Origin of the sequence: Pseudomonas sp. NPDC089741 (genome assembly GCF_044748825.1) — a bacterium.
GTDB lineage: Bacteria > Pseudomonadota > Gammaproteobacteria > Pseudomonadales > Pseudomonadaceae > Aquipseudomonas > Aquipseudomonas helmanticensis.
The window spans coordinates 1518-42111 of the sequence record NZ_JBIVGT010000044.1 but is presented as its reverse complement, the minus strand read 5'-3'; the positions used below and the strand labels follow the sequence as shown (position 1 = coordinate 42111).

At 59.8% G+C, this 40594-nt stretch carries 34 protein-coding genes, 1 tRNA gene and 2 pseudogenes; 15 read left to right on the top strand and 22 right to left on the bottom strand.

What is annotated here, in order from left to right:
* Nucleotides 1–193: 193 nt before the first annotated feature.
* From ACIPZE_RS26805 to ACIPZE_RS26795, 3 genes are read left to right on the top strand one after another with little or no spacing between them, the layout of a single operon-like run.
* Nucleotides 194–853, top strand: a complete 660-nt coding sequence (locus ACIPZE_RS26805; RefSeq protein WP_283439466.1) for a paraquat-inducible protein A — start codon at nucleotides 194–196, stop codon at nucleotides 851–853.
* Nucleotides 840–1463 carry a paraquat-inducible protein A gene (locus ACIPZE_RS26800; RefSeq protein ID WP_283439465.1) on the top strand — a complete coding sequence of 208 codons (624 nt, stop codon included), beginning with the start codon at nucleotides 840–842 and terminating at the stop codon, nucleotides 1461–1463. The genes ACIPZE_RS26805 and ACIPZE_RS26800 overlap by 14 nt, the downstream gene beginning before the upstream one ends.
* Nucleotides 1456–3759: an intermembrane transport protein PqiB gene (locus tag ACIPZE_RS26795; RefSeq protein WP_400776408.1), complete on the top strand. Its 2304-nt coding sequence runs from the start codon at nucleotides 1456–1458 to the stop codon at nucleotides 3757–3759. The genes ACIPZE_RS26800 and ACIPZE_RS26795 overlap by 8 nt, the downstream gene beginning before the upstream one ends.
* Nucleotides 3760–3945: 186 nt before the next feature.
* On the opposite strand, the gene mksF is transcribed toward ACIPZE_RS26795, so the two are convergent.
* From mksF to mksB, 3 genes are read right to left on the bottom strand one after another with little or no spacing between them, the layout of a single operon-like run.
* On the bottom strand, nucleotides 3946–6786 hold the full coding sequence (gene mksF / locus ACIPZE_RS26790) for an Mks condensin complex protein MksF (protein ID WP_129395519.1): 2841 nt from the start codon (nucleotides 6784–6786) through the stop codon (nucleotides 3946–3948).
* Nucleotides 6783–7484 (bottom strand): Mks condensin complex protein MksE, encoded by a 702-nt coding sequence (gene mksE / locus ACIPZE_RS26785; RefSeq protein ID WP_034156067.1) that lies wholly within the window; start codon nucleotides 7482–7484, stop codon nucleotides 6783–6785. Before mksE ends, mksF begins: the two co-directional genes overlap by 4 nt.
* On the bottom strand, nucleotides 7474–8751 hold the full coding sequence (mksB, locus tag ACIPZE_RS26780) for an Mks condensin complex protein MksB (RefSeq protein ID WP_400776404.1): 1278 nt from the start codon (nucleotides 8749–8751) through the stop codon (nucleotides 7474–7476). Before mksB ends, mksE begins: the two co-directional genes overlap by 11 nt.
* A gap of 233 nt (nucleotides 8752–8984) precedes the next feature.
* On the opposite strand from mksB, the gene ACIPZE_RS26775 reads away from it, so the two are divergent.
* The gene (locus ACIPZE_RS26775; protein WP_283439494.1) at nucleotides 8985–9731 is read left to right on the top strand and encodes an energy transducer TonB; all 747 of its coding nucleotides are present in this window, start codon (nucleotides 8985–8987) and stop codon (nucleotides 9729–9731) included.
* Entirely contained in the window at nucleotides 9724–10176 is a 453-nt protein-coding gene (rimI, locus tag ACIPZE_RS26770; protein ID WP_129395517.1) for a ribosomal protein S18-alanine N-acetyltransferase, read from the top strand. The genes ACIPZE_RS26775 and rimI overlap by 8 nt, the downstream gene beginning before the upstream one ends.
* A gap of 130 nt (nucleotides 10177–10306) precedes the next feature.
* Here rimI and ACIPZE_RS26765 read toward each other — a convergent pair whose 3' ends face one another.
* Nucleotides 10307–10711, bottom strand: a complete 405-nt coding sequence (locus tag ACIPZE_RS26765; RefSeq protein ID WP_400776401.1) for a serine kinase/phosphatase — start codon at nucleotides 10709–10711, stop codon at nucleotides 10307–10309.
* 141 nt (nucleotides 10712–10852) lie between these two features.
* Between ACIPZE_RS26765 and can the strand changes: the two genes are divergently transcribed.
* A complete protein-coding gene (gene can, locus ACIPZE_RS26760) occupies nucleotides 10853–11497 on the top strand; it encodes a carbonate dehydratase (RefSeq protein ID WP_053123831.1) in 645 nt (214 codons plus the stop codon).
* 14 nt (nucleotides 11498–11511) lie between these two features.
* On the opposite strand, the gene ACIPZE_RS26755 is transcribed toward can, so the two are convergent.
* The 5 genes from ACIPZE_RS26755 to ACIPZE_RS26735 all read right to left on the bottom strand — a co-directional run bounded on the left by ACIPZE_RS26755 (nucleotide 11512) and on the right by ACIPZE_RS26735 (nucleotide 17255).
* Nucleotides 11512–12024 carry an SET domain-containing protein-lysine N-methyltransferase gene (locus tag ACIPZE_RS26755; RefSeq protein WP_400776398.1) on the bottom strand — a complete coding sequence of 171 codons (513 nt, stop codon included), beginning with the start codon at nucleotides 12022–12024 and terminating at the stop codon, nucleotides 11512–11514.
* A 178-nt stretch (nucleotides 12025–12202) separates the two neighbouring features.
* Nucleotides 12203–13399: a hypothetical protein gene (locus ACIPZE_RS26750; protein WP_129395514.1), complete on the bottom strand. Its 1197-nt coding sequence runs from the start codon at nucleotides 13397–13399 to the stop codon at nucleotides 12203–12205.
* 119 nt (nucleotides 13400–13518) lie between these two features.
* Complete coding sequence (gene acpA / locus ACIPZE_RS26745; protein WP_400776396.1) at nucleotides 13519–15219, bottom strand: acid phosphatase; 1701 nt, start codon at nucleotides 15217–15219, stop codon at nucleotides 13519–13521.
* Between the two features lie 147 nt (nucleotides 15220–15366).
* Entirely contained in the window at nucleotides 15367–15687 is a 321-nt protein-coding gene (locus ACIPZE_RS26740) for a hypothetical protein (RefSeq protein ID WP_129395512.1), read from the bottom strand.
* A 149-nt stretch (nucleotides 15688–15836) separates the two neighbouring features.
* Complete coding sequence (locus ACIPZE_RS26735; protein WP_129395511.1) at nucleotides 15837–17255, bottom strand: short-chain fatty acid transporter; 1419 nt, start codon at nucleotides 17253–17255, stop codon at nucleotides 15837–15839.
* A 336-nt stretch (nucleotides 17256–17591) separates the two neighbouring features.
* On the opposite strand from ACIPZE_RS26735, the gene ACIPZE_RS26730 reads away from it, so the two are divergent.
* Nucleotides 17592–18905 (top strand): MFS transporter, encoded by a 1314-nt coding sequence (locus tag ACIPZE_RS26730; protein ID WP_400776393.1) that lies wholly within the window; start codon nucleotides 17592–17594, stop codon nucleotides 18903–18905.
* Nucleotides 18906–18943: 38 nt separating this feature from the next.
* Here the strand turns inward: ACIPZE_RS26730 and ACIPZE_RS26725 are convergent, their stop codons facing one another.
* The gene (locus tag ACIPZE_RS26725) at nucleotides 18944–20314 is read right to left on the bottom strand and encodes a gluconate:H+ symporter (RefSeq protein WP_400776391.1); all 1371 of its coding nucleotides are present in this window, start codon (nucleotides 20312–20314) and stop codon (nucleotides 18944–18946) included.
* A gap of 190 nt (nucleotides 20315–20504) precedes the next feature.
* Between ACIPZE_RS26725 and ACIPZE_RS26720 the strand changes: the two are divergent.
* The 3 genes and pseudogenes from ACIPZE_RS26720 to ACIPZE_RS26710 all read left to right on the top strand — a co-directional run.
* A pseudogene (locus ACIPZE_RS26720) lies at nucleotides 20505–21329 on the top strand (PAS domain-containing protein); the annotation flags it as partial.
* Nucleotides 21309–21869, top strand: coding sequence for a methyl-accepting chemotaxis protein (locus ACIPZE_RS26715; protein WP_371748318.1), 561 nt, complete (start codon nucleotides 21309–21311; stop codon nucleotides 21867–21869). The pseudogene ACIPZE_RS26720 and the gene ACIPZE_RS26715, both read left to right, overlap by 21 nt.
* Nucleotides 21870–22051: 182 nt before the next feature.
* Nucleotides 22052–22651 carry a flavin reductase family protein gene (locus ACIPZE_RS26710; RefSeq protein WP_400776389.1) on the top strand — a complete coding sequence of 200 codons (600 nt, stop codon included), beginning with the start codon at nucleotides 22052–22054 and terminating at the stop codon, nucleotides 22649–22651.
* Nucleotides 22652–22718: 67 nt separating this feature from the next.
* Here ACIPZE_RS26710 and ggt read toward each other — a convergent pair whose 3' ends face one another.
* Entirely contained in the window at nucleotides 22719–24551 is a 1833-nt protein-coding gene (gene ggt, locus ACIPZE_RS26705; RefSeq protein ID WP_400776386.1) for a gamma-glutamyltransferase, read from the bottom strand.
* Between the two features lie 260 nt (nucleotides 24552–24811).
* On the opposite strand from ggt, the gene ACIPZE_RS26700 reads away from it, so the two are divergent.
* Nucleotides 24812–25924, top strand: coding sequence for a DUF2817 domain-containing protein (locus tag ACIPZE_RS26700; protein ID WP_400776384.1), 1113 nt, complete (start codon nucleotides 24812–24814; stop codon nucleotides 25922–25924).
* A gap of 152 nt (nucleotides 25925–26076) precedes the next feature.
* On the opposite strand, the gene ACIPZE_RS26695 is transcribed toward ACIPZE_RS26700, so the two are convergent.
* The 3 genes from ACIPZE_RS26695 to ACIPZE_RS26685 are packed head-to-tail and all read right to left on the bottom strand — an operon-like array spanning nucleotide 26077 to nucleotide 27732.
* A complete protein-coding gene (locus ACIPZE_RS26695) occupies nucleotides 26077–26346 on the bottom strand; it encodes a bacteriocin immunity protein (RefSeq protein WP_400776376.1) in 270 nt (89 codons plus the stop codon).
* Between the two features lie 29 nt (nucleotides 26347–26375).
* The gene (locus ACIPZE_RS26690; protein ID WP_397484233.1) at nucleotides 26376–26651 is read right to left on the bottom strand and encodes a bacteriocin immunity protein; all 276 of its coding nucleotides are present in this window, start codon (nucleotides 26649–26651) and stop codon (nucleotides 26376–26378) included.
* A gap of 7 nt (nucleotides 26652–26658) precedes the next feature.
* A complete protein-coding gene (locus ACIPZE_RS26685) occupies nucleotides 26659–27732 on the bottom strand; it encodes an S-type pyocin domain-containing protein (RefSeq protein WP_400776374.1) in 1074 nt (357 codons plus the stop codon).
* Nucleotides 27733–28280: 548 nt separating this feature from the next.
* Here ACIPZE_RS26685 and ACIPZE_RS26680 point away from each other — a divergent pair.
* Nucleotides 28281–28673, top strand: a complete 393-nt coding sequence (locus ACIPZE_RS26680; RefSeq protein ID WP_400776371.1) for a helix-turn-helix domain-containing protein — start codon at nucleotides 28281–28283, stop codon at nucleotides 28671–28673.
* A gap of 81 nt (nucleotides 28674–28754) precedes the next feature.
* On the top strand, nucleotides 28755–28979 hold the full coding sequence (locus ACIPZE_RS26675) for a SymE family type I addiction module toxin (protein WP_039761255.1): 225 nt from the start codon (nucleotides 28755–28757) through the stop codon (nucleotides 28977–28979).
* 68 nt (nucleotides 28980–29047) lie between these two features.
* Here ACIPZE_RS26675 and ACIPZE_RS26670 read toward each other — a convergent pair.
* The 6 genes from ACIPZE_RS26670 to ACIPZE_RS26645 all read right to left on the bottom strand — a co-directional run bounded on the left by ACIPZE_RS26670 (nucleotide 29048) and on the right by ACIPZE_RS26645 (nucleotide 34660).
* A tRNA-Met gene (locus ACIPZE_RS26670) sits at nucleotides 29048–29124 on the bottom strand.
* A gap of 86 nt (nucleotides 29125–29210) precedes the next feature.
* Nucleotides 29211–30665, bottom strand: a complete 1455-nt coding sequence (locus tag ACIPZE_RS26665) for an amidase (protein WP_400776368.1) — start codon at nucleotides 30663–30665, stop codon at nucleotides 29211–29213.
* Between the two features lie 60 nt (nucleotides 30666–30725).
* Nucleotides 30726–31772: an extracellular solute-binding protein gene (locus ACIPZE_RS26660; RefSeq protein ID WP_400776366.1), complete on the bottom strand. Its 1047-nt coding sequence runs from the start codon at nucleotides 31770–31772 to the stop codon at nucleotides 30726–30728.
* A 27-nt stretch (nucleotides 31773–31799) separates the two neighbouring features.
* Nucleotides 31800–32606 (bottom strand): ABC transporter permease, encoded by an 807-nt coding sequence (locus ACIPZE_RS26655; protein WP_400776363.1) that lies wholly within the window; start codon nucleotides 32604–32606, stop codon nucleotides 31800–31802.
* Nucleotides 32606–33526, bottom strand: a complete 921-nt coding sequence (locus tag ACIPZE_RS26650; protein ID WP_400776360.1) for an ABC transporter permease — start codon at nucleotides 33524–33526, stop codon at nucleotides 32606–32608. The genes ACIPZE_RS26655 and ACIPZE_RS26650 overlap by 1 nt, the downstream gene beginning before the upstream one ends.
* Nucleotides 33527–33541: 15 nt before the next feature.
* The gene (locus ACIPZE_RS26645) at nucleotides 33542–34660 is read right to left on the bottom strand and encodes an ABC transporter ATP-binding protein (protein ID WP_400776358.1); all 1119 of its coding nucleotides are present in this window, start codon (nucleotides 34658–34660) and stop codon (nucleotides 33542–33544) included.
* 226 nt (nucleotides 34661–34886) lie between these two features.
* On the opposite strand from ACIPZE_RS26645, the gene ACIPZE_RS26640 reads away from it, so the two are divergent.
* The gene (locus tag ACIPZE_RS26640) at nucleotides 34887–35789 is read left to right on the top strand and encodes a LysR substrate-binding domain-containing protein (protein ID WP_400776355.1); all 903 of its coding nucleotides are present in this window, start codon (nucleotides 34887–34889) and stop codon (nucleotides 35787–35789) included.
* Here ACIPZE_RS26640 and ACIPZE_RS26635 read toward each other — a convergent pair.
* The gene (locus ACIPZE_RS26635) at nucleotides 35782–37839 is read right to left on the bottom strand and encodes a methyl-accepting chemotaxis protein (RefSeq protein ID WP_400776353.1); all 2058 of its coding nucleotides are present in this window, start codon (nucleotides 37837–37839) and stop codon (nucleotides 35782–35784) included. The genes ACIPZE_RS26640 and ACIPZE_RS26635 overlap by 8 nt on opposite strands.
* Before the next feature lie 426 nt (nucleotides 37840–38265).
* Between ACIPZE_RS26635 and ACIPZE_RS26630 the strand changes: the two genes are divergently transcribed.
* Nucleotides 38266–39483 (top strand): MFS transporter, encoded by a 1218-nt coding sequence (locus ACIPZE_RS26630; RefSeq protein WP_400776350.1) that lies wholly within the window; start codon nucleotides 38266–38268, stop codon nucleotides 39481–39483.
* 135 nt (nucleotides 39484–39618) lie between these two features.
* Here the strand turns inward: ACIPZE_RS26630 and ychF are convergent.
* Nucleotides 39619–40593: pseudogene (gene ychF / locus ACIPZE_RS26625) on the bottom strand (redox-regulated ATPase YchF); the annotation flags it as partial.
* Nucleotide 40594 lies beyond the last annotated feature (1 nt).

Here is a 40594-nt window from a genome sequence, read left to right as displayed (position 1 = left end):
ATGGTAGTGTGGGGTTTCCCCATGTGAGAGTAGGTCATCGTCAAGATTAAATTCCGAAACCCCAATTGCGAAAGCAGTTGGGGTTTTGTTTTGCCTGCGAAAAAGTTTTGCTCGCGACAGCGAACAAATTTGCACAGTTATTTTCGAATCAGAACACTAGAATAGCCCCACCTTATTCGGAGCCAGAGCCTTTATGTCAGAGTCGGTTGACGCCCCAGGGCTGTCAGATTTACCGCTGGAAGACTTGGTGGCCTGTCACGAGTGCGACCTGCTGATGCGCAAGCCAACGCTTGCCCACGGCGAGAAAGCCCTCTGCCCTCGCTGCGGTTACGAGTTGTATGCCCACCGCCATAACGTGGTGCAGCGCAGCCTTGCCTTGGTAATTGCAGCGTTATTGTTGTACATCCCGGCAAACTTTTTACCCATCATGCAACTCAATATCCTCGGACAATCCTCGCAGGATACGGTCTGGAGCGGCGTTCTCGGCCTGTTCAACACTGACATGCAGGGCGTTTCGATTGTCGTATTCCTGTGCAGCATGGCCATACCGCTGCTCAAGTTGCTGTGCCAGTTGTTCGTTTTGCTGACGATTCGCTTCAATGTCGGCCGCAGCTACGGCCTGCTGCTTTACCGTATCTATCACCACCTCAAAGACTGGGGAATGCTTGAGGTTTACCTCATGGGCGTGTTGGTGGCGATCGTCAAACTGGCGGACATGGCCGCCATTACCGTAGGTCTGGGCTTGGCATGTTTCCTCGGATTGTTGTTGGTGCAGGTCTGGCTGGAAGTGGTGATGTCACCGCATCAGATCTGGCAGGCGTTATCAGGAGAGGACGCTCATGCGGGCGATTGATGCGGGCATTCTGGTGTGTACCGAATGTCACGAACTGAATAAACAGGAAGCGGGTACCGACGAGCAGACTTGCACGCGCTGCGGAGCGCTGGTTCACGCCCGGCGTCCGAACAGTCTGGTGCGCACATGGGCGCTGCTGATCACCGCGGCGATCATCTATATTCCGGCCAACGTCTTGCCGATCATGACTGTCAGTTCTTTGGGGCAGGGCGATCCGAGCACGATCATGTCCGGCGTGATCCAGTTGGTGCAGCACGGCATGATTCCCATTGCCGCCGTGGTGTTCATCGCCAGTATCCTTGTGCCGACCTTCAAACTGGTGGGCATCGCGCTGCTGCTGTTTTCGGTGCAACGACGCCAGCCATTGTCGGCTCGTCAGCGCATCTGGATGTACCGCTTCATCGAGTTCATCGGTCGCTGGTCGATGCTCGATATTTTTGTGATCGCCATTCTCGTGGCGGTCGTCAACTTCGGCCGGCTTGCCAGTGTCGAAGCCAATCTTGGCGCCATCGCCTTCGCCAGTGTGGTGATTCTGACGATGCTCGCCGCAGTAACTTTCGATCCCCGACTGATTTGGGATAACACGGAGTCGGACGACGACCATGACTGATTTGCCCGTAGCGAAAACCCGACCGGCCTCGAACTGGTCTGCCATTTGGGTACTGCCTCTGATCGCGCTGATCATCGGCGGGTGGCTCGGCTGGCGTGCCTATTCCGAAACCGGTATCGAGATCCAGATCCGCTTTGAAAGCGGTGAGGGCATCCAGGCCAACAAGACCGAGGTCATGTACAAAGGCATGTCGGTCGGTAAGGTCAAGGCACTCAAGCTCGATGACGAGGGCAACTCCAAAGGCGTGATTGCCACCGTCGAGATGAACAAGGACGTCGAGCAATACCTCAAGACCAGCACGCGTTTCTGGCTGGTCAAACCGAGCGTGACTCTGGCCGGGATCACCGGGCTGGAAACGCTGGTGTCCGGTAACTATGTCGCCATCAGTCCCGGCGAAGGCGAGCCTGTGCGCAAGTTCAAGGCGCTCTCCGAAGAGCCACCGCTGTCTGATGCCAAGCCTGGCCTGCACCTGACCATCAAGGCGGATCGTCTCGGCTCATTGAGCCGTGGCAGCCCGGTGTTCTACAAGCAGATCAAGGTCGGTCAGGTTAAAAGCTACCTGCTCTCGGAAGACCAAAGTACCGTTGAACTCAAGGTCTTCATCGAACCGACCTACGCCAAACTCGTGCGTAAACACACGCGTTTCTGGAACGCCAGCGGCATCAGCATCGACGCCAACCTGTCCGGTGTGAAAGTGCGCAGCGAATCGCTGGCCAGCATCGTAGCGGGCGGTATCGCCTTCGCCACGCCGGAGAATCGCAAAGACAGCCCGCCGACCGATCCGAGCCTGCCGTTCCGTCTCTATGAAGACTTCGACGCCGCCGCTGCCGGGATTCGCGTGAAGGTCAAACTCAGCGACTTCGAAGGCCTGCAAGCCGGACGCACGCCGGTGATGTACAAAGGCATTCAGGTCGGCAACCTGAAAGCACTGAAGGTCGATCCCGATCTGAACAGCGCCACGGCCGAGCTGACTCTTGATCCACTCGCCGAAGATTATCTGGTCGATGGCACGCAGTTCTGGGTGGTCAAACCGTCGATTTCCCTGGCGGGCATCACCGGGCTCGAAGCGCTGGTTAAGGGTAACTACATCGCCGTACGCCCAGGTGACAAAGGCGCTGCGCCGAAGCGTGAGTTCGAAGCACGACCAAAAGCGCCGCCGCTGGATCTGCGTTCACCGGGCCTGCACCTGGTGCTGTTCACCGACACCCTCGGCTCGATCGATGTCGGCAGTCCGATTCTGTACAAGCAGGTCAAGGTCGGTTCGGTGCAGAGCTACCAGTTCTCGAAGACGCGCAAGCAGATCATCGTCGGTGTGCACATCGAGAAGGAATACGAAAACCTGGTCAACGCCTCGACGCGATTCTGGAATGTCAGCGGTGTCACCCTGACCGGCGGTTTGACTGGCGGGATTCAGGTGAAGAGCGAATCGCTGCAAACCCTGATGGCCGGCGGCATCGCCTTCGAAACGCCGCAAGCCAAGGCGCCATTGCAAAAACGCATCCCGCGCTTCCGCTTGTTTGCCAACCATGACGACGCCAATCAGAAAGGCGCCGTGGTCACGATCAAGGTCGATCGCGCCGACGGTCTGCGCAGCGGCACCCCGGTTCGTTTCAAAGGCCTGGATGTCGGCAAGATTGAAAGTGTCGATCTGACTGACGATCTGCAATCGGTCATCCTCACCGCGCGCATCACCGAAGTGCCAGAGAAGATTGCCCGCGTCGGCAGCCAGTTCTGGGTGGTCAAACCGGAATTGGGCCTGATCAAGACAGCTAACCTGGAAACCCTGGTGACCGGGCAATACATCGAAGTGCAACCAGCGGCGAAGAACCTCGGGCCGCAGAAGAACTTCGTTGCCCTGGCTAATGCGCCGGAAGTGACCAAACAAGAGGCGGGACTGAGTCTGGTATTGAGCGCAGCCCGTCGTGGTTCGCTGAAGCCGGGTGTGCCGGTGACTTACCGCGAAATCACTGTGGGTAAAGTGACGGGGTATGAACTGGGGCAGACGGCGGATCGTGTGTTGGTGCACATTTTGATCGAGCCGAAATATGCGCCGTTGGTGCGCAGCGGTAGCCGGTTCTGGAACACCAGTGGCGTAGGGTTTGATATTGGTTTGTTCAACGGGCTGACGGTGCGAACCGAGTCGCTGGAGACGGCGATTCAGGGCGGCATTGCCTTTGCCACGCCGGATGGCGAGCGCATGGGCAGCCAGGCGCGGGCGGAGCAGACGTTCCCGTTGTTCGACAAGTTTGAGGATGAGTGGCTGACGTGGGCGCCGAAGATTTCGCTCGGTAAGTAAATCCTGCGGTGTCTGAAGTGGCGCCATCGCGAGCAGGCTCACTCCTACAGGGGAACGCATTCCAACTGTAGGAGTGAGCCTGCTCGCGATAGGGCCAGCCAATTCAGTACAAATCTCAAGCCATAAAAAAAGGGCCGCGATCCAGACAGATCGCGGCCCTTTTTATTGCCTTTCAGTCAACGCCGATCAAACCGCATCCAGCTCCGGTTCATCCGCTTCAACATTCACCGTAGCCTTCACCACATCATGGCGACGGATGTACTTCCAGTCCGCCTCATCAATGTAGATTCCCGCCGGCCCGCTACCACCTTCCAGGTCAATCGCGACACTGGCGCAGACCTGCGGCTTCACACTCGCCAGAATCGGCACGAAGCCCAGTTGCAGGCTGGTTTCCAGCAGCGCTGCCTGGTTCTTCTCGTCGATGTCCGCCGCCTCGTCGAGGTAGTACGGCAGGCGTACGCGCCCGGCCAGATCGCGATCCATCAAGTGCAGCAACAAGTACATGTTGGTCAGCGCCTTGATAGTCATGGTCGTGCCGTTGGACGCCGCGCCATCGATGTCGGTGTGGATAACTGGTTGGCCGTTGACCTTGGTGATCTCGAATGCCAGTTCGAACAAGTCTTTGAGGCCGAGCTGGTTGTGGTTTGCCGCAACCAACCGCGCCAGGTATTCCTTGGCCTCTTCGTTCTTGTTGTCCTGCTCGGCGCTTTGGCTGAGGTCGAACACCGACAGGGTTTCGCCTTCTTCGTACTGACCGGCGCTGTGGATGATCTGGTCGATGTGCTTGAGCGCTTCCTTGTTCGGCGCAAGGACAATACGGAAACTCTGCAGGTTGGAGACCTGACGCTTGTTGATCTCGCGGTTGAACAGCGCCAGTTGGTGCTCAAGGCTGTCGTAGTCGCTGCGGATGTTGCGCAGGGTCCGGGCGATGTCGGTCACCGCCGCACGACGTGCCTTGCCCAGCGTCAGCGCCTCATCGGTACGGTGCGCGTAAGCGTTGATCAGCAGCGACAGACGGCGCTCCATGTCGTCTTCGCTGTCGAACTTGGCCACGCCTTTCAGACGCACCTGTGCGTACAGCGCTTCGATCTGGCCATCGGCGCGCAACAAGCCTTGCCAGCTGTCCTGATAGTCGTTGAGCAGCGGCAGCAGGTTGTCCATCGAATCGTCGACCGGATCCATGAACGGCGTACCGAACGGCAGATCCGCTGGCAGCAACTGACGACGGCGCAGCGCATCGTCGAGAGTACGTTGCTTGGCCTCCATGTCGGCGATCTGCCGGCCGACCAGTTGCAGCTTGGCCGACAGTTGCTGGACGCGCTCGGTGAACGCATCGCTGGAACGCTTGAGTTCGTCCTGCGCGCCTTCCATTTGCGCCAGTTGCTCGAGCTTGTCGCCTTCTTCGGCGCTCAACGTCTGCGTGCGACGGAAATCTTCCAACGCCTTTTGCGCATCCAGCACTTGCTGGTACAGCGCCTCAGTCTGAGTCTTGCTCGCGGCGCGGTCAGCGGCAACGGCCTGCTGGGTCTTGAGCTGTTTCAGCTCTTTGTCCAGACGTTCTTTCTGATCGCGCAACGCAGCACGGTCGGCCAGTGCTTGCAGCGCCGGTGGCTCGATGTGCGAGATGTCGATGGACAGGCCCGGCACTTCGAAGCGCTCGCCCTTGAAACCGTCGAGGATCAGCTCAACGGATTTGACCCATTCGCCACCCTCGTCGAGGGTGATGCCGTGTTCGCCCAGCGGCAGGCTGAACAGTGCGCTGTTGAACAGACGCATCAACCGTTCGACGTCGGGTTGCGAGAACTCTTCGCGCAGGCGGGCATAGCTGTTGTTGTCGGCGTGATCGAGTTGTTGCTTCACCGACTTCAGGCGTTTTTCCAGATCGCGCAGGCGCTCTTCCAGATCTTCGGCGCTGAACTGACGCGATTGCGCCAGGGCACCGGCCAGTTCGTCGTGCGCGTCTTTGGCTGCGAGCAATTGTTGCTCGAGTACTTTGACGTCATCGACCAGGGCGAAGCGATTTTTCAACACTGACAGCTCGCCGAGCCAACGCTGGATGCCGGAAATTTCCCGCTCCAGACGCATCAGTTCCTGAGTACCGCCGCGCTGATTGTTTTGCAGACTGTCTTGCTCGCCACGGTAGTGGTCAGCCTGAATCGTCAGCTCTTCTTTGCGTGCACTGGCGTAATCCGACCAGGTACCGAGCAACGAATCGAGCAGCGGCGACAGGCGATGCAGTTTGCCGCGCAGCACGTCGCGCTGTTTCACGCCGTTGGCCAAAGCCTCAACCAACGGGCCGGCCGCGACCAGCGAGTTATAGTCCTGCTCCATGCGGCGCACGTCGCGGAAGGCTTCTTCGCACGCGGCGATGTAATCGACGCTGCCGGAACGCAGGCTGTGTTCGAACGCATCGAGGAACAACTGCTTCAATTTGGCTGCGGTGATTTCGCGCATGTGCAGCAGGTTGATGAACAGCGCGCGGAAAGTCTTCAGGCTCTGCTCGCTGGTGGAGCGCAGCGGGATCAGCGTCAGGTCGAGCGGGATCGAGGTGTGACCGCCCACCAGCAAACGACGCAGCTCATCAGGCTTGAGTTCGTAGGCTTTCAGGCCTTCTTTCTCAAGATTGCTGAACAGCTCTTTCTGACGCAGGCAGGTGTCGTTCTTCTGGTAATGAGCCAGATCGAGCTTGCCGGCATACGCGAAGAACTGGTGACCGAAACCACCGCCCGGGCCACGACCGACCACGCCGATCACGTGCGGGCCGTGCGGCAGATTCACTTCGACAAGGATGTAACTGGTGTCGGAAGCGAAGTAGAAGCGCCGCGATTGTTCGAGGCTGTACTTGCCGAAACTCATGTCCGACATGCGCGCCAGGATCGGGAACTGCAAGGCGTTGATCGACGCCGATTTACCGAGGTTGTTTGCGCCGTAGACCGACAACGGTTCTTCCAGCGGAAACAGGCCGAGGCTGTAACCGGCGGTGTTCAAAAGGGCAAAGCGGCGGATGCCGTAGCGTTCCTGGCTCATGCGTCGGACTCCTGTTCTTCGGCAATGGCGCGGGCCAGTGCGTCTTCTTCGCTCTCTTCATCGAATTCGGTGAGATCGAGCGGATCGTCGGTTTCGAGGAATTTGGCTTCCGCCGCTTCGTCGATCAGCACCGGCGCCGGCAGTGGCAATACACTGTGCACGCTGGCCGCCAGATCGCGGTCTTGCTGTACCGACAAGCACACGTCGAGGAAACGGTGCATCGGCGGCAGGAAGCGATACACGCCGTTTTCTTCGCCGGCGAAACCCAGTTGAGTCATGCGGCGCATGATCTTTTCTTCGAGCTCTTCAACGGTCTGCACTTCGGCCTGAATGAACAGGTCGCGGTATTTCTCCAGCAGCGACGGCAACTCTTCGCGGCCGAGGCTGCCGCCATCGAGCACGGCAATCGGGTCACGGCCCTGATCGGCCAGATGCTCGACGAGGATGAAGGTGAACAACGCCAGACGCTGGGCAGTCTTGTTCACCGCCGCAGCGGCCATGTCCGGTACGAAGTAGTAGAAACCACGGGTGTCGCAGACCAGTTCAAACCCCAACGCCTTGAACAGCGTGCGGTACTGATCCTGGAAGTTCGACAGTTGCGCGTACAGCTCCGGATCGCGGCGGCTGACGTGGTAACCCTTGAACAGCTCGCGGAAGATCGGCGCGAGTTGCGACAGTTCGGAAAGATCAAGATGCATTGGGGATGCTCGCAGAATTCTCGGCGGCGCTATCGCTGGCCGAGAGCAGGGCGAAGGAGCGCAGGCTGACCTGGTGCTCATGAGTGTGGTATTCGCGGCGTTCCAGACGCTCGCGCTTGAAGCGTTTTTCCCGCGACAGGCGCGAGAACCAATAGAGCAATTCGTCGGTGGCGCCGTCCGGTTCCTGCTCCAGCAGCCAGGTCATCAGATCCGGCATCGGCAGGGCTTGTTCGCAACGGTCGAGCATCTCGCGCACGGTGCGCGGGGCACGTGGGGCTTCACCTTTCTGGGTCTTGTGCGCTTTCGGGAAGCGTGCCGGTTTCGGCTCGAAACGCGCCAACGCATACACGTAGGCTTCGACCTGACTGGCGCTGCCGAGGAAGGTACTTTGCGGGCGGGTGAACAGCGGCATCGCCGCTTGCGGCACGGCGTCGATGCCTTTGCGGCGAATCGCGGCCAATGCGAGCGCGGCGCCACGGGTCACGGCGTTGTGCCGGCGCGCTTCTTCACGCAGCGGCAGCAGCAGTTCGCGGGCATGACGCAGGGTCAGTTGCGCGCTGGTCTGCATTTCGAGGATGCGCGCGTGGGTGCGCAGCAGCATGTCGTCATCGACCAGATGGCCGAGGCGTTGCTGTTCGCTGAGCATTTTCAGCAGCACGGTTTCGACCTTGCGTACGCCTTGCTCGAAAGCGCCGTCGGCGTTCACCAGATCGATCATCGGCTCGACGTATTCGTCCCACGTCGCCAACACTTCGGCGTAACGCTGACGCAGCGGAATCTGTCGATCGCTGGTCTTCGCGCGTTCGGCCACAGCCACCAGCGCCTGTTCGTCGTTGTCGAGCTTCTTCAGCACGTCGCGTACGCGCATGTCGAGCAAGCGCAACTGGCGGGCGAGGTCGTGGCCGTCGCGGATGTCGAACGCGTCCTGGATGTAACCGGCCAGACGCTCGAGGTGGCGCAGATAGGCTTCGATTTCCAGGCACAGGCCCAAGCGATGTTCACGCCGCAGGTAAGCGAGGAAGTCGTGGATCTGCGCGTTCAGCTCGAAACGGTTCGGGCTTTTCGCCACCGGAATCAGAATATCGAGGCGAATCCACACGTCGAGCAGGCTGGTGATGTCCTGTGGCGTGCTGTCCAGTTGTTGGGCGGCCAGTTGCGTACGCAGTTCGTTGAGGCTCAATGTGCCTTGGTCGAAGTGCTCGCACAAAGGCTCCAGAAGTGCCCAGTGTTCAGCGAGGGCGCGCAAGACGCGCTTGGGTTCGATCATCGGAATGCCCGGCTGGTTGGCAATGAAAAGCGGCGATTGTACTGCATCATGAAGGATGCGATTCACTCTCGGGACGGGCTGTCGCATTTTCTAAGGGAGAGAGCTTCGGTAAAGGCTATCGATCAACAGCAAGCGATCTTGAACGAAGGGCGGTAGAATCAGCCCACTTCAGTTATCCACAAGTGGCCGACCCTTTGCTAATCGAGTCCCGCCGCCGCGTCTATTTGAACGCCATGCAGGTGGTCAACTGGCTGCCGCGCACCGAATTGCCTTTCGCCGCACCGTCGCGGCCCGAGCTGCTGGACATGCCCGAGCCAGAGGTAGAGGCGCCGATGGTGCTTGCACCGCAGGCCGAGGCGCCGGTGCAACCGACCGCCCGTCCGAGCGAACGGCCGAAAATCGAAGTGCCGCGCCCTTCGCTGGCCAGCACGCGAACCAACGCCAAACCCGCGCAAGAGGCTGACGACACGCCAGTCGTCGCCAAACCTGCGCCGGTGCCACCGCCACGTTTCGCTTTGCAATTGCTGCGTGCCGGGCGCTGCCTGCTATTGGTCGAGTTACCCACAGGCGAACCGTTCCAGAGCCGTGATCCGGCGTATTTGCTGCTGAAAGACATGCTGCGCGCCGCTGGTCTGCCGGATGCGCCGCAGATCGTCGGCGAGCCGGTGCGTTGGCCGTGGCTCAATCGCGGCACCATGGATCAGGGGCCGGAAGCGGCGCGCGACTTCGTCCAGGGGTTCCTCTCGGTGCAAATGGAAGCGGCGCCGTGCGCCTGTCTCTGGCTGATCGGCCTGCCGGCGGTGCGCTTTGCCGGTGAGGCGGATGCTGAAGCATTCAATCGTGAATTGCAGATCGAGGGTCTGGGCTCGGCCTGGGCCGTTCCCGGTCTGGAGTTGTTAATGGAAGAGCCACAGCGCAAAGCCGCTGTGTGGCAAGCCATGCGTCGGCTGATGGCGCGCTGGAAAGAAATCAATGAGTGACGCTGTAACCTTCCGCCCGATGATCGAGGCGGATCTGGACGCTGTGCTGAAGATTGAATTCGCTGCGTACAGCCATCCGTGGACCCGCGGGATTTTTCTCGACGGCCTCGGCAAGTACCAGATCTGGCTGATGTTCGAAGGCGAGCAACAGGTTGGCCACGGTGTGGTGCAGATCATTCTCGATGAAGCGCACCTGCTCAACATCACCGTCAAACCGGAGAATCAGGGGCGCGGCTTGGGCCTGACGCTGCTTGAGCACCTGATGTCGCGCGCGTATGCGGCGCAGGCGCGGGAGTGTTTCCTGGAAGTGCGCGACAGCAATCGTTCGGCGTTTCGCCTGTACGAGCGCTATGGCTTCAACGAGATTGGCCGGCGTCGGGATTATTATCCGGCGGTGGGCGGGCGCGAAGATGCCGTGGTCATGGCCTGCACCCTGGTTGACTGAACGTCTTTAAAAGCTTCGCGAGCAAGCCCGCTCCCACATGGGTTTTGTGTTGATCACAATGTTTGTGAACGACTCAATTCCAATGTGGGAGCGGGCTTGCTCGCGAAAGCGTCCGTTAAGGCAACAATAATCAACGGTTGCCATCCAGCGGATCGCGCCGCGCCAGCTCTGCCTCATCCAGGCCATTGCCGCCGCCGATGTCATCCTCATCGACGATGCTCAAATCCCAATCTGCCTGATTGCCTTGACCCGCTTCCTCGGCATCCCGCGCGCCATCTTCATGAATCAGCGTTTCCGGGCTCATGTCATCGTCCGTCGGCTCATGATCACTGACCGAAGCCCCGGTCATGCCCGCCTCACGCACGCGCTCATTGGGCATCAACTGCTCGCGTTCACGCTGCGGGATTTCATCACCGATTTTCGCGCTGGGCTCGTCTTCATCGAAATCCAGCTCATGCACCGAACCCATGCGGTCTTCGTTATCATCGATGGGCTCCGGTTGCACCGCATCGTAAGGGCGTCGTGAATCAGTCATGGCAAATCCTCATACTGTGGGCCTTACTTAGGTGGACTCACCGGGCACACGAGAATTCCCACGAAATCACTTTCGGCTCAAGCGTGACCCCGACGGGCGGTCGACTGTCATACCAGCGCATCTTTCTTGAGGCCTTACAGCATGCATGACTTACAAGACCTGATTGATAACAACGAGCGTTGGGCTGACGCGATCACCAAGGAAGACCCGGATTTCTTCGCCAAGCTGGCGCGCCAGCAAACGCCGGAATATCTGTGGATCGGCTGTTCCGACGCACGTGTGCCGGCCAACGAAATCGTCGGCATGCTGCCGGGCGATCTGTTCGTACACCGCAACGTCGCCAATGTGGTGCTGCACACTGACCTCAACTGCCTGTCGGTGATCCAGTACGCGGTCGACGTGCTCAAGGTCAAACACATCCTCGTCACCGGCCACTACGGCTGCGGCGGTGTGCGCGCCTCGATGCAGGATCGCCAGTTCGGCCTGATCGACGGCTGGCTGCGTTCGATCCGCGATCTGTACTACGAAAAACGCGAAGAGCTGGCCAAGTTGCCGACCGAAGAGGAGCAGGTTGATCGCATGTGCGAGCTCAACGTGATCCAGCAAGTGGCCAATGTCGCCCACACCAGCATCATCCAGAACGCCTGGCATCGCGGGCAGAGCCTGTCGATCCACGGGTGCATCTACGGCATCAAGGACGGTCGCTGGAAAAGTCTGAACACCACCATCAGCGGTTTCGAACAATTGCCGCCGCAGTATCGTTTGCGTCCGGTCGGCGCGCCGTAAACTGCGATTCGACGCTAGTGGCTCCGCCAGCGTTGTAGATAGGCGTGGCCTTCGATACTGGGTGGTTCGTCGTAACCGGTGATCCACCCGCGACACTGTTTCGAGCCGCAACCGCAGGCGAACTGCTGCAGCAGTTTGTCTTCGGTGGCGGCGTAATCGATGGTCAGCCGTTCGCCCCTGTGGATATCTTTCAACGCCCACAGCCACAGCTCGCTCATGTCGAGAAATACGTTCGGGTCGCAGGCGTGTTCCAGCAGCCCGCAAAAGCGCGGGTCGTAGACGTGGATGCCGGAGAGCAGTTGTCGCGTCTGGCGACACCGATAGGGCAGCAGTTGCCCGGACACCCGGCACAGGCGCCGGCTACGCAGAAAATCCCGGCGCGCCGCGATGGCCATGGCATGGCCGTGGATATCGTGAACAATTTCGAAGTCGTTGCTCGACGGAAAGCCGAGGCGCACCGGCAGGCCGGCGAACGGGTAAATCCCTTCGGTATCGCGAGGCTCGCTGGCGATTGCGTGGCTGTTCATAACGATCCTTGTTGTCAGGGGCTGCGACTTCCTTTGGCTGACGTCATGTCAGTCCTGCAACGGGTTGTGGATCCAATTTTCGTGTATGCGCCAGCACGGGTCTACTGTCAGATCTGACAGGCGAAATGGGCGTATTCCCGCGTCAGCAAAGGCTGACACGGGAAAGAGCTATCGCCGGTTACAGATGTGGGGCGGGAATGGCGGCGGCGGGTAATGCGCTCTTGAGTTGCTGCAACTGCGCCTTGATCGGTGGCGTTGCACATTTGGCAGCCGCCTGATCTGCGCTCAGGTCGCGGATCGAGGTGTAGAACAGCTCGCAGGTTTTGACTTTCTGCGTCACCTGCCAGGTTTGCATGCAGTTGTTGAGCGTGGTTTGTGCATTGCTCCCCGGTTTACCTCCCATGCCGGCCTGCCAGCAGGCGGCGCTCAGATCCTGGCCCATGACCTTCAGACCGGCTGCATCGGCCTTGGCCTCGTCACCGTCGTAGCTCGCCGGGTCGGCGGCGTACCAGATGTAGCTCGGGTGGTTGGAACCCAATACCGGCACTTTCACGCCTTCGCTCGGGCTGATGGTCGCCAGGCCCAGTACGTTTACCGTCGGCCCGTATTGCTGCTTGATCCAGTTGCGCACCGGCGCACCGAACGCGACCATCGGCAAAGTTGTGCCGGCGGTAGTCTGGCTGAACTGTTTGACCAGCGTGGTCTGGTAGTCCTTGAAGTAGTCATAGACGCCTTCCAGATCCTTGCCTGCACTGGACGGCGCGGCGATCGGGGCGATGTCGATGATGGTCTGGAACGCTGGCGTCTGGTCAGCCGGAATACCGTTGTCGGTGAGCAGCGCGGCCCAGCGATCGGTGGTGTTGGAGCGCAGATAATCCTGCGCTTGAGTCAATGAATAGTCCGGCGGGAAGTGCAGCAACTCGACGCTTTTGCGATTTTCCAGGGCCATGCCCAGCGGCAGGAACAAGTACCAGCTGTACGCCCACTTGCCGTCGGCGTTGAGCTTGCTGGCGCCGGTGTAGGCCAGATCACCGGCGTCGAGCAACGCCGACAACGGTTTGTCATAGCCTTTCGGCACGCCACTGATTTCAGCGTAGAGCTGGCCGTTATCGGTTTTCACCAGAACTTTCGCTGCGGCATAACCGTCGCGCTGTACGCTCTGGGTCAGGTAATGGGCGACGGTCTGCTCCAGCGTCCAGTTACGGAAGCAGATCACATTACAGTTGTTGGGGTAAGCGAAGAGGCGGGTGACGCGTTCGGTGCTGCCCAGTTTCAAATCGACATCGGCGTGGACGGCCGCGCTCAGCGTGAGCGCGGCGAGGGCCAGTGCGGTAGGGGCCAGTGTGGCGGGGATGAGTCCTGCGAGTTTGAACATGCTCAGATCCTTTTCAGCGTGGGTTCCCCGTCGGTCGGGGGCGCCTCATAGTGGATCAGCCGTGTGGCGCAGAGAAGCCGTCATCGGGAGTTTTTTTCAGCGCTGTGCAGGACTCGATTTCAGGCGTGAAAATGCAGGGCGTTGGTCAGATCGCCCAGCGGTTTCTGACCACGGGCGATCATCGCGTCATCGCGCTGCTTGAGACCATCGAGCGTTTCCAGTTGGAATACCCGGGTAATCAGCCGCAGGATCGACGCGGTGTCGTAGACCGTGTGATCCACCGTGCCCTTGCGCGCAAACGGTGACACCACCAGCGCCGGCACGCGTGAACCCGGCCCCCAGCGGTCACCCTTGGGCGGCGCAACGTGATCCCACCAGCCGCCGTTCTCGTCAACGGTGACGATCACCACCATGTTTTGCCACTGCGGGCTTTCGCGCAGCACTTTCAATGCGCGGACGATGTGTCGATCCCCGGACGCCACGTCGGCATAACCGGCGTGCATGTTCAGGTTGCCCTGAGGCTTGTAGAAGCTGACGGCCGGCAATTTGCCAGCCTCGGCATCGGCAAAGAATTTATTGCTGCTCGACTCGTCGCCCAGACCGGCATCGCGCAGGCGCTTGTTACGCTCGTCCGGGTTTTCCGGGCCTTGCTGTTTGAAGTAGTTGAACGGCTGGTGGTGATACTGAAAATTGGGGATTTTCGGGATGCCGCCGGAATCCTTGAACTGCTCCAGCGTCGCTTGCCACGCGCCGGCATACCACGCCCAATCGATGTTCTTTTTCGACAGCTTGTCGCCAATGTGTTCGTGAGTCTGCGGCACCATGACGTTGGGCAGATCGGGCTTGGAATAGGCCGGATGCTCAGGGTCGCGAATCCACGTCGGCCAGTAAGGCGGGGCGAGGGTGTTGACGCCGAAACCGTCCGGAGTCAACGCACTCGGGCCGAACTGCGGTGGGCCGGTCATGGCGCTGGCAGGGGATTGTTCCAGCGGTTTGAGGCGCGAATCTTTCGGATCGTCACTCTGCAACGCAGCAATCTGCGACTTGGCCACCGAACTGGCCACATCCGGATAAAACGGCGCGGTGGCGCTGATCAGGTATTGGTGGTTGAGGAACGAGCCACCGAAAGCGCCCTGGAAGAAGTTATCGCACAGCACGAATTCCTGCGCGACGTCCCACAGGCGCAGGGAATATCGGCTCTGCGCGTAATGGCCCATGGTCAGGCCACCGGAGTCGGCCCACGCGACGAAACCATCGTTCTTGCCGCCATTGATCTGCATCTGGTTTTGATAAAACACATGCCACAGGTCGCGCGTTACCAGACCGAACGGCAAGTCCTCACCGTTCGGGCCTTTGAGGGCGAACGGTGCGTTGGGCAGGTTTTCCTGAAACTGCGTGGCGCTGGGGTAAGTCACGCCATCGAGCATTTGCGGGCCGATCTGCAACGTACCGCCCCAGACGGGTGGCAGGGTTTGCAGCAGCGAGCCGTCGCGATCACGTTGCTGGTATTCGGCAGGCTTGAGTGCTGACAGCGGTTTTTCGACGCCGGGAAAATCGCCGAACAGGTTATTGAAACTGCGGTTCTCGGCGTAAATCACCACCACGGTTTTCACCTGATCGCGCAGGGCCTTGTCCAGCTCGGTTGGCGTTAGCGGGCGCTCGACCGGTGTGCCGGGTTGATCGCTGGCGTTGCCACACCCGGCCAGAGTCGCACCGACACCGAGCACCGCGACGCCGCCGAGGAAGCGGCGGCGACTGGTGTCGGTGGGATTATCGGAATCAAGGGAAGATGTGTCGGTGCCGTCTGTATCGTCGATCATGTCTCAGCCCGTTTTTACTTAAATGTTTCAGTATGTTTCGGGCGGACGCTAGCAAGGGAATATGACGGTTAGGTGACAGCTGCGAGGAAGGGTCAAAGAGTGTGTGAGCCAGAGGCTGGCTCACACGACGCATGATGGGCGCGCGGGTTAAAGGAGACGCAACGAAAGCTCGCTGCCAGCCCGCAGGTATTCGACCTGAGCGGTTACTGCGTCCCTGACAATGGCTTCGCCGGTATCGGTCAGTTTGGCTTTCTTCGCATCGATGACAGCGGTCTGCAGCAGTTGCATGGCTACATCCATAGCTTTCTGAAAAGCCGTCAGGTTGTTGTGCTGACCAAACTCACGCACGACGGCATCCATGCGGCGGTCGGCATCATCTCGCAGGGTTTTATACTCGACTACGGAAACGCTGCCATCCTGATAAATGTCGTTGATCAGCTGTTCCAGCGTCTTGGATATCGGGGTCATCGGTTCTTCCTTAAACAGGGGTGATTGAGCCGAGACAAGCTAAACGAAGATGAGGGTTGGCAAAGTCAGCACTGTTCCACGGGAGGCGTGGGACAGTGCAACGGACTTTGTAAGAAGAGGGTTAACAGGCTGTCGGAAAGTTTTATTGGTTACGGCATCACCGGCGGCGTATATGCCAGTGTCGTCCCCAATGCCCACAGCAACAGCAGCACCAGCGGCGTGTGCACCAGCAGTTGCACGAACGAGAAACCGATCAGGTCCCGCGCTTTCAACCCCAGTACACCCAGCAGCGGCAGCATGTAGAACGGGTTGATCAGGTTCGGCAGCGCTTCGGCGGCGTTGTAGATCTGCACCGCCCAGCCGAGGTGATACTGCAGATCATTGGCGACCTGCATCACATACGGCGCTTCGATGATCCACTTGCCGCCACCGGATGGAATGAAGAAACCGAGAATCGCCGAGTACACACCCATCAACAGCGCGTAAGTATCGTGCGAAGCGATGCTGACAAAGAAGGTCGAGATGTGGTGCGCCAGCGTCTGCGCATCGCCACCTTTGACCGTGGTCATCAGCGCGGCAATCGAACCGTACAACGGGAACTGGATCAGCACTCCAGTGGTGGTCGGCACGGCGCGAGCCACGGCATCGAGGAAGCTGCGCGGGCGCCAGTGCAGTAGCGCGCCAAGCATGATGAACAGGAAGTTGTAGGTGTTCAGCCCGGAAATCGCGGTGATCGCCGGTTTGGTCGAGAACTCGTGAAACAGCCATCCCGCCGCCAGCAGCACCAGCACGATGATCAGCAGCGGGCTGTGCTCCAGCCATTCACCGGGGCGGGTGCGCGGTTGCAGTGGCGGCAGGTTGAAAGCCGGGTCGATACCGCAGGCCTTGGCGTCACGCGCTGAATTCGGGCCGGGAGCGGTGGCGTAGGCGATGATGATCGAGACCACGATCAGCGCCAGCAACATCACCCCGGACTGCCAGAGGAAAATCGTTTCGGTGAACGGAATCACCCCGGTGATCGACAGGATCGATGGCGGCAGGCTGGCCGGGTTGGCCTGTAACTGCGCGGCCGACGACGACAGGCCCAGCGCCCATACCGCGCCGAGGCCCAGGTAAGCAGCGGCCCCGGCGGCGCGATAGTCCATTTTCAGATCGGTGCGGCGGGCGAGGGCGCGGACCAGCAAACCGCCGAACACCAGCGACAGGCCCCAGTTGAGCAGGGACGCGACCATCGAGATCAGCGCCACCCAGGCCACGGCGGAACGGCCGTTCTTGGGGATGCGTGCCAACCGGTCGATCAGCTTCACCGCGGGTGGCGAGCTGGCGACCACGTAGCCGCCAATCACCACGAAAGCCATCTGCATGGTGAACGGGATCAGGCTCCAGAAGCCGTCACCGAAGGCCATCGCGGCATCGGTGGGTTTCGCACCCATGGCCAGTGTGGCGACTGCCACGATGATCACCGCCAGCGCGGCGAATACCCAGGAATCGGGAAACCAGCGTTCGGCAAAACTTGAACAGCGCAGGGCAAAGCGCGCAGAGCGGCTATCTTCGATATCAACGGCCACAGGGAGTACCTCGGATTTTTATGGTTATTTTTTGATCCAGCAGGCGAAACGCATATCCCCTGTAGGAGTGAGCCTGCTCGCGATGGCGTCGGCACGTTCAACATGGAGGTGACAGACACACCGCTATCGCGAGCAGGCTCACTCCTACAAGGTTCCCGGCTCGGCTCGAGGTCGGTGGGTTTCACCTGGCTGGACAGGCTTCAACAGTAAATCAAGCGAAGACGATTTGTGAGCAGCTTTTGCAAAACCGGGACTATGGTCTAACGGGTTGTCCATCCGCGCATTTGCGTAGACCATGGGCGCCTTGGTTTTTTGCCTGATTCAGAGTTCTTTGCCATGACTGCCCAATCCCCGGCCAAACCTGCGCCGTTCAGCCGCTCCGACTACAAGACCCTCGGCCTTGCGGCCCTTGGCGGTGCGCTGGAAATCTACGATTTCATCATTTTCGTCTTCTTCGCCCTGACCCTCAGCCAGTTGTTCTTCCCGCCGGAAATGCCCGAGTGGCTGCGCTTGCTGCAAAGCTTCGGGATTTTCGTCACCGGCTATCTGGCGCGGCCGCTGGGCGGGATCCTGATGGCGCATTTCGCTGATCGGCTGGGACGTAAAAAGGTCTTCAGCCTGAGCATCCTGATGATGGCGCTGCCGTGCCTGCTGATCGGCATCATGCCGACCTACGCACAGATCGGTTACTTCGCGCCGCTGTTGCTGCTGGCGCTGCGCATCCTCCAGGGTGCGGCGGTCGGCGGTGAAGTGCCGAGCGCCTGGGTGTTCGTCGCCGAGCATGCGCCAACCGGGCATCGCGGTTATGCCTTGGGTTTTTTGCAGGCCGGGCTGACCTTTGGTTATCTGATTGGCGCATTGACCGCGACCTTTCTCGCACAAGTCTTCACGCCTGCTGAAATCCTCGATTACGCTTGGCGCTATCCCTTCCTGCTCGGCGGCGTGTTCGGTGTGATCGGCGTCTATCTGCGTCGCTGGTTGAGCGAAACTCCGGTGTTCATGGCGATGGAGGCGCAGCGCGAGGCGCGCGTTGAATTGCCGCTGCGCACGGTGCTGCGCGAGCATCGCCTGGCGATGCTGCCGGCGATGTTGCTGACCTGCGTGCTGACTTCGGCAGTGGTGGTGTTTGTGGTCATCACGCCGACCATGATGCAGAAAACCTTCGGCATGACTGCCAGCCACACCTTCGCCCTCAGCGCGCTGGGCATTGTCTTCCTCAACGTAGGCTGCGTGATCGCGGGGTTGCTGGTCGATCGTCTCGGCGCCTGGCGCACGGTCATGCTGTACAGCCTGTTGCTGCCATTGGGGATTGGTGTGCTTTACGGTTGCCTGATCAGCGGTGGCGAGTGGATCGGTCTCGCTTACGCCATAGCGGGCCTCGCATGCGGCGTGGTCGGCGCGGTGCCGTCGGTGATGGTCGGTTTGTTCCCGGCACGTATTCGCGTCTCAGGCATCTCCTTTACCTACAACATTGCCTACGCGATCTGGGCGAGTATCACGCCGCTGTTGCTGATCGGTCTGATGCCGTGGAGTCCGTGGATCTGTGTGATGTTCTGCGCGGTGATGGGGGTGGTCGGCATTGTCAGCGCGGCGTATTTCGGTTCGCGCATGCCGCGTGTCGGCAGCCGGTCCGTGGCGCCCTGTTCCTGAAGCGGGTCAGCGGCTTCGGCGCCAACCCGCCGAGGCCGTCAGGTTAACCAGTGCCACCACAGCAACGTCCCGATCAAGCCCACCACCGAGACAATGGTTTGCAGGATCGACCAGACCCAGATCGTCTGTTTCAGCTGCAAACCAAAATACTCGCGAACCATCCAGAAGCCGGCGTCGTTGACGTGGCAGAAGAACACGGAGCCGGCGCCAATCGCCAACGCCACCAACGAACTCTGCGTTGCGGCGAGGCCCGCCATCATCGGCGCCAGAATCCCCGCCGTCGTGGTCGTGGCCACCGTCGCCGAGCCTGTGGCCTGACGCAAGGCCACGGCAATCAGCCAGGCCAGCAGCAGGTACGGCATGTGCGCGCCTTCAGCGACTTTGCTGATGGTCTGACTGACGCCAGCATCCAGCAAAGTCTGCTTCAAGCCACCGCCGGCGCCAATCGTCAGCAAAAACACGGCAATCGGCGCGAGGCTTTTGCGCAGTGTGCCGCCGACGTCTTCACGCGGCATGCCATTGGCCCAGCCGAGGCAGATCACCGCCGCCATTACGGCAATGCCCAGCGCCACCAACGGTTCACCAAGAAATTTCAGGGTCAGGGCGACGCTGCTTTCGGGACTCATCGCGACTTTCGCCAAAGTGCTGCCGAGCATCAGCAGCACCGGCAGCAGAATGATCAGCAGCGACATGCCGAAACTCGGTTGGCGCAGTGCTTTCGGCGGCGCACTGAACAGGGCGCCAAGCTCAGCCGGCTCATCGACGTGCATGCGTATCGACAGCCAATTGCCGTACAGCGGCCCGGCCAGAATCACCGCCGGGATGGCGATACTGAAACCCAGCAACATGGTCAGCCCAAGGTCGGCATGCAAAGCGCTGACGGCGATCAACGGCCCGGGATGCGGCGGCATCAGCGCATGCAGCGTGGTCATCCCGGCCAGCGCCGGAATCGCGATTTTCAACAGCGGCTGCCCCGAACGGCGAGCCATGACGAAGATGATCGGCACCATCATCACCAGCCCCACTTCAAAAAACAGCGGCAGGCCAATCACCATCGCCACCAGCGCCATGACCCACGGCAAAGACTTGCCTTTGCCCAGCCCGAGCAAGGTCGAGGCAATGCGGTCGGCGGCGCCGGATTCGGCCATCAGCGCTCCGAGCATCGAACCCAGCGCAATGATGATCCCCGCTTCACCGAGAATCGCCCCGGCGCCTTTGCTGAACGCCTTGGCCACGTCTTCGGGCGGTAAACCGGCGCCGACACCCGCGATGAAAGTGCCGATCAGGATTGAAAGAAAGGGCGGCAGTTTAGTCGCGCTGATCAACACGATGATCGTCGCAATGGCCAGCAGGCAGCAGAGAATCAGGCGGGTGTCATGAAACATCCAGGCAGCGGTCGATAAATCCAAAACGGAACTCCTTATCGGGCGAATACCGGCAACATGTTGTTGCAATTTGTTTTGAGAATACCTGATATGGCCGGGCCAGAGCGCTGGGTTTTGTATCGGCTGAGCAGGTTACGAATGAGACCAGTGGCCTATTGCGATTATTTTTGACTGACCGGTCGCAAGCGCTCTTCAGAAAAGATTTTCAAGGCCGATGGTTAGGCTGCATCCCGCTTTCTCTCCTGCCCATCGGTACTTCCCCATGTTCAACAAACGCCTGAAGCAAGAGCTGGCCGCTCTTCGTGAAGAACTCTCCAGCCTTGTGCAAGTGAAGGAAAGCCTGGAAAGCGAGATGCTGGTGCTGAACCTTGAGCCCGACGGGCGCATTCAGTCGGTCAACCAGAACTTCCTCACCGAGATGCTCTACAAGAGTCAGGACCTGGTCGGTCGACTGATTGAAGACATCGTTCCGCCACACGTGAAGTCCGACGAATTCCACCACCGCTTTCGGAATGCCATGACCCGTGGCGAACATTTTGCCGGCGCCATCCGCCTGCTGCGCGGTAATGGTGACGAAGCATGGTTGCGTTCGATCGTGCAACCGGTGCGCTCATCGGACGGGCGGATCAAACACATCTCGATCTTCGCCAGCGACCTGACCCGCACTATCGAAGCCTCCCGTGAACACGAAAACCTGATTGGTGCGTTGGTGCGTTCGACTGCGGTGATCGAGTTCGACCTCAACGGCAATGTGCTGAACGCCAACGATCGCTTCCTCAGCGGCATGGGTTACAGCCTGGCGCAGATCAAGGGAAAACATCACCGCACGTTCTGCGCTCCGGAGGAATACAACAGCGCCGAGTATCAGAACTTCTGGCGGCGTTTGAACAACGGCGAGTTCGTCGCTGACCGCTTCAAACGTGTCGACAGCCATGGTCGTACGGTGTGGCTGGAGGCGTCCTACAACCCGGTAGTCGATGCCAACGACAAACTCTACAAAGTGGTGAAATTCGCCACGGTGATCACCGATCAGGTCAACCGCGAGCAAGCCGTCGCCGACGCCGCGAGCATTGCCTACAGCACCTCGCAGCAAACCGACAGCACCGCGCAACGTGGCACCACCGTGGTCACTGAGGCGGTGAATGTGATGCGTGATCTGTCGCGGCACATGCAGGCGGCGGGTGAGGGCATCGAGGCACTGAACGAGCAGTCGCAGGTGATCGGCACCATCGTCAAAACCATCAGTGGCATCGCCGAACAGACCAACCTGCTGGCGCTCAACGCTGCCATTGAGGCGGCGCGCGCCGGTGAGCAGGGCCGTGGTTTTGCCGTGGTGGCCGACGAAGTGCGACAACTGGCGTCGCGCACGAGTCAGGCGACCGAAGAGATCGTCACCGTGGTGCGGCAGAACCAGGAAATGGCGCGCAACGCTGTGGCGCTGATGACCGACGGCAAGCTCCAGGCCGAACAAGGCCTCGCGCTGGCGGCAGAGGCGGGCACGGTAATCGTCGAGATTCAGGACGGTGCGCAGAAAGTCGTCAACGCCGTCGGCCAGTTCGCCAACCAACTCTCCCACTAATCTCCGCCCAACCCCTGTAGGAGCTGTCGAGTGCAACGAGGCCGCGATCTTTTGATGTTGACTCCGAGAAGCAACATCAAGATCAAAAGATCGCAGCGTGCCGCAGCTCCTACAGAGTTTTCACCTGCCGGTGTTTCGGTGCTGGCGCTACAATCTGCTCCTTTTCCCCCGGAGCAGATCCCATGAGCGATTCCCACCGCCGCCCGGTGCCCCTGAACAAAGCCTACCGTTTGCTCAATCACGGGCCGACCGTACTGGTCAGCGCCGCCCACGACGGCCAGCGCAACATCATGGCCGCCGCCTGGGCAATGCCATTGGACTTCGAACCACCGAAAGTTGCCGTCGTCCTCGATAAATCCACCTGGACCCGGCAACTGCTCGAAGCCTCCGGCACCTTCGTGCTCAACGTCCCTTGCGTCAATCAGGCCGACATCGTGCAAACCGTCGGCAATACCTCGGGCCTCGAAATCACCCAAACCCAAGGACAAGACAAGTTTCAGGCGTATGGCTTACAGACCTTCAATGGCGAAAAAGTCGAAGCGCCGCTGCTCGACGGCTGCGTCGCCTGGCTTGAATGCCGTTTGCTGCCAGAGCCGCGCAATCACGAGCAATACGACCTGTTCCTCGCCGAAGTCGTCGCCGCCCACGCCGATGAACGCGTGTTCAGCGAAGGGCACTGGCATTTCGAAGGACACGATGGTTTACGCACCTTGCACCACGTGGCGGGTGGGCATTTCCTGAAGATTGGTGATGCGGTGGATGGCAAGACGTTGTCGGTTTGAAGAGCGGACCGGCTTACATGAAAAAAGGCCTACCTGGCGGTAAGCCTTTTCTCTTTGCGGCGTAGCCTCAATCCCCCAACGCTTCCCCTTCACGCCGTGGATCCGCGCCACCTTCCAGCGACGCTGTCCCCTGCGCATCCTTGACCCGCACGATGGCCTGGGTGCCGCTGGTCATGTCGATTTCATTCACCGCATGCCCTTTGTCTTTTAGCGCCTGAATCAGCGCCGGGCTGAACTGGCCTTGTTCCAGTTCGGTCGGTCCATTGCGGCTGCCGAAGTTGGGCAGGCTGATGGCGCTTTGCGGGTCGAGGTTCCAGTCGAGCAGGCCGACGGTGGTTTTCGCTACGTATTCGATGATTTGCGAACCGCCCGGCGAGCCGACCGTGGCGACGAATTCGCCGCTGTTGCGATCGAAGATCAGCGTGGGCGCCATCGACGAGCGTGGACGTTTGCCCGGTTCGACGCGGTTGGCGACTTTCTGGCCGTTCTCTTCGGGGATGAACGAGAAGTCGGTCATCTGGTTGTTGAGCAGAAAGCCCTGAACCATCAGGTGCGAACCGAACGCGGCTTCGATGGTGGTGGTCATCGACACGGCGCCGCCGAGGTCATCCACCGCGACCACTTGCGAGGTGGAAATGCGCAGCGGCGAACGGTCCGGCGCGTAGGCCACCTGTACGCCCGGCGGTGTGCCCGGTTTGGCGCTGCCCATGCTGCGTTCGCCGATCAGGCTGGCGCGGCTGGCCAGGTAACCCGGATCGACCAGGCCTTTGACCGGCACCGGCACGAAGTCGGTGTCGGCGACGTATTGCGCGCGGTCGGCGTAGGCCAGACGTTCCGCTTCAGCGATCAAATGCACGGCTTGCGGATCCGGTTCAATGCCGGCCGGCTTGTCGGTTTTCACTGGTTTGAGCGGTGTCAGGGAAAGGCGTGGGTCGCGGGTTTCCAGCGCTTGCAACGTACCGAGAATCTGCGCCACGGCGATCCCGCCCGACGACGGTGGCGGCATGCCGCAAACCTGCCAGCGTTTGTAATCGGTGCACAGCGGCGCGCGTTCCTTGGCCTGATAGCGCTGCAGATCGTTCAGCGTCAGGCTGCCGGGGTTGGCATGGCCTTGCACCTTGGCGACGATTTCATCGGCGATCGGGCCTTTGTACAACGCATCGGAGCCTTCGTTGGCGATGCGTTTGAGCACGGCGGCCAGCGCCGGGTTTTGCAGGCGCGTGCCGACGGCTTTGACGCTGCCATCAGCGTTGAGGAAGTATTTGGCCATGTCCGGCGACTGGCGGATCACCGGGTCTGCTTCCAGCAAAGAATGCAAACGCGGCGAAATCGCGAAGCCTTGCTCCGACAGTTTGATCGCCGGTTCAAACAGCTTTGCCCAAGGCAGGCGACCGTGTTGTTGATGTGCCATCTCCAGTGCGCGCAATACACCCGGCGTACCGACTGAGCGACCACCGATCTGCGCCTGCGGGAACGACATCGGCTGGCCGTCCGCGCGCAAGAACAGCTTCTCGGTGGCGCCGGCCGGTGCAGTTTCGCGACCGTCATACGTGCGCACCTGTTTGCCGTCCCACAACACGATCATCGCGCCGCCACCGATCCCGGAAGATTGCGGCTCAACCAGGGTCAGCACCGCTTGCATCGCAATCGCCGCATCAATCGCCGAACCGCCCTGACGCAGCATCTCCCGACCTGCTTCAGCGGCCAGCGGATTGGCAGCCGCAGCCATGTGTTGGCTGGCGCGGCGGGTTTGCAGATCGGTACGGAAACCGGACGCGGCTTCCGGTGCCAGCGGCAAGGTCGACGAGGGCGGGGCGTTGCACGCGGTGAGGGTCAGGGCGCTGATGATCAGCGTCAGGGCAGGCAGGCGAAAGCGGCTCAAGGGCAAGGCTGAAAACACGCGGGCTCTCCGTCCGTGGGATAAAAGTCTCAGGGACTTTATCGACCGCTCGGTCGCGACGCAAACCGGTGGGCATTTTTGTCTTTCTTTTCAGGTCGGATGTTCGCTAGGGTCAACCGCAATCGATCGACCGCACACGTCCCCTTGTAGGAGTGAGCCTGCTCGCGATAGCGTCATCACATTCAACATCATTGCTGACTGAACCACCGCTATCGCGAGCAGGCGAAGGCCTACAATTACAAGATCAACAAGAGACCGATATGCACAGCGAGTTCCCCACTGAATCCAGCTACCGCGATCAACGCGAACAGTTCCTCGCCGCCGCCCATGCCGCCGGCGCCACGCTCACCTCCTACGCACATCCACGCTGTGGGCCATTCGGCGAACCGCTGAGCACCGACGTCGCCGTGCTCGGCGATCCGCAGGCCAAACGCCGACTGGTAGCGCTCAGCGGCACGCACGGAGTCGAGGGCTACTACGGCTCGGACTGTCAGATCGAGTGGCTGAAGGCATTCGAACCTGGTTCGCTGCCCAAGGATGTCGCGGTGGTGATGGTTCACCTGATCAACCCATGGGGTACTGCGTGGTTACGCCGGGTCAACGAAGACAACATCGACCTCAACCGCAATCACCTGGATTTCACCGGAGCGTTACCGGACAACCGCGCCTACGCCGCACTGCATGAAATCTACGCCTGCACCGATCTGCATGGCCCCGAGCGCCAACGCGCCGATGCCTTGCTCGATGCGCAGATCAACGAACACGGCTGGCCAGCGGTGATGTCGATTGTCGAGGGCGGTCAGCACAGTCATCCCGATGGGCTGTTTTACGGTGGCCGTGCGCCGAGTTGGTCGTACCGCACGCTGCATCAAATCATCGAAACGCATCTGGCTGGCGCTGAAACCGTGATGTGTTTTGACCTGCACACTGGCGCTGGTGAGTACGGCCATCCGATGTTGCTGACGATTACCCAGGCGCCGTACCCGGCACTCGCGCAGGCCCAGGCAATTTATGGCCCATGGCTTTACACGCTGCACACTGGCGCCGACACCTTGAGCGAAACCGGTGTGGCAGCGACGGCCACCGGTTACACATCGCAAGCATTGCTCAATGCGTTGCCCGACGTGCAACTGATGCCATTCGTGATCGAGTGCGGGACGTATCCAGGGCCGGATGTGCATCGTTATTTGCGCGATGACCACTGGTTGCATTTGCATGGCGATCCATTGGATGCGGAAGGGCGTGAGATCAAACTGAAGCTACTGGAGCAGTTCTATCCGGCTGATCCGGATTGGCGCGCAATGGTCGGTTTGCGCACTCGGCAGATCTGGGCGAAAGGGTTGGCGGCCCTATCGGTAGAGATTTTTGAATAGGTCAGACATAGCCCTGTGGTAACGGGATTTATCCCCGATGGACTGCGCAGCAGTCCCATTCATTTCTACTGAGAAGAGGGGGCGCTTCGCACCCCATCGGGGATAAATCCCCTCGCCACGGGTTCGGTGTTGTCTCAAGGTATACAAAGCGCTTATTGCTTAAACCGGGGTAGTCTATTAGCTGCACGCCATGTTGCAACTGTACGGGCTATACCAGCGGAGGACGTGTCAGATCCGGGTTTGGGATAATAAATGAGGTCCATCCCGTCTGGGTGCCCAACAACCTCGTTGAAGTGCCGCACCAAGACATCTGCACGCTTGTCCGTAGGCGCTTTATCTTCTTTCCTAATCTCGTCCACGAGCTCAACGAACTCTTGTTCGGTGTAGTCCGCGACGCTGCGTTTGATGAATGGATCGGCCATGTTGTTATTTTCTACGACGCGTCGAGTTGCTAAGCATTCTTGAACCCTGGCAAGCCCTGCGCCGCTCGCCAGTCTTTTACAATTTGCGTTACGCCCTGAGGTGAGCTATCCGCACCAGTCTCGGGATAATAGATAAGATCCGACCCGGCGGGGTGTTCGCTGATTTTCTCGAAGTGCAACAACAGCAAATCAGCACGGTTATCGTTTTCGGCTTCTTCGTCTTCTTTGGCGAGTTCTTCCAATAGTGCGACGAATTCGGCCTCGGTGTACTCCGAAATACTGTTTCTCAGTAGTTTGTCCGCCATGGTTGACCTATTCGTTCCTGTGGATGTGAATGTGGTTTCGCGGCGTGTTTACCCGCAGATTATCTACGTCGTAGACGCCGCCTCCCTCGGATATTTTTTCGAGGTGATGAAGTTCGTAGGATCTTCTACCGCCGACACTATCTGCTTTGCGCACACGTGGCGCTTTACCTTTACGCATGCGGCCAGTGCTCTGTTTAATGAACTGATCCGACGCGGCAGACTCGGAAACAGCTTTCCAAAGGGCTGCTCTGAACGAATCAAAATTTTGGAATTCGCGTCCCCGCAGTGAGTCTGCCACGTCCGTCGGAATTGGAACTCCTACCCCAGAGCTTGCTCCGATGAGCCATATCCCCGACACATCCTCACCAACCCCCGTCACCGTACCCGGCGTCAGTCTGGCCGGCCTCGAAAACACCACATAAAGCGACTTCAAACCAGTGTCCGCCGGGAACACCAGAATGCAATCCTCGGCAGTAATGTCCTCGCCGGGCAGGCCTTCTATCTGGCTGTCGGTGTTCTGCGCGATCGGATGAACAAGGATCGTGTTCAGTCGCTCGCCGTGTTCGGGATAAACCAGCGGCGGCATTGAACCGAGTGGCCCGCGTTGTGGCGTCCACAAAATCGTGATGCCGTTGAGCTTGGCCTCCATCGCAGTGTTGTCGCTGTTCCACTCGACTTTGACAGTACGCACCGAGTCATCGCCCGAAGCGCCGGAGTGGATGCCGTAAACCTGCATGACCCCTTCGGCATCACGCCGAAACTGGAAGCGCACACGAGTGGGGGCGCGGCTCATGCGGCGCAGTTGTTCATCGGTGTGCAGCGTGCCGTCGCCCATGCGGGTCGGTAGCATCCCGAGGATGAACACGCTGGCCGGCCCACCGGCGCCGCGAATTGCCCAGTTGAGGCGCTGTTGCAGAATGCCGCCGCCCGCCAAACGCCCCAAGGCTAGATCGGCGCCTATCGCTGTCGCGACAGCGGTGCTGGCAGAGGGCAAGAGCATGGCACCTGCGACAATGATCTTGCCGAAGTTGCTGGCGGGTTCGGGTGCCGTGCCGGCGTCCGTTCGGCACCAGTTATCCACAGTGCAGGACTTGGCGAATACCTGACTTTCGCGGGGCTTGGGCGTTGGCCATTCATCCTTTTCGATGTAAACCGGCTCCGGTGGGGGAGGCGGACTCCATGCGGCCCACGAGCCGCTCCATCTCGGACGTTTCCAGGCCAGTCTTCATCGAAGATAGATTTGAATCGAGCCACGACAACTCCCTGTATGGCCTTGAATCGAGCCAGGGAAGCTTGTCGGTCAGTGGGGATTTCGGGCAAACCGCAGGGGTGAGTTTTATGCGCCTGGATTTACGAAAAATCCAATTCGTACCTGGATCGAATCCGTTTCCTACAGCGCTCTCTCGGTCTGTTGATTTGGCGATTGATACAGATTAACCAGCGGTGTTTCGCGCTTGTAGTCCTTCGGTTTGGATGGCGGGGTAGTGTGCATTTCTCCTACAGACTTTTCAGGTCGACAACTTACGCGCCTTTACCTGAGGATGGTTTCTATCGTTTTTTCCAGGATGGATTTCAGATGAAAAGGATGAGTCCGTTGCCATTCAACTCTATTTTCAGTCGGCCATTGTCATGAGTGTTTCCAATGAGGATCGCGATTTTCTGGTGGCGATGGGCAGTCGTATTGCTCACTTACGCACAGTGCACGAGATCACACAGACTCGGTTTGCACGGGCCTTAGGTCTTTCCCGGCAAACCTTTCAGGGTTACGAGGAGGGCACGCGCAGTATGCCGGTCACGACGCTGGTGAAGATGGCGTTTGCGCTTCGCGTGCCTGTTGAAGACCTGCTCGGGGTTCCCTCGTACACGGAGACGCCCAGACGCAGCTTGACCTCGACGTGGTATCGACGGCTGCAGTCCATCAATGAGCTTTCGAAGGTTCAACAGAAGGTTATTGCGCAGATGCTCGACGCCCTGATCGCACAGGCAGCGACCAAAGCGAGCGACGAAGAAAAAGAAATTTGAAGTAACCCAAAGAACGCGGAACCAAGGTGCGCGAACACCCTGGCCCTGCTAACCACAAAGCAGCTTAAAAGGAGCTGAACCATGGCTAAAACCAATCATACGACATCAACCCCCATCACTGAACGCCGGCTGAAAATCGCCGCTGATTTTTACCCCGTCCACACCAAGGAAAAAACCTACAGCCCCGCCAAACCGGTGCCCTGGATCAGGCTTCGCGGGTTGTGGTTGCGGCAGGCGGGATTCGAGGTGAACGAGAACGTCAAAGTGCGTGTGATGAAAGGGTGTCTGGTGATTACAGCGGAATAACAGATCACCGAGACTTTTCTCGAGGCATAAAAAAACGGCCTACCTTTCGGTAAGCCGTTTTTAGTACTTGGTGGCTACACAGGGACTTGAACCCCGGACCCCAGCATTATGAATGCTATGCTCTAACCAACTGAGCTATGTAGCCAAGTGGCGCGCATTATTCCCCTGAAATGGAAAAGCGTCAAGCGTAAATTTAAAAATTTTTTCTACGCTTTCAACCGTTTATCAAAATCACTGCATCAACAGCGGCGAAGGGCAGCGTTGGAACCAGCGGCTGGCCTGCTCATACGCGTGCGCCAGTTGCAGGACAGCGAAGTCGGCCTGGTGCTTGCCGATGATTTGCAGGCCCATCGGTAAACCCTGCGAATTGAATCCGGCCTGGACGTTGGCCACTGGGCAACCCGACAACGTGCCGGGAATGACCACCTCCATCCAGCGGTGATACGTGTCCATCGCCACGCCTTCGATAGACGTCGGCCACGGTTGGCTTTTGTCGAACGGGAACACTTGGGCACTCGGCAGCAGCAGGTAATCGTATTTTTCGAACAGACGAGAGATAGCCCGATACCAATCGCTGCGCACCACCGAGGCGGCAAACACTTCGCTGGCTGACAGCTTCAAGCCATTTTCCACTTCCCAGATCGCTTCCGGTTTCAGCAACGCGCGTTTCTGCGGATCGGCATAGGTGGCGCCCAAGGATCCGGCGACCATCCAGTGCCGCAACGTCCTCCAACTGCTCCACAGCCGCTCAGGCGCGAAACCCGGTTCAACCGACTCAACGTGGCAGCCAAGGCTTTCAAAGTCGCCAAAGGTCTTCTCGCAAAGCGACAGCAAGCCTTGCTCCATCGGCAGATAACCGTTGAAATCGCCCAGCCAACCCAACCGCGTGCCGTTGAAATCACGCCCCAGCGGCGCCGCAAACGCCTCACCGGATTCAGCGATGGACAGCGGCGCCCGCGCATCACCGCCAGCCTGCACCGACAACAGCAACGCCGCATCCCTCACGCTGCGTGCCATCGGCCCCTCATAACCGAGCTGGTCAAAAAACAGATCCGCACTGTCATCAAACGGCACGCGACCCTGCGACGGACGAAAACCAAAGATGTTATTGAACGCCGCCGGATTACGCAGCGAACCCATCATGTCGCTGCCATCCGCCACCGGCACCAGATGCATCGCCAGCGCCGCCGCCGCGCCGCCACTGCTGCCGCCCGCCGTTTTGCTCGGGTCATACGCGCAAGCGGTGGCGCCAAACAACGGGTTGTAGCTTTGCGAACCGAGACCGAATTCCGGGGTGTTGGTCTTGCCAATAATGATCGCCCCAGCAGCCTTGATCCGCTCGACCATGATCCCATCGCGCTCAGGCACAAAGTCCTTGTACAGCGGCGACCCCAGCGTGGTGCGGATGCCTTGGGTCAGCGACAGATCCTTGATCGCATGAGGCAAACCATGCATCCAGCCCCGGTATTCGCCACGCGTCAGTTCGGCGTCGCGCTCATCGGCTTGAGCCAGCAGATGTTCCGGCGACTGCAGACTGATCAACGCATTGACCAACGGGTTGAAGCGTTTGATATGGGCAAGGTAAGTCTGCATCACTTCCCGGCAGGAAACCTGGCGCAGGCGGATGCGTTCGGCGAGCTCATGAGCCTGCAACAGGACCAGTTCGCTGATGTTATTAGAGTTCATTGCAAGCGGCCTTTCAGACGGCTGGAAAAACGCCCCGCCACTGCGACGGGGCGGTAGCGATCAACGCATCAGGTTGGTCCAGAGACGGTCGGCGAGGCGGATCGCACCTTCGCCGCAGGTCTTGCTGAACACCACGTTGGTGCCCTCGGGAATGTGCAATTCCGGCGCATCTTTCAACGCCGCATCAAGGAACGGTTCGACGCCTTTGATCGGGCTCTGGTGCTTGAGGAAGTTCTGCGTCATTGCCGAGTTTTCCGGCTGGCTGAGGAAGGCGATGAACGCCTTGGCATTCGCCGGATTTTTGCTGCCGGTAGGGATGACCATGTTGTCGACCCAGGCCAGCACGCCTTCTTTCGGGTAGAGGTATTTCAGCGTCGGTTTCATCTCACGGGCACGCATCGACGAACCGCCCCAGAACATCGACATGTCGATTTCACCCGAGGCGAGGTTCTCGCGAATCGAGCCGGCCTTGGAGCTATAGGTCTTCACGAACGGCTTCTGCGCCTTGAGCAAAGTCAGCACTTGCTGCATCTGTTTCGGGTCTTCGCTGCACAGCGGAATGTTCAGGTAGAGGCTGGCCATGTCGACCATGTCGCTGACCGAATCGAACATGTTGATGCGCCCCTGCAACTCGGCTGGCGGCTCATACAAAACCTTGTAGCTGTCAGCTGGGCCTTTGTAGCGGGCGCTGTCGAGCACGACGCTGGTGGTGCCCCAGATGAACGGCACCGAATACGCGCCTTCCGGATCCCAACTCGGTTTTTTCAGGTTATCCACAACGCTGGCGTAGTACGGCTCTTTGACCGGGTCGAAGCGCTCCAGCAGGTTTTCCTTGATCAGGATCGGCACGAACTGGTGCGACGGAATCGCCACGTCATAACCGGCGCCGCCCTGTTTCAATTTCGCCAGCAGCGTCTCGTTGGAATCGTAGGAATCGACGGTGACTTCGATGCCGGTCTGCTTCTGGAACTTGGCGAGAATCTCCGGCGAAAAATAGCCGCTCCAGCTCACCACATTGAGTTTTTCGGCGGCCTGAACGCTGCCTGCCATCACCAGCGGCACAGTCAGGAACAACGAAGTGCCAACGCTTTTTATCCACTTGCTCATGCTATTTCCCCACAGGTCGTAGAAGGTTCAGGCGTTCTTTTTGCCCAACAGGTAAGAGAGGCTGACGAACAGCACCGAGACGCCGAGGATCAGCGTCGACACGGCGTTGACGTCGGGTGTCACGCCCATCCGTAGCAGGCCGAAGATGAAAATCGGCAAGGTCGTGGTGCCGGCCTGCGAGACCATCATCGAGATCACGAAGTTATCCAGCGAGACGATGAAGGCCAGCATCAGCCCGGAGAAAATTCCCGGCATCAGCAGCGGCAAGGTCACTTTGCGAAAGGTCCGCCACGGGCCGGCGTAGAGGTCGGCCGAGGCTTGTTCCAGCGACAGGTCCATGTCGTTCAACCTTGCGCGAATCGGCAGGTAGGCGAAGGGAATGCAGAACACCGTGTGCGCGATGATCAGATTGCCGTAACCCAGCGACAGACCGATGGTCGAGAACAGCGCCAGCGTCGCGACACCGACGACAATTTCCGGCAACACCAGCGGCAACATGATCGCGCCCATCGACAAGTGCAGGCCCTTGAACTTGGCGCCGCGCGAGGTGCCGAGGGCGGCGAGAGTGGCAATCGCCGTGGCGATCATGCTCGCGCAGACGGCGATCAACAGGCTGTTGCCGGCGGCCTGGCGCAAGGCCTGATTGGCGAACGCGGCGCGATACCAGTCGAAGCTGAAACCGGTCCACACCGTTGCCGATTGGTTGGCGTTGAACGAGAACACCACCAGCACCACGATCGGCGCGTAGAGGTACAGATAGAACAGAAAACTGAAGCCGCCGAAGCCGGGGAAGTCTTGCACGCCCAGCCCTTTGCGTTTGAATAGGCCGATCATCACGCACCTCCTTTGACGATGCGCTGGCGCTCGGCGCGCAGGGCATACACGGTCAGTACCAGCATCACCGCAGCCATCAGCACCAGCGACAGCGCTGCACCAAACGGCCAGTTACGCGCATCGCTGAACTGCCGGAAGATCAGGTTGCCGAGCATCATTCGTGTGCCGCCACCGAGCAGTTCAGGGGCGATCATCGCGCCCAGACACGGCACGAAAGTGAGGATCGCGCCGGCGAGAATCCCCGGTTTGGCGATCGGCAAAACCACTTTGCGCAACGTGCGCACACGCCCGGCGTAGAGGTCCTGCGCGGCTTCAAGCAGGCGGATGTCCATCTTTTCCAGCGTCGCGTAAATCGGCAGCACCACGAACGGCGCGTAGGTGTAAACCAGCCCCAGCAGCACCGCGCCGTCGGTGTAGAGCAACTGCAACGGCTCATGGATCACGCCCATGCCCATCAGGCTGTTGTTGATCACCCCGGTGTTACGCAGCAGCAGAATCCACGCGTAAGTGCGGATCAGCAGGTTGGCCCAGAACGGCACGGTGATCAGAAAGATCAGCAAGCCGCGTCGATGCGCCGGCTGCATGGCCAGCCACACCGCCACCGGAAAACCGATCAGCAACGTGATGATCGTGGTCAGTCCGGCAATGCCGATCGAGCGCAGGGCGATGATCAAATACGAGTCGGCAAAGGCGAGGCTATCGTCCAGTTGCCGCTCGAACAGCAGCGAGGTGTAGGCGTCGCTGCTGAAGACTTTATTGACCCCGCCGTAGGGGTTGGCTTCCATCAGCGAATAACCGATGACGATCAGAATCGGCACCACCAGAAACAAACAGATAGCGATCAGCGCCGGGCTGACCCCGAGAAAACTCTGAAAGGCTTTGCGCCGCTCCAGCGTGTTGGCAATCGGTAAGGCGTGCATGGCAATTCCTCCGGCTCAATCGTGCAGGACGCTGGCGCTGCCCTGGTCGAACAACAGACCGGCCTGGGCGCCGACGGCAAAGCGCAGGCTCTGGTCGACGCAGTTGGGCGTACGCACGGTGAGGCGCGAACCATCGCTGAGGCTGACCTGATATTGCAGATCGGTGCCCAGATAGATCTGCGCTTCGATCCGGCACGGCAGCGCGGTTTCGGTAGCCGCTGGCACCAGATGCAAACGCTCGGGACGTACCGACAAGGTCACGTTGGCGCCGACCTGCACATCGCTGCACGGTTGCGCGGGCAGCGGATGCCCGGCAGGCCCGGCGAACCAAGCCTTCCCGTCCTCTACACGAGTGACGGTGCCTTCAATGAAATTGGTTTCGCCGATGAAGTCGGCGACAAAGCGATTGCGCGGCCGTTCGTAAATATCCTCTGGCCGTCCGACCTGTTGCACTTCGCCTTCGGAGAGCACGGCGATGCGGTCGGACATGGTCAGCGCTTCTTCCTGGTCATGGGTGACGAAGATGAAGGTAATGCCCGTCTTGGCCTGGATGGTTTTCAACTCTTCGCGCATCGCCTGACGCAGCTTCAGGTCGAGCGCGGAAAGCGGCTCATCGAGCAACAGCACTTTCGGATGCGGTGCCAAAGCGCGGGCGAGGGCGACACGTTGCTGCTGACCGCCCGACAGTTGCGCCGGCTTGCGGTTGGCGAAGCGCTCCATCTGCACCAGCGCCAGCATTTCGCGGACGCGCTCGGCGATTTGCGCCTTGGTCAGGACTTTGCCCATCGGCTGTGATTCGAGGCCGAAGGCCAGGTTCTCGGCGATGGTCATGTGCGGGAACAGCGCGTAATGCTGAAACACCGTGTTGACCGGACGCTGGAACGGCGGGCGATCAGCGATGTTCTCGCCGTAGAGCAGGATCTCGCCTTCGGTGGGAAATTCGAAACCGGCAATCATCCGCAGCAGCGTGGTCTTGCCGCAGCCGGACGGGCCGAGAAGGGTGAAGAATTCGTTGTCGCGGATATCCAGGTCGATGCTTTTCAGCGCCACCGGACCGGTCTGCGGATCACCGTAAACCTTGCGCACTGAGCGGATCGAGACCGCCAGCGTTTGCAGCGAATGCAGGGCATTCATGCGTTACCTCCGATTCCCCCATCGCCTGCGACTCGCTTTGCAAAGCGTGGTCGTCGGGCCATGGATATTATTTTTTTGGGCAGGATCGAGATTGCGTTCGGGTGTGAAACCAGCTGTTTTATTGTTCTGCTGTGGCTCGATTATCAGCCAGGGGTTGCGCGGCGCGACACTTCAATTTAAACATGGCAGGTGTTAGTTAATTTAACAGCCGAAGGTGCCAGGAATCATGCCCGACCACCGTTTGCCGCCGCTCAACGCGGTGCGTGCCTTTGATGCCGCCGCCCGTTTGGGCAGCTACGTCGAAGCCTCGAAAGCCCTGCACGTGACCCAGCCTGCGATTGGCCGGCATGTGAAATTGCTCGAGGACTGGTTGGGCATTCAATTGTTCGAGCGCACCTCGCGCGGGGTCAACCTGACGCCGGCGGGGGAGAAGTACTACCGCAAGATCAGCGCCGCGTTGCAGTTGATCATTGAGGCTGGCAAAGAGGCGCAGCCCAGGGATGCCGAGCGCTGGTTGCGGATCATGGTGGTGCCGGGGTTTGCCAAGCGCTGGTTGATGCCACGGATCGAAGCGCTGCGGCATCTTCGCCCGGGATTGAAACTGGCGATCGAGCCGAACTCGACCTTCACCGAAGTGGACGGGAAAAGCGCTGACCTCGGTATCGTCTACGGCCTCGACGGGCAATATGCCGACTCACGGGAAGCGCTGATTTGCCCACGGGTTTTCCCGATTTGCACGCCGGCGTATCTGGCCAGCATTGCACCGATCAACAGCCCGGCCGATCTGGTCAGCCACGAACTGATCCACGTCGATGACGGCGAATGGTGGAACCTGTGGTTCGCCGCGCACGACCTCGATATCCATCTCAATTCCGACATGCTCTACGTCAACAATGACCACGCGCTGTCAGTCGCCGAGAGCGGGCAGGGCATCGCGCTGGCCAACGAGGTGCTGGTGCGCCATGAACTCGCCAGCGGCAAACTGGTGCGTGCGGTCGACGCTCAGGTGAAGCTGGAGAGCTATCGGGTGCTGACGCCGTCCGCCGAACTCTCGGCGGATGTGGCGTGGTTCATTCAATGGCTCAAGGCCGAACTGGAAACGGACTTCCCCGAGGCTGTGATCAACTGAGGCGGAAGCGCGCGGTGTTGTCGCTCAGCGCCTTGCTGCCCTGGCTCAGGGTGTCTGCGGCCAGATTCACTGCGCGTGCGCCTTCAAGCAAACGTACGGCGGCCTGATCGACTTGCTGGATATTGCTGCTGACTTCATCGGCGGTGCTTGCCTGTTCTTCAACTGCTGTGGCGATCTGTGCGAGGGTGTCGGTGACGCTCTGCACGGCGCTGGCGATTTCACCCAGGCGTTCACCGAGACCGGTGACCGACTCGGCATCGGTTTGCGCCTGGCCGCAGGCAGCTTCCATCAAACTCACGGCTTCGTTGACCGTCGCGCGCAAGCTGTCGACCGTGCCGGCAATCTGCGCGGTCGACGATTGCGTGCGTTGCGACAGGCTGCGCACTTCGTCCGCCACTACGGCAAACCCGCGACCTTGTTCACCGGCGCGCGCGGCTTCGATGGCCGCATTGAGCGCGAGCAGATTGGTTTGCTCGGCGACGCCGCGAATGGTGTCGACGACCAATTGAATCTGCTGGCCTTGCTCACTGACCCGGCCCAGTGCCGCTGCGGTGTCGTTCAAGCGTTGGTTGAGCTGCTGAATACTCGCCGTGGTGCGTTGGCTGTCGCGGCTGCTGTCGGCGGCGATGCGTCGGGTGTGCTGAGCGCTGCCGGAGGCCTGTTCGCAGCTTTGCGCCACGCCTTGCGAGGTCGCGGCCAATTGCGTGGCGGCTGCGGCGATCTGGCTGATCTGCAACTGTTGCGCTTCGACTTCGCCGAGAGCACCGCTGGAGTGTTCGTTGAGGCTGCGCACGGCATGGCTCAACTGCGAGGTCTCGTGATCGACGCCGAGCATGCTCGTGCGTAATTGCACCACGGCGACGTTGAGTGCGGTGCTGATCGCCGCCAACTCATCTCGGCCTACCACCGGCACTTGCAGGCTGAGGTTGCCGTCGCGCAGGGCTTCAGCAAGTAAGGTGATGCCGCTGGCGCTGCGACGAATCGAGGCTTGCAGGCAGACGAACAAATACAGCGCCGCCAGCAACAGGCAGCCGAAGATTGCCGCGACGAGGATGAACTGACGGATCGCCGAGCTGTGGTAGGCATCGAGTCGTTGGTCCAGCGATACCAGTGATTGCTGGCGCAGGGCGGCGAGGTCGCTGAGCAAGGCGTCGAGGCTGCGTTCGAAGTCCTCTGGTTTGAGATTGATGCTGCCGCCGAACACGCCGTCATCCAGCACCTTCAGACCGCTGTCGAGGTGTTTCAGGCTGTCGTGGTATTGGCTGGCCCAGCTCTGTTGATCTTTCGGCAGGCGTGCTTCGAGCAGTGTGGCGGTTTTGACCAGTTGTTCGCGGGCATCGCCGATGCGGCTGCGCAGGTCACGCAATTGCAGACGGCTTTGCAGGGTGAATTGACCCGATACGACTGAGGCCTGACCGACAGCGGCGAGGCGGCCGACCCGTTCGATCAGGTCCGGCGCGTGCTGCGTGGAAATCTGCGTCAGCAAATAGGTTTCCAGCCACGGCGCGAGGGTCAGGCGATTGTCCATGACGATCTGCTCGCGCAGCGCTTGCAGGGCGCTGAGGGCGTTGGTGAAACGATCGTAACCGTCCGGCCACCAACCGACACCGCTGAGGCTTTTCGAATCCAGACCGTTCAATGCAGTTTGCAGCGCTTGGTAGCGGGTGAGGGTTTCGCCTTCCGCGCCTTCGTTTTTCAGCGCGTTGCCCAAATCTGTGGTGGCTTGCTGCACGGCCGGTTGCACCGCGTCGAACGCGCCCATGGCGGCGAGGGTGGCCGGCGTCGGTTGGCGATTGGTTTCGGTGGCGCGCCAACGGGCGGCACGGTCACGTTGCGCGGCGAGCAGGTTGTCCAGCGCATCCAGCGCGAGCAACTGCCGCACGCCGGCACGCTCGCCGGAAATCAGATTGAGCTTGTCACGATAATCCTGGCCGATCATCAACAGGCTGCCGGCCAACGGCAGAATGAACAGCAGAAACAACAACTGGAATTTACCTGCGAAGCCAAACCGCCCCAGCAATTTGATCCCCGGTGAAAGGAAAGCCTGCATGCCCCATGACTCCTCTGGACACCACGCACCAACGGCGTGCATCGCGGTCGTTCGACGTTGATGTTGTGCCCTGCTAAAAGGCCTCGAAAGTTCACTCTCGCCCGCTCTGTAGGCCGGCTCTGTAGCGAAACTTCCCATTGTCGGTGCCCTTTGTAAGGGCGCCGCGTTCAAGGGATGAAGCAAGGCAAGATTCAGACCATGGCGTTGCGCTATCACCTATCCCATGTAGGAGCTGCCGAAGGCTGCGATCTTTTGATCTTTTAAAAAACAACATCAAAAGATCGCAGCCTTCGGCAGCTCCTACATGATTGTGTGATTCAGGCCAGGGTGGTTAGTTAGCTGGCTAAGGGGATGGCGCTCACGCACTGAAAAATGGCACATTGACGCACCTGCCTGTGTGCACCCATCTGCTGTCCGGAAACTTCCATGGCTATCAGCAACGTTCAGACCGCCGCTGCCTCGGCGCCCGCTGCTCCCCAAAGCAGTCCACTGGTGATGCGCATCATCGGCGCGGTAGCGCTGGCGCATTTGATCAACGACTTGATCCAGTCGGTGCTGCCGTCGATCTACCCGATGCTCAAGGCCAATTACGGCCTGACGTTTACTCAGGTCGGTCTGATTACTTTGACCTTTCAACTGACGGCTTCGCTGTTGCAGCCGTGGGTCGGTTATCACACCGACCGGCATCCGAAACCGTGGCTGTTGCCGGCGGGTTCGATTTGCACGCTGATTGGCATCGTGATGATGTCGATGGTCGGCAGTTTTCCCTTGATCCTGCTGGCTGCGGCGCTCATCGGTATCGGCTCCTCGACGTTTCACCCAGAAGCCTCGCGAATTGCGCGGCTGGCTTCCGGCGGACGCTTTGGTCTGGCGCAATCGACCTTCCAGGTCGGTGGTAACGCCGGTTCCGCGTTCGGCCCGTTGCTGGCGGCGGCGATCATCATTCCGTTCGGTCAGGGCAATGTGGCGTGGTTCGGTTTGTTCGCAGTGTTTGCGCTGTTCGTGCTGTACCGCATCAGCCGCTGGTACGCCCATCACTTGAACCTGTTCAAGCTCAAGGCCGGCCAGGCAGCGACTCACGGGCTGTCGAAAGGGCGGGTGACCAGTGCGCTGGTGGTACTCGGGCTGTTGGTGTTCTCGAAGTATTTCTACATGGCCAGCCTGACCAGTTACTTCACGTTCTACCTGATCGAGAAGTTCGACTTGTCGGTGGCCAGTTCGCAGTTGCACTTGTTCCTGTTCCTGGGCGCAGTGGCGGCGGGGACGTTTTTCGGCGGGCCGATTGGCGACAAGATCGGGCGTAAGGCGGTGATCTGGTTCTCGATCCTCGGCGTGGCGCCGTTTACGTTGCTGATGCCCCACGTTGATCTGTTCTGGACCACGGTCCTCAGCGTGGTGATCGGCTTCATTCTGGCTTCGGCGTTCTCGGCGATTGTGGTTTATGCACAGGAACTGGTGCCGGGCAATGTCGGGATGATTGCCGGGGTGTTCTTCGGTTTGATGTTTGGTTTTGGCGGGATTGGCGCGGCGTTGCTCGGGCATCTGGCGGATGTGCACGGGATCGAGTACGTGTATTACCTGTGCTCGTTCCTGCCGTTGTTTGGCGTGTTGGCGATCTTCTTGCCGCGCACCAAAAAGGCCTAAGATCAAAAGATCGCAGCCTGCGGCAGCTCCTACAGGTGACCCCATGTAGGAGCTGCCGCAGGCTGCGATCTTTTGACAATATGTCAGGCACAAAAAAGCCGCGTATCAAACGCGGCTTTTTCTTGGGCGTAACGCTTACACGTTGAAGCGGAAGTGCATCACGTCGCCGTCCTTGACGATGTAATCCTTGCCTTCCAGACGCCATTTACCGGCTTCTTTGGTACCGGCTTCGCCCTTGTACTGGATGAAGTCGTTGTAGGCGATCACTTCGGCGCGGATGAAGCCTTTCTCGAAGTCGGTGTGGATCACGCCGGCAGCCTGAGGTGCGGTGGCACCGACTTTGACGGTCCAGGCGCGGACTTCTTCGACACCGGCGGTGAAGTAGGTCTGCAAGTGCAGCATTTCGTAGCCAGCGCGGATCACGCGGTTCAGGCCAGGCTCTTCCAGGCCCAGGGCCTCGAGGAACATGTCCTTCTCTTCACCGTCATCGAGCTCGGCAATTTCCGCTTCGATCTTGTTGCAGACCGGAACGACCATCGCGCCTTCTTCTTCGGCGATGGCGCGAACCACGTCCAGGTGCGGGTTGTTCTCGAAACCGTCTTCAGCGACGTTGGCGATGTACATGACCGGTTTGGTGGTCAGCAGGTGGAAGCCCTTGATCACTGCCTTTTCGTCAGCGCTCATGTTCTTCATCAGGCTGCGTGCCGGCTTGCCTTCGGTGAAGTGCGCGATCAGTTGCTCCAGCAGAGCTTTCTGAACCACGGCGTCCTTGTCACCGCCCTTGGCGTTACGCGCGACTTTCTGCAGTTGCTTCTCGCAGCTGTCGAGGTCGGCGAAGATCAGTTCCAGGTCGATGATTTCGATGTCGCGCTTCGGATCGACGCTATTGGAAACGTGGATCACGTTTTCGTCTTCGAAGCAGCGCACCACGTGAGCGATGGCGTCGGTCTCACGGATGTTGGCGAGGAACTTGTTGCCCAGACCTTCACCTTTCGAGGCGCCGGCAACGAGGCCTGCGATGTCGACGAATTCCATGGTGGTCGGCAGGATGCGCTTCGGATTGACGATGGCCGCCAAAGCGTCCAGACGCGGATCCGGCATCGGCACGATG

Bases quoted from the DNA above. Each gene is read 5' to 3' on its own strand.
- ACIPZE_RS26640 (WP_400776355.1), top strand. From the start codon at position 34,887: ATGCCCGACCACCGTTTGCCGCCGCTCAACGCGGTGCGTGCCTTTGAT.
- ACIPZE_RS26655 (WP_400776363.1), bottom strand. From the start codon at position 32,606: ATGATCGGCCTATTCAAACGCAAAGGGCTGGGCGTGCAAGACTTCCCC.
- ACIPZE_RS26775 (WP_283439494.1), top strand. From the start codon at position 8,985: ATGCAGGTGGTCAACTGGCTGCCGCGCACCGAATTGCCTTTCGCCGCA.
- ACIPZE_RS26650 (WP_400776360.1), bottom strand. From the start codon at position 33,526: ATGCACGCCTTACCGATTGCCAACACGCTGGAGCGGCGCAAAGCCTTT.
- ACIPZE_RS26635 (WP_400776353.1), bottom strand. From the start codon at position 37,839: ATGCAGGCTTTCCTTTCACCGGGGATCAAATTGCTGGGGCGGTTTGGC.
- ACIPZE_RS26710 (WP_400776389.1), top strand. From the start codon at position 22,052: ATGAGCGATTCCCACCGCCGCCCGGTGCCCCTGAACAAAGCCTACCGT.
- mksB (WP_400776404.1), bottom strand. From the start codon at position 8,751: ATGATCGAACCCAAGCGCGTCTTGCGCGCCCTCGCTGAACACTGGGCA.
- ACIPZE_RS26680 (WP_400776371.1), top strand. From the start codon at position 28,281: ATGAGTGTTTCCAATGAGGATCGCGATTTTCTGGTGGCGATGGGCAGT.
- ACIPZE_RS26645 (WP_400776358.1), bottom strand. From the start codon at position 34,660: ATGAATGCCCTGCATTCGCTGCAAACGCTGGCGGTCTCGATCCGCTCA.
- ACIPZE_RS26740 (WP_129395512.1), bottom strand. From the start codon at position 15,687: ATGACCCCGATATCCAAGACGCTGGAACAGCTGATCAACGACATTTAT.
- ACIPZE_RS26665 (WP_400776368.1), bottom strand. From the start codon at position 30,665: ATGAACTCTAATAACATCAGCGAACTGGTCCTGTTGCAGGCTCATGAG.
- ACIPZE_RS26700 (WP_400776384.1), top strand. From the start codon at position 24,812: ATGCACAGCGAGTTCCCCACTGAATCCAGCTACCGCGATCAACGCGAA.
- can (WP_053123831.1), top strand. From the start codon at position 10,853: ATGCATGACTTACAAGACCTGATTGATAACAACGAGCGTTGGGCTGAC.
- ACIPZE_RS26755 (WP_400776398.1), bottom strand. From the start codon at position 12,024: ATGAACAGCCACGCAATCGCCAGCGAGCCTCGCGATACCGAAGGGATT.
- ACIPZE_RS26795 (WP_400776408.1), top strand. From the start codon at position 1,456: ATGACTGATTTGCCCGTAGCGAAAACCCGACCGGCCTCGAACTGGTCT.
- ACIPZE_RS26750 (WP_129395514.1), bottom strand. From the start codon at position 13,399: ATGTTCAAACTCGCAGGACTCATCCCCGCCACACTGGCCCCTACCGCA.
- rimI (WP_129395517.1), top strand. From the start codon at position 9,724: ATGAGTGACGCTGTAACCTTCCGCCCGATGATCGAGGCGGATCTGGAC.
- ACIPZE_RS26690 (WP_397484233.1), bottom strand. From the start codon at position 26,651: ATGGCGGACAAACTACTGAGAAACAGTATTTCGGAGTACACCGAGGCC.
- ACIPZE_RS26630 (WP_400776350.1), top strand. From the start codon at position 38,266: ATGGCTATCAGCAACGTTCAGACCGCCGCTGCCTCGGCGCCCGCTGCT.
- ACIPZE_RS26695 (WP_400776376.1), bottom strand. From the start codon at position 26,346: ATGGCCGATCCATTCATCAAACGCAGCGTCGCGGACTACACCGAACAA.
- ACIPZE_RS26800 (WP_283439465.1), top strand. From the start codon at position 840: ATGCGGGCGATTGATGCGGGCATTCTGGTGTGTACCGAATGTCACGAA.
- ACIPZE_RS26660 (WP_400776366.1), bottom strand. From the start codon at position 31,772: ATGAGCAAGTGGATAAAAAGCGTTGGCACTTCGTTGTTCCTGACTGTG.
- mksE (WP_034156067.1), bottom strand. From the start codon at position 7,484: ATGCATCTTGATCTTTCCGAACTGTCGCAACTCGCGCCGATCTTCCGC.
- ACIPZE_RS26730 (WP_400776393.1), top strand. From the start codon at position 17,592: ATGACTGCCCAATCCCCGGCCAAACCTGCGCCGTTCAGCCGCTCCGAC.
- ACIPZE_RS26675 (WP_039761255.1), top strand. From the start codon at position 28,755: ATGGCTAAAACCAATCATACGACATCAACCCCCATCACTGAACGCCGG.
- acpA (WP_400776396.1), bottom strand. From the start codon at position 15,219: ATGATCGACGATACAGACGGCACCGACACATCTTCCCTTGATTCCGAT.
- ACIPZE_RS26765 (WP_400776401.1), bottom strand. From the start codon at position 10,711: ATGACTGATTCACGACGCCCTTACGATGCGGTGCAACCGGAGCCCATC.
- ACIPZE_RS26805 (WP_283439466.1), top strand. From the start codon at position 194: ATGTCAGAGTCGGTTGACGCCCCAGGGCTGTCAGATTTACCGCTGGAA.
- mksF (WP_129395519.1), bottom strand. From the start codon at position 6,786: ATGAGCCAGGAACGCTACGGCATCCGCCGCTTTGCCCTTTTGAACACC.